A 57,671-nucleotide genomic window follows, 5' to 3' on the forward strand; every position below is an offset into this window, starting at 1 on the left:
CGTTACCGGCGGTGAAGCCAGCCATCAGGATCATATGATCGGCCGGGATCTGACTGGCGGCAATGCGCCGGCTGGATTCAGGGATATCCACTGTGGACTCCAGATAGTGTCCCACGGCCAGCAGCTTCTCAACCGGATCGATCACGGTCACCTGATAACCACGCGCCTGCAGCAGCGCCTCCATAATGGCAATCGACAGCTTTTCACCCCGGCAGATGATAGCGGCATTGACCGCGTCCGGGCACTGCCCCAGCAGGCTGATACCGTGCAGCACCTGCTTAAGCTGAGCAAACTCCAGCGCAACAAAGGTATTGATGCGCTCAGCGTCAAACCCCGGCTGGGCGGCCGCAAGCCCCTGCAGGAGATCGGCAAAAATGCGCTCGGCGTCGCTGATATTCGGCAGGGGATCCTGGCCGCTGATGGTTTTTTCAATCATCGCCACCAGGTGATTAGTAATTTTTGCGGGTGCAGAGAGCACGGTGGCAACCTGTCCCTGCTGCGCATTGCTTTCCAGAATGTCCGCTACGCGCAGAAAACGCTCTGCGTTGGCTACTGAGGTTCCGCCGAATTTCAGCACTCGCATGGTTAAAGCTCTCCTGAATTTTTGCCGAAAAAAAAGCCCGCACTGTTGAGGTGCGGGCTTCTTTTTTATTTTTTCCTGTATGCGTCAGCCCGCACCGTTACCTGTGGTAATGGTGGTGGTAATAATTGTTGTGGTGTTCAGGCTGTCGTTACGCATTAAGATTTTTCTGTCTGTCTTTGTCTTGTCCGTCTGCCTTCCAGAAGTAAAGCAAAGCGCACGTTAAGTCAACGAATTTGTCTTTTGCCGCTGAACCTGCAGCCGGGCAGTGCTGCGCTGGATCGGGTAAATGGTGTTGCGATCGTTCAGCCCCGAGGCGAGATGCCCGATCAGCAACTATCTGTTCAGGATTTTGCCGAGTAATGCTCTGCCAGCTTTTTTTCCACATCGTGCAGCAGCCGGTGCAGCATTGCGCTGTCGCGCTGCTCCAGCAGACCGATGCGTTGATCGATCCAGTCCACCATCTTGGTGTCATCACTCACCTCAAGCGTCGAGAGCAGCTGCTGAAAACGCTGACGCAGCGCCTGCAGCTGCAGCGCATTGGCCGTTTCTGCCGGGGTGACGGTGACCTGATTAAGCGAGGCGAGCTGATAACAGTAGACCATTACCGCCTGCCCCAGGTTTAGTGAGGGGTAATCAGCCGCCATAGGAATACCGGTCAGCAGATCGACCTGATCCAGCTCCTCGTTTGTCAGCCCGCTATCTTCGCGACCAAATACCAGCGCAATGCGCGGCAGCCACTGTCGCTTTTCCTGCAGAATAGTTTCTACCTGCACAGGCGTGGCATAGTAGCGAAACTTCGCCCGGCTGCGCGCCGTGGTGGCAACAGAAAAATCGACATCGGCCAGCGCGTCACTTAGCGTGGCATACGTCTGAACATTGTCGAGGATTTCACCGGCGCCGTGCGCAACGCGCCGCGCCGCCGGATCCTGCCACGCATCGCTGGCGACAATGCGCAGTTCTGTAAAACCCATGGTTTTCATCGCGCGGGCAGCGGCACCAATATTTTCCGGACGGGCGGGTGAAACTAAAATCAGGGGAAAAGACATAATTTTTCCAGTAGCAAATTAACACTATGCGCTATGGTGGCATGCAGCGAAAAAAATACCAATTGTTATGCAGTGATAAAGCAGAATGTTAATAATGTTAAACTGCCGGAATAAATTGTACTGATGGCATTTATCGCGATCAGGCAGATATTATGCGCTTATAAAAAATAAATCCTGTTAATTCATAATACTACGCTAGCTATTTATGCAGTTTGCATACGTTTAAAAGCGCGGGCTAAATGTAGCGAAAATGCTGCTTTTTGTGAGCTAAGCTGGCAATACAGGAGAAGTTTTTCATAAAAGTGTTAACGTGCTACACTTGCTTTTGATATAAGTCAACGAAGCGTTGTTTTTATGCTTATCGGTTGTTGCTGGTGCTGTTAGGTTGCTGTTAATGCGGTTAGGATAAACGTTATTCCGATCCCAACGGGGCGCACAGATATTCATTCTGACCGGCTGAGCTGACACTGAAGTTGACCTGATGGATGGTATATTCCGAAGATTATTTCGTACTCCGGCTGCGCACACGCCTTTATTCTGTCGCGGCAACGGCGGTACGCCCTGTTTTCGATTTGTTGGCAAATTTTAGGTAGCAAAACATGCAGACCCCGCACATTCTTATCGTTGAAGACGAACTGGTCACGCGTAACACGCTAAAAAGTATTTTTGAGGCGGAAGGTTACGTGGTCTATGAAGCCACTGACGGTGCTGAAATGCATCAGGTTTTAACAGACAATGACGTAAACCTGGTGATTATGGATATCAACCTCCCAGGGAAAAATGGATTGCTGCTGGCGCGCGAGCTGCGTGAACAGGCAAACGTCGCGCTGATGTTTCTGACCGGTCGCGATAATGAAGTGGATAAGATCCTTGGCCTGGAAATTGGTGCTGATGACTACATCACCAAACCTTTTAATCCGCGTGAGCTGACCATTCGCGCGCGTAATCTGCTGTCGCGCACCATGAACCTGGCGATGCCGGGTGAAGAGCGCCGTCAGGTAGAGAGCTACCGCTTTAACGGCTGGGAGCTGGATATCAACAGCCGTTCCCTGATCAGTCCAAACGGTGAGCAGTATAAGCTACCGCGCAGCGAGTTCCGCGCGATGCTGCACTTCTGCGAAAATCCGGGCAAAATTCAGACGCGTGCCGATCTGCTTAAGAAGATGACCGGTCGCGAGCTTAAGCCGCATGACCGTACCGTGGACGTCACGATTCGCCGTATTCGTAAACATTTCGAGTCGACGCCCGATACGCCGGAAATCATCGCCACCATCCATGGCGAAGGCTATCGCTTCTGCGGTGAGCTGCAGGATTAAGTTGAACAATAAAAAAACGCCCGTTCGGGCGTTTTTTTTGGCTGCTTTAATGCCACGGCATAATGGGCACTGCGCTTAGCGCGTTTTTCGGCGATCCATCCACAACCTTATCTGAGTAGCTCAGATAGACCAGCGCGTTGCGTTTCTGGTCAAAAAAGCGCACCACCTGCAGCTTCTTAAACACCAGCGACGTCCGCTTACGAAACACGACTTCTCCCTGCGCCTTGCCTTGTGCGATTTTCTCGCTAAGCTCTACAGGCCCTACCTGCTGGCAGGAGATAGCCGCATCCGATGTATCTTCAGCCAGCCCCAGGCCCCCTTTGATACCGCCGGTTTTAGCCCGGCTGATATAGCAGGTGACATTTTTCACGTCCGGATCGTCGAACGCCTCGACCACGATCTTATGATCGGGGCCGAAAATTTTGAATACGGTGTCAACAGAGCCGATCTCCTCCGCCAGCGCGACGGGAGTGAGCATAAAAGTTGCCAGCGTGACTATAAGAGCGCGATTTATTGTCATTGGGTTACCATTGCAAAGGAAAGAGATGTGGCGATAATGTACCGTCACCAGATCAAAGTACCAAACCTGAACGGGTTATCACCCGCATTGATATAGCACAGTTGATCAACACACAAGCGCCGCGCGTTTGTGCATTTAGTGCTATTATTCGACGACTTCATCGTTGCGCCACCAGAGAGTTATGAGGATGTTTTATGGACCAAGCCGGTATCATTCGCGATTTGCTTGTCTGGCTGGAGAGCCATCTGGATCAGCCGCTTTCACTTGATAACGTTGCACTGAAAGCGGGTTACTCCAAATGGCACCTGCAACGGATGTTTAAAGAGGTCACCGGACACGCCATCGGGGCCTATATCCGTGCGCGTCGGCTCTCCAAAGCCGCCGTGGCGCTGCGTCTGACCAGCCGCCCTATCCTCGATATCGCTCTGCAGTATCGCTTCGATTCACAGCAGACATTCACGCGCGCGTTTAAGAAACAGTTTAATCAGACGCCCGCCTGGTATCGCCGCTCGTCCGAGTGGAACTCTTACGGTATCCGCCCGCCCATTCGTCTGGATAACCAGCCCGTGCCGGAAGCACAATTTGTCACGCTGCCGGAGACGATTCTGGTGGGCCAGACGCAGAGTTATACCTGCGCGCTGGAGCAGATCTCCCGCTACCGTGATGAGATGCGCGTGCACTTCTGGAAACAGTTCCTGCTGGAAACCGATACCGTGCCGCCGGTGCTTTATGGTCTGCATCAGGTGCGCGCCAGCCATGAGAAAGATGATGAGCAGGAGATCCTCTATACCACTGCGGTACCGGCCGATCAGCAGGCGCTGAATATGCAGTCAAACCAGCGCGTGACGCTGGAAGCGGGCGACTACGTGCAGTTCAGCTATGAAGGTCCGCGCGTCGCGCTGCAGGAGTTTATCCTGATGCTCTACGGCACCTGCATGCCGCTGCTGGGGCTGATCCGTCGTCAGGGGCAGGATATTGAGCGATTCTATACCCACGGCGGCAAAAAGCGCAGCGAACCGCCTGCCGATATTCGCTGCGAATACCTGATCCCGATCCGCCCGCAGCCCGTTAATTAATCGCCAAAGAACCTCGTCGGGCGCATTAACCCGGGCGCCATTAATGGCGCCCCTACATTTTCCGTAGGGGGCGCATTAATGCGCCCCTGGCCGCGGTAAAAAACGTCATCACGTTCCGTACGCCCATTAATTCGGGCGCCATTAATGACGTTATCACGTCCCGCGCGCGCATTAACCCGGGCGCCATTAATGACGTCATCACGTTCCGCACGCGCATTAATCCGGGCGCCATTAATGACGTCATCACGTTCCGCGCGCGCATTAACCTGGGCGTCATTAACGACGCCCCTACATTTCCCGTAGGGGGCGCATTAATGCGCCCCTGGCAGCTCATCCAGTGCCGGGGCATCCAGATGCGAGACGTCGCCGGCGGTCTCTACAATCCAGCCAGACGCCAGCCAGGCACTCTGCTGATGATCCACGCGTGAAATCGAGCAATTACGCAGGCGCAGGCGTCGTTCCGCATGCGCCGGTAAACCCAGAATGGTACTCACCAGGGCACCCAGCGCCATACCGTGGCTGACCAGCAATGGCCGGCTGCCGGCTGGCAGATCGAGGCAGGCGTTTAGCGCATCATGCATGCGCGCCGCCAGCTCGCTCATCGACTCGCCGCCGGGAATGCGCCCCGCTTCGGTGCCATCCACCAGCGCCTTGCGCCAGCGCTCCTCTTCCGCCGTCAGGCCATCAAGCGGACGCTGCTCCAGACAGCCCATATTCAGCTCGCGCAAACGTGCATCCAGCGTAACCGGGCAGCCGCAGGCGTCAGCGATAATCTCTGCCGTACGCCGGGTGCGGCCTAAATCGCTGGCAATGACGTGCGTAATGCCCAGCGTTTTCACCCGCTCACCGACCTGACGCGCCTGCTGTTCACCTTTATCCGTCAGAGCACTGTCGGACTGCCCCTGAATGCGTCGGGCCGCATTCCAAACCGTTTCACCGTGACGAACAAGATAGACCTGTAACATGCGTAATTTCCGTTATACTGCGACAAATTTGCCTTGAGGGTTCAATCAATTATGTACCATGTTGTCGCAGCCACCACCAATCCGGCAAAAATTCATGCGGTTGCGCTGGCGTTCAGCGACGTATTCGGTGAGGGATCCTGCCATATTCGCGGGGTAGCAGTCGAGAGCGGCGTGGCGGCGCAGCCGCTTAGCGATACAGAAACGCGCAGCGGCGCACGTCAGCGCGTGATTAATGCCCGTGCGGCCGCGCCGGAGGCGGATTTCTGGGTGGCTATTGAAGCGGGCATCGAAGGCGACTGCGCGTTTGCATGGATGGTAGTGGAAAATGCACAGCAGCGCGGTGAATCACGCTCTGCCAGCTTTACGCTGCCGCCGGTTGTGCTGGCAGGATTAGCAGCCGGGCGCGAGCTGGGCGATGAGATGGCGCGCCTGACCGGGGTCGACAATATCAAACACAAGGGCGGCGCGATCGGCGCTTTTACGCAGGGCCTGCTGACCCGCTCCAGCGTCTATCATCAGGCGCTGATCCTCGCACTCTGCCCGTTTACTCATCCGCTTTATCAGCAGTAATCAGCCGCGATTCCAGCCAGCGTCTGAGTTCGGGTGGCGCCTCTTTCAGGCTGTTAGAGCCGCGCGTTATCGTCGCAATGCCCACGCCCAGCTCGTTTTTCAGTTCGCGCTGGCTGATATCGCCGTTGATTAACGCTTCGATAATGCGCAGCCGCGTGCCGAACGATTCACGTTCATCGGGCGTCATCATCAGCTGCAGCATCGGCAGCGCCACGTTATCGGCAAACGCATGCTGCATCAGGTCGATAAAACGCAGCCAGTGATCGTCAGCGGGCTGCTCAGAAAGGGATGAAGGCATAGTGGCTTCCGTACTCATTAACGAGTACGGAAGCATAGCACACTCAGTAACGCTGATTCCACTCGCTGTCGCTGAGAATCTTGTCAGGTTTCCCCATGAAGTAACGATAGTAGGCGTCATACGCCAGCACGTTCTTCACGTAGCCCCGCGTTTCAGAGAACGGAATCGTTTCAATAAAGGCCACGGCGTCCAGTTTGCCTCCGCTGTTATTACGCCAGCTGCGCACCCGCCCCGGCCCGGCGTTATAAGCGGCGGAGGAGAAAATGCGGTTCTGCCCGAACTGCTGATAGACATACTCCAGATACTGCGTGCCAATCTGGATATTGGTTTGCGGATCAAGCAGCTGGCTGCTGTTTACATAGCCGGGAATATTGTACATTTTCACGGTATGCGCGGCCGTGGCTGGCATCACCTGCATCAATCCGCTGGCCCCGACCGGGGAGCGCGCTTTCGGGTTCCAGGCGCTCTCCTGGCGCGAGATGGCCATGGCGTAGCTCGGATCGATCGCCTTATCACCGGTGTATTGCTGATACAGATTGCGCCACGCCAGCGGGAAACGCTCTTTCAGGCTATCCCACATTTTTGCGCTAATCGTGGCCTGCACGCTCAGATCCCACCAGTCCTGCTGGTTCGCGTAGTGCGCCAGCATCTGCTGCTGCGTGCGGGTTTTACTGACGATCAGGTTTGCCCACTCGCTGCGCGCCAGGTTATCCATGCCCCAGTACATCAGCTCGCGTACGCGCGCCATCTCCGGTCCCTGCACGATGCTGTTGTCCGCGGCCGGCGCGTCATCAATCTTCAGCGGATAGTCGGTGCCAAGGCGCTGCGCCGCCACCATCGGATAGAAGCCGCGCTGCTGCATCAGCTTACGCAGAATCTCATCGGCTTCATCTTTGCGCCCCTGCGCTATCAGCAAATCCGCCTGCCAGTACTGCCACTCATCTTTTTCTTTCGCTTCCGGCGGCAGGCGCGCGATCCAGGTGTTGAGGCCACGGCGGTCGCTTTCGCTCAGCGCAAGGCGCACGCGACGTTCGATAAGCGCGGTGGATTCACTGTTCATCACCACGGCATCGCGCCAGCGCGCCTGCTCTGAGGTCAGGTCAGCCCCCATCATGCGCCATACCACCGCCTCTTTCAGATCCTGCTCTTCTGCCTGACTCATCTTCTGCGCTTTAACCAGCTGCGGGATCATCATGCGCGCGTTATCCATATCTTCGCGCGCCACGCGCGCAAAGGCGTAGCTGGTGGCCATACGGGTAAAGTCGGTCGGCCCCAGAGTGGCGGCAAACGTCGTTACGGTCTGCGGATTCTGCTGCAGGGCCAGCAGTGCGCTGGCGGTGGTCTGGTAATCCGCCGGCAGCATTTTTGCCAGATAGTTTACCAGGCTGTCGTTACCCGCTTTCATCGCCAGGCGGATACGCTCCAGAATGGTGATCGGCGAGAGCTGGCCTGATGCCTGCCAGACTGAGAAGAGCCGGTCGCAGTCAGCGGGCAGTGCCGAGCCGCGCAGCCAGATACTTTTCGCACCGGTAAACGCCGTCTGCTGCTGGCCGGTGGCCCATTTAGCGTAGTACCAGTTGCAGCGCGCCTGCACCGGCTTCGGCTCATCCGGACTGAAGCTTAAAATCCCCTGCCAGTCCTGCCGGTGCGCCAGCACGTTCACAAATCGCGTCTGCAGCGATTTGGCTGGCGGCAGCGTCGGATACTGCTGAATAAAGTTTTTGATCGCCAGCCCCGCTTCCTGATCGAGATCCTGCGCCAGCAGGCGATACTGCAGATAGGGATAGAGCGGATAATCCTGCAGCGTCGGCATCAGCTGCTCAACCTGGTCCATCTGTTTGTTATCCCAGGCCTGCTTGATCTGCGCATAGCGCTGTCGTTGCTGATCCAGCGAGTCGGCCCATACGCTGCCTGCCGTGCTGACCAGACACATCCCTATCATCCAGTTACGCCACTTCTCCACTCCGCTCTCCTCTCTGCTTCGGTCCAGCGTATGCCGGACTCCCTTCATGCTAACCAGGGCTTTCGTCTCTCGCCACGTTCTTAACAAAATTTACCTGACGAACAGGCTCCTGCCCCCCTGACCCGCCTGTGCACCTGCAACGCAGTTTACGCCACGGCGCCTTTAAGGCTACTATTGACCACCCGCTGCTGACGCCGCCGCAACCGCCTGAAACCTGTCAGGATTGTCGCGCTCAGAGGCTCAATGGCAAACCGCATCCGCTGCTCTGCGGCAGAACACCACTTTTACCGAGATGCTTATGGAAACCCGGCGCGACGAACGACTCAATAAGCTGGCCCAGGCCCTGAAACGCACCGATAAGCTGCATCTAAAAGAGGCGGCGCAGCTGCTGGGCGTCTCTGAAATGACCATCCGCCGCGATCTCAGCGAATCGGCCTCGCAGGTGGTGCTGCTCGGCGGCTATGTGGTCAGCGATCCGAAAAACCATGCCGGGCACTACTTTGTTTCCGATCAGCACGGGCACAACGCCGCGCGTAAACGGCGTCTGGCGCAGGCCGCCGCCGCGCTGATTCGTGAAAATGATACGGTGTTTTTTGACTGCGGAACCACGCTGCCCTACGTCATCGACGCGATTCCGGACACCCTCGCCTTCACGGCAGTCTGCTGCGCGATGAACACCTTTCTGGCACTGAAAGAGAAGCCCGCCTGCAGCGTGATCCTCAGCGGCGGCGAGTTTCATGCTGATAACGCGCTGTTTACGCCAGTCGGTAACCACTCCATTCTTGATGACCTCTGCCCGGCGCTGGCGTTTATCTCAGCAGCGGGAGTGGATCTGCAGCAGGGCGCAACCTGTTACAACCTGAATGAGCTGGCGATGAAGCACCACGCCATGCTGCGCGCGCGTGAACGGGTACTGGTGGCAGACAGCAGCAAATATGGCAAGGTGCTGCCCGCCCGTATCAGCGCGCTGCACCGTTTCGAGCGGCTGGTCAGTGACAGCACCCCTGACGCCGCGCTCAGTGCGTGGCTGGCAGAGCAGGCGATTACGCTGCATCTGCCCTGATCGCCGTCAGCGCGTACAATTACGCAGCAGTGCGCCTGACATCACGCCTGTCACGCAAGTTTCACCGCGGCGCGGCTGTGATTAGGCCGTGAAAACCGCTAAACTTCACCATCTGACGTTCCACTATTTACAGACCAAGAGGCTCATCATAACGTGGCTCAATTCGTCTATAGCATGCATCGCGTCGGCAAAGTGGTACCGCCGAAGCGTCACATTCTGAAGAATATCTCTCTCAGCTTCTTCCCGGGCGCCAAAATCGGCGTACTCGGTCTGAACGGCGCAGGTAAATCGACCCTGCTGCGCATCATGGCCGGTATCGATAAAGATATCGAAGGGGAAGCGCGCCCGCAGCCGGGCATTAAAGTGGGTTATCTGCCGCAGGAGCCGCAGCTCAACCCGGAACACACCGTGCGTGAATCCGTTGAAGAAGCGGTGGCGGAAGTCGCTGGCGCTCTGAAACGTCTTGATGAAGTCTACGCGCTGTACGCCGATCCCGATGCGGACTTCGACAAGCTGGCCGCCGAACAGGGCCGTCTGGAAGAGGTGATTCAGGCGCACGATGGCCACAATCTGGAAACCCAGCTCAACCGCGCCGCTGACGCGATGCGTCTGCCGGAGTGGGATGCCAAAATCGGCAACCTGTCGGGTGGTGAACGCCGTCGCGTGGCGCTGTGCCGCCTGCTGCTGGAAAAGCCGGACATGCTGCTGCTTGATGAACCGACCAACCACCTGGACGCGGAATCTGTCGCCTGGCTGGAACGCTTCCTGCACGACTTCGAAGGCACCGTGGTCGCGATTACCCACGACCGTTACTTCCTCGATAACGTTGCGGGCTGGATCCTGGAGCTGGACCGCGGTGAAGGTATCCCGTGGGAAGGCAACTACTCCTCCTGGCTGGAGCAGAAAGATCAGCGTCTGGCGCAGGAAGCGTCGCAGGAAGCTGCACGCCGCAAATCCATTGAAAAAGAGCTGGAGTGGGTGCGTCAGGGTGCGAAAGGCCGTCAGTCTAAGGGCAAGGCGCGTCTGGCTCGCTTTGAAGAGCTGAACAACAGCGACTATCAGAAGCGTAATGAAACCAACGAACTCTTTATTCCGCCAGGCGCACGCCTCGGCGATAAAGTGCTGGAAGTGAAAAACCTCAGCAAATCGTATGGCGATCGCGTCCTGATTGACGATCTGTCGTTCTCGCTGCCAAAAGGAGCTATTGTCGGGATCATCGGGCCGAACGGCGCGGGTAAATCGACGCTGTTCCGCATGATGTCTGGTCAGGAGCAGCCCGATTCCGGCAGCATCGATCTGGGCGAAACCGTGAAGCTGGCGTCGGTCGATCAGTTCCGCGATGCGATGGATAACTCTAAAACGGTATGGGAAGAGGTCTCTGGCGGCCAGGATATTATGCGTATCGGTACCACCGAGATGCCAAGCCGTGCCTACGTCGGACGCTTTAACTTCAAAGGCACCGATCAGGGTAAACGCGTGGGCGAACTCTCCGGCGGTGAGCGCGGACGTCTGCACCTGGCGAAACTGCTTCAGGTAGGCGGCAACCTGCTGCTGCTGGATGAACCGACCAACGACCTCGACATCGAAACCCTGCGCGCGCTGGAGAATGCCCTGCTGGAGTTCCCGGGCTGCGCGATGGTGATCTCGCATGACCGCTGGTTCCTCGACCGTATTGCCACCCATATCATCGATTATCAGGATGAGGGCAAGGTTGAGTTCTTTGAAGGTAACTTTACCGAATACGAAGAGTATAAGAAACGCACTCTCGGCGCGGATGCGCTGGAGCCGAAGCGTATCAAATACAAGCGTATGGCGAAGTAACCTGCTGATAAAAAAGGCGCCTCCGGGCGCCTTTTTTATTGTGCTCAGGCGTTAATTGCCCAGCCGCTCTTTGACCAGCTCCACACAGCGCAGGAAGCGCGCATCGTAGTTGTCCTCCTGCACGTGCACAAACTCAACGTTATTTTCCCGCAGCATGGTCACCAGAATAGACTGAAACTCGCGCCGGTCTACCGAGCTGCCGAGGCTGCGCAGGCCATCCGCCACCCAGGGCACGTTGTTCTCCAGCAGGATCACCAGGTCAAAGCGGTACTCATCGATCAGCGCCTGCACAAAAGGATGTTCGCGTCCTTCATACTTCAGGCAGAACGCCTGAGTGGTAATAAAATCGGTATCGATAAAGGCGACTTTATTCGCGTACTTGACGGCAAAATCGATGTATTGCGCCTGACCGAGCGCGATTTTATCGTAGTCAGAATACTGCAGCGCCATCTCGTCGCCGCCGAGGTGAGAGAAGACGTAGTCGCGGCCATACTCCCAGGCGCTGGTGGTATTAAAGATATTCGCCAGCTTGTTGACCAGCGTGGATTTGCCGCTCGACTCGCCACCCAGCACCGCGACGGTGCGCACAAAGAAAGGCTTCACTTCGGTCGGAATATATTCCCAGTAGCGAAACGGATCCTGACGGATCTGGCTGCCGCTGATGCTCATAAACGATCGATGCGGATCGATCACCCGCGCCGGGATCCCCAGATATTGCTGATACATCGGCGCATCCGGTTCTTCGCTGGTATAAACGCAGTCGGGCATAATCCCCTGCTCTGCCAGAAACGCGCTGACGCCTGCGCTCCAGAGATCCCAGCCGTGCGGATAGGGTTCGATTCCCTCTTCGTTGAATGAGTGAATACGAATGTTTTTCTGGTATTTGAATGTCTGCAGCAGCCAGCGCAGACGATCGCTGATGGTGGGCTGCTGCGACATGGCGCTGTTCTCAAACAGTGCGCGATCGCGCGGCTCGTCGTGGCCCATAATAATATGCAGCTCATCCACCTGACTGCAGGCGCGCTGGATCAGGTAGATATGGCCGGTGTGCAGCGGATAGAACTTGCCAAATACCACGCCCACGGTTTTCTCACGCCGCGGAAACTCCAGCCCGAGAAAGTGATGCAGCGCCGCCAGTTTCTGCGCACCAGGGCTTTTTATTTTCGCGTTAAGCAGCTGACTCAGGTAGCCCTTGGTCATTCCGCTGGCGTCAGCCACCTGCTGCAGCGTATGGCCCTGCTGCCGAATCGCGGTCTTCAGATAGTCAAATGATGACACTCAGTGCCTCCTGCGGACAATAAACGGCGGTGCGGCCTTTAAGGCGGGGCGCATTAATGCGCCCCCTGCATATCGCGGCGGCGGCATTTATGCCGCCCTGGCGAAATTACAGCTCATCCAGAATGGCCAGCGCATCTGCCAGCTTCTTCGCGCTGTAAACCTTCATGCCATCAATGGTTTTCTTCGGCGCGTTGCCGGCCGGCACGATGGCGCGCTTAAAGCCGTGCTTGGCTGCTTCAGAGATACGCTCCTGGCCACTCGGTACCGGCCGGATCTCACCTGCCAGCCCGACTTCACCAAAGATCACCACATCCTGCGGCAGAGGGCGATCGCGCAGGCTGGAGACCATCGCCAGCAGCAGCGCCAGATCGGCACTGGTTTCCGTGACTTTTACGCCGCCTACCACGTTAACAAACACATCCTGATCCGCCATTTGCAGGCCGCCATGACGATGCAGTACCGCCAGTAAAATCGCCAGACGGTTCTGCTCCAGCCCTACCGCTACGCGGCGCGGATTGCCCATCATCGAGTGATCCACCAGCGCCTGGATCTCAACCAGCAGCGGCCGGGTACCTTCCCACACCACCATCACCGAACTGCCTGAAGTGATCTCATCGCCGCGCGACAGGAAAATAGCTGAAGGGTTGCTGACCTCACGCATTCCCTGCTCCGTCATGGCGAATACGCCCAGCTCATTCACCGCACCAAAACGGTTTTTATGGCTGCGCAGCGTGCGAAAGCGCGAGTCGGCATCGCCATCCAGCAGCACCGAGCAGTCGATACAGTGCTCCAGCACTTTCGGACCTGCCAGCGAGCCATCTTTGGTGACGTGGCCGACCATGATAATCGCCACGCCGCGCGTCTTGGCAAAACGCGTCAGATAGGCGGCGGTCTCCCGCACCTGCGCCACGCTGCCGGGAGAAGACTGAATATCCGCCATGTGCATCACCTGGATGGAGTCGATAACCATCAGCTTCGGCTCTTCCTGCTCGGCAATCAGGCAGATCTGCTCAATACTGGTTTCCGACAGCATATTCAGGTTGTCCGTGGGCAGTCCCAGCCGGTGCGCGCGCATCGCCACCTGCTGCAGCGACTCCTCGCCGGTGACATAGAGCGTCTTCATGCTCTCCGCCAGCTTGCACATAACCTGCAGCAGCAGCGTCGATTTACCGGCACCGGGGCTGCCGCCAATCAGGATAGCGCTGCCCGGAACCACTCCACCGCCCAGGACGCGGTCAAACTCTTTAAAGGTGGTGGTGAAGCGCGGCAGCGCCTCAAGGCTAATCTCCGAGAGCTTCTGCACCCGGCTGCTGCCGGCGTTACCTGCATAGCCGCTCAGGCGCTCATTGCGCGCAGCGGCAGGCGAGGCAGCAATACGCACCTCGGTGATGGTGTTCCAGGCGTGGCAGGCGCTGCATTGCCCCTGCCAGCGCGGATAGTCTGCGCCGCATTCGTTACACACGAAGGCGCGTTTTGCCGCTTTGGCCAAATCAGTTCCTCAGTTAACGCTCTTCATGAATCAGGCTGCCGGTCAGGATGCAGAACACCCCCATCAGGTCAGCGTGACGGATAGTGACTTCCGTCTGCTCATTCACTTTAGGTTTAGCATGATAGGCAATACCCAGTGCTGCACGCTTAATCATCGGCAGATCGTTGGCGCCATCGCCCACCGCTACCGTCTGCTGCGGTGCGATATCAAAACGCTGTGCCAGCTGATGCAGGGTTTCCGCTTTATATTGCGCATCGACAATCTGTCCGATCACCTCGCCGGTGAGTTTACCGTCGCGCATCTCCAGCTCATTGGCGACGGCCGCCGCCAGATGCAAGGTCTGACGCAGGTGATCCGCATAAAAGGTAAAACCGCCAGACGCAATCGCAACCTGCCAGCCGAGCGCCTGCAGCTTATGCACCAGCGTGGTCAGGCCCGGCATCAGCGGCAGAGTGTCGCGCACCTGTTTAAGGATAGCGGCATCGGCGCCAGCCAGCTGCGCCACGCGCTCACGCAGGCTGGCTTTAAAGTCGAGTTCACCGCGCATCGCCCGTTCGGTGACCTCAGCCACCTGCTCACCGCAGCCCGCCAGCCTGGCGATCTCATCAATGCATTCGATCTGGATCGCCGTGGAGTCCATATCCATCACCAGCAGCCCCGGCGTTTTCAGATGCGGGATTTTGCCCAGCGGCGCCACGTCGAACCCGGCGTCATGTGCCAGCCGGGTGGCGCGCGGCGTCAGCGAACCTGCCAGCCGGATCACCTGGTATTCGTCAACGTTCCATGCGCTGACAATCACCATGGCGGCCCCCAGCTGATGCTGATAATCGGTCAGCTGCTGTTTATCGAGTCCGCGCCCATACAGCAGCCAGCCCGTGCGGCCGGCACGGTAGTCCAGCGGCATAACTTCATCACCGCTCAGGGAGAGGGGTAAACCCGGCCAGAGAGAGACATCGGCGGGCAGATCGCACCAGGTAAGACGATTTGGCATTACAGCTCCTGTAGGGACAACAAAACCACGCAAGAGGCTACCTTGTCTGCGCGGGTTCTGGCAACATAATTGCCAGCCTTTCTGCTGCTATGTCACATGGGTTTCTGATGGTTAAAACTGCACTGAAATTTCGCCTGCATCGCACGGTGATTGTTCTTATCTCTCTGGCGCTGCTGGTGGTGCTGATGCAGGGCGCCTCATGGTTCAGCCTGGGTCATCAGATGGCGCGTTCTGAGCAGGTTGAAGAGCTGGCCCATACCCTCACCCGCCAGGTGGCGTTCAGCCTCAAGCCCCTGATGGATAACAGCGATGATAACCGCACGCAGATTGCCGCTATTCTCGATCAGATGACGGATAACAGCCGCATCCTTGATGCCTCCGTCTATGCCGACGATGGCAGCCTGGTGGCACACAGCGGTGAAACCATCAACGTACGCGACCGTCTGGCGCTGGATGGCAAACGTGCCGGCAGCTACTTCAATCATCAGATTGTGCAGCCGCTGGAAGGCAAAGAGGGGCCACAGGGTTTCCTGCGCGTGACGCTGGACACGCACGTTCTGGTTACCGAATCACGTCAGGTAGATAACACCACCAATATTCTGCGCCTGATGATGCTGCTGGCGCTGGCGATTGGCATCATTCTGACCCGTACTCTGCTGCGCGATCGCCGCACCCGCTGGCAGCAGTCGCCCTTCCTGCTTACCGCCAGCCGCGCGGTGAAAGAAGATAAAGAGGAAGAGCCGGCAGAAACACCCGACGCGCAGGAAAAGACGCGCTAAGCGCCAGCCTGAGCCGCGGGCTATTCAGAAAGATACAAAAAAACCAGGCCGCTGCTTCTGCCTGGTTTTCGGTTTTTAACGGCGCGCTTTAAGCGGTAAGAATAGCCTGAAGCTGAGCGAGGTTTTTCACCTGAAAATCAGGGGTAATATCCGCAGGCAACGGGCGCGTGCCGTGATCGATCCAGCAGGTTTTAAGACCCGCATTCATTCCCCCGAGAATATCAGACTCGGGCGTATCGCCAACCATCAGTACGCGCTGTGGTGCCGGATTGCCGAGCAGCTCCAGCGTATGGGCAAAGATTTTTGCGTCCGGCTTGGGAACACCAACCTGCTCTGAAATCACCAGCGCATCGAACATATCGTGAAAGCCCGTGCGCTCCAGCCGCGCCTGCTGCAGGGCCGTAAAGCCGTTGGTGACGATCGCCATTTTGACGCGGCCTTTAAGGCTCTGCAGCAGTTCAGGCGCGCCTTCCAGCGGCAGGCAGATCTCCGCCATCGCATTAAGGAAATCGCTGTTCAGGATATCCGGCTCTACGCTGAGCTTCTCTCCCCAGAGCGTAAAGCGCTGCGTCTGCAGCTGTGCGGCGGTGATGGTGCCGTTCTGGTAATCCACCCATAAAGGCTTATTGATCGCCTGATAATCGGCGTAATCGCGATCGCTGAACTGCACGTCGTAGCGGGTAAACATGCGCTGCAGTCCGGCAAAGGCATCGAAATGAAACAGTGTTTCGTCAGCATCAAACAGGATGCAGTCCCAGTCGTTTAACATGGTGCTCCTTAATCAGCGGTCAAAGTGTCAGCGCCATAATGATGGCGTCTTCCCGTCCGCCTGCGGTGGGGTAGTAATTGGGGCGCACGCTGACCTGGTGAAAATCGAGCTGCTCATACAGGGCAATCGCCGCGCGATTTGAGGCGCGCACCTCCAGCCAGAGGGTCAGCACATCGCGCTGCTCCAGTTCGCCGATCAGCGTCTGCAATAGCTGACGCGCATAGCCGCGGCGCTGAAAGTCGGGATCAACGGCGATGTTAAACAGCGACGCCTCATCCAGCACAACCTGCGTAATGGCAAAGCCGGCAAGGCGTCCGTCACTGTGCAGCCCGAAGTTGAGAAAGCGTTCCCCCTGATTGCTGGCGAAGGTCTGTTCACTCCAGGGAAAAGCGTGCGCCCGGCGTTCAATGGCGAGCTGCTGCGGCCGATCGTCAGCCGTGATGAGCGAGATAGTGGTCATGGTTACACATCTGTTGCCACAGCGCGCGCCTGGCTGCGCCGCTGCTAATCAGTTCATTAAGGACGGCGCTGGTGAATACCACACCGTTAAAGGTGTGCCCGCTCTCCACGCCCAGCAGCCAGCCGGGACAGGCTACCTGCTCTGGCAGCATCGGCAGCTGCTCCGGCGTCAGCGTCATCACCTGTGCGGGCAGAATATCCAGCGCCCGCAGCACGTCCCGTATCAGAGGCTCATCCAGTGCCGGCGGGTGTTCCGCTACCAGCAGCAGGCGCGTATCGGGTGCCAGCCTGACGGCGATCTCCCCTTGCAGCACGCGCGGACGCCGCAGCTGATACTGCGTAATCCCCATCTGCTGCAGAAGCCAGTCGCGTCTTGTACTCATGCTGTTTTCCGCTATGCCGTAAGTAATGCGCGCTATGCTAGCAAACCCGTCGAACATGCGCCAACAAAGCACTATAATCCCCGCTCTGATTTAACAGGAGCGTTCCATGTCTGCTTTTACCCCGGCCAGTGAAGTTATTCTGCGCCACAGTGATGAATTTACCACCCGCCACGTGCTGTTTGCGGGTGATCTGCAGGATGACCTGCCCGCCCAGCTGGAAACCGCGCTCAGCCGCGTTCATACCCAGCAGTATCATCACTGGCAGAACCTGAGCCATCGGCTGGGCGATCGCGCCGTATACAGCCTCGTGGCCAGCGCGGCCGATGTGACAGACTGCACCACTCTGATTTACTTCTGGCCCAAAAATAAGCCGGAAGCGCAGTTCCAGCTGCAAAATCTGCTCGCGTTACTCCCTGTCGGCAGCGATATCTTTGTCGTGGGCGAAAACCGCAGCGGCGTACGCAGCGCCGAAGGCATGCTGGAGCAGTGGGTAACGCTGGAGAAAATTGACAGCGCGCGTCGTTGCGGCCTCTATCATGGCCAGCTGACGCAGCAGCCTGAGTTTGACGCCAGCCGGTTCGGCAATACTTACCAGCTGGATGAGATGACCATCCATACGCTGCCGGGCGTATTCAGCCGCGATGGTCTGGATATTGGCAGCGATCTGCTGCTGTCGACCCTGACGCCGCACACCAAAGGAAAAGTGCTGGATCTCGGATGCGGCAGCGGTGTCTTAGCCACCGCGCTGGCACAGCACTCCCCGAAAGTGCGGCTGTGGCTGTGTGATGTGCATGCTGCTGCCATTGAAGCGAGCAAAGCCACGCTGGCGGCAAACGGGCTGGAAGGCGAGGTGTTTGCCAGCAACGTCTTTAGCGACGTTACCGGACGTTTCGATCTGATCATCTCTAATCCACCGTTCCATGACGGCATGCAGACCAGCCTTGATGCGGCCAACAGCCTTATCCGCGGCGCGGTGAAGCATCTGAACAGCGGCGGCGAACTGCGTATTGTGGCGAATGCTTTCCTGCCTTATCCGCAGATACTGGATGAAACCTTCGGCAGCCACGAAGTGCTGGCGCAGACCGGCCGCTTTAAGGTTTACCGTGCGGTTTATGGTCGTGGCGCGCGCGGACGCTAAGCGCCTGATGCGGCGATAAAGCGTTGCTTTTTCCAGCAGTCGGTTTATCGCCGTAAAATATCTGTTGACGCATTGCGTAAAACCTCTAGAATGCGCCTCCGTGGTTAGCAATACTGTAAAGTGTTGCCGGTATGCGAAGGTGGCGGAATTGGTAGACGCGCTAGCTTCAGGTGTTAGTGTCCTAACGGACGTGAGGGTTCAAGTCCCTCTCTTCGCACCAATAATCACAGAGTTTATATCGCGTGCACTGCGCGAAGGTGGCGGAATTGGTAGACGCGCTAGCTTCAGGTGTTAGTGTTCTTACGGACGTGAGGGTTCAAGTCCCTCTCTTCGCACCATGCGGTGATATAAACAGACAACACGATGCGAAGGTGGCGGAATTGGTAGACGCGCTAGCTTCAGGTGTTAGTGTTCTTACGGACGTGAGGGTTCAAGTCCCTCTCTTCGCACCACTGTTGTCACCTCTTTCCCGGCAGTTAATTCCCTGAATGTTACTCTCCTGCTTATCACGCGCTGCGTGATGTTGCTGTTTCTGCACGTTGCTAACCCAGATGAAAATTCACTGACGCTGCCGTGATGCCGCCCGCCAGCGCGACACAGGATGGCAGCAATATATAGTGGCGCAGCCGCTGGTGAAACAGCATAACCAGCGTCAGCAGAAGCATAACAATCATGATCGCCCGCCACTGCGCATAGCCCGGTTCCCATAACGCAAACAGCGGCATAGCGGTACAGGGCAGCAGAATACCCCAGCCACTATCCAGGCGCTTACCCATTATCCAGCTCACACCCCACAAGCCGCAGGCAGCCAGCATTGCTGCGATCATCATTACGCCCCTTAATGATAAGAATTACCATTATCATATGACAACCATTCTCATTCTGCAGCGAATTTTTCACCGCATGACAGAAATACTGGAAAATGCTAAATTGCCGCCGATAACACACCTGATAACAACATGAAACGTGCTGACTATCCGCATAGCAGAATTAACGCTGCCGGGTAGCGCTTTGATATTTCAGGGCTGTCACGGGTAATAATAATGAAATTAAACGCTTACGATGAACTGAAACAGAGCAAATATCGGCTTTCGCTGATGCTGTTTTTGTTTCTTAATATCGCCGTTTCACTTTTTTGCCTGCTGCCCTGCCTGAACGTTCAGATACCGATATTTACCCTACCCGCAGTGCTGGTCGCGGGTTTCAGCACCACGCTGCTGCTGCTTTGTCTGATAATGCCCGGCCTGCGCTTTCCCGTATTAACGCCGGTCGCGCTGCTGCTCGGGCTGCTGTGGGCGTGGCATATTAATCAGAAATATCATCTGATTTCAGCGTTTGATAGCAGCTATTTAATTATCAGCTTACTTAGCGTCTTTTTTATCAGCGCTATCGCACTGAGCGACTATTTAACGGCATTCTGCCTGCATATTCTGCCGCCGGTGCTGACCGTGCTGCTGCTGGATAACGGACAGCACCTGACCACTATTCTGTTTACTATTACGCTGCCGCTGATTGGATTTTCCCTGCTGCATTTGATGCGCCGGCGTTTTGACCATTTTACCCGGCAGCTGATTGGCCAGCTGTATGAAGAGAAGCAGAGCTTCAGCGCGCTCAGCATGCTCGATCCGCTGACCGGCCTCTATAACCGGCGCGGGCTGCAGAACCGGCTGGAAACCATTCTCGAGAACCATGCCGGCAGCCACTTTATCCTGCTGCTGGATATCGATCACTTTAAAGCCTATAACGACAATTACGGACATGCGATGGGCGACCAGGCGCTGAAGCGCGTATCGGCCGCGATCCGTGACGCCGTCCGCTCACGCGATGTGGTCACCCGCTATGGTGGCGAAGAGTTTCTGGTACTGCTGACCAATGTCAACGCGTCAATCGCCATGAAGCTCGCCGAGCGCATCCGGCAGTCGGTGCTGGAACTGGAGATCCCCCATCGTTCTAATACCGCGGTATCGACTCACGTCACCGTCAGCGCCGGCATCGCGCCGATGGCTGCGCACGATTTTGAGCGGGCCGTCGCCAACGCTGACCGTGCGCTCTATGTCGCCAAAAACCGCGGGCGCAATACCATTCTGGCCTGGGAGGCGCTGCCGGCACGCCGGCAGGCGATTAGCGAGCCGCACTAAAGTGATAAATACAACGCTATAGCAATCTTATGCTGCTGCTATCTTGCTCACTCAATCAGGAACGATTATCATTTGTTTTTCGTTTCCCGTTATCATTCAGGATTGGCATGGCTACGATTACGCGTCAGGCGCACCGCTTCAGTGAGCAGTCCCCGATCTTCATGCAGCGCGATCGCACGCTGGTACGCGCGCTGCAGGAGCTGATCCATGAGCAGTGCAGCGACCGTCAGGCGTATGTCAGACTGGGAGAAACCGCACCGGAAGGCGCTTTGACGCTGGCTGAATGGTCGGCACCGGAGCACTTTCAGTCTCTGACGCAGCGCTACGGTGACTATCTTTATCGCAGCCATCCTGATACGCCGCGGGAGGCGAAGCCGCTGCAGTCACTCTGGGCGCAGTGGTACTTCGGCCTGCTGGTGCCCACGCTGATGATGGCGCTGCTGCATGAGCCGCGTGCCCTCAACTGCTCACCTGAATATATCCGCGCTGAGTTTCACGAAAATGGCCATCCCGCCACCTTCTGGCTGGATGTGCAGGAGGATGAGCCCGCGCGATTTCTCTCTGCCCCGCAGCGTATGGCGCGCCTGATCCAGACCTGCCTGCAGCCCGCCGTGGAAGGCATGACGCAGCACGGCGACATCAATGCGCGCCTTATCTGGAACAACATGGGATACCTGATCTACTGGTTTCTGGGTGAACTCCGCGCGCAGCTGCCCGCCGCGCTGATCGACCAGCTGGAAGAGATGCTGTTTTTCACGCCGTCGCTGCCGGACGGCAGCGATAACCCGCTTTACCGCACCATGATTATGCGCCACGGGACAATGGAGCGGCGCAGCTGCTGTCAGCGCTATCGTATTCCTGACGTCGAGCGCTGCGGTAACTGTACACTGAAAGCGCAATAAGCACGCGCGCGCCGTAAATTCTCCTTTTCTCTCGTTTACACTTTTTTCGCCTTGTGGCAGCGTTCAGGTTCAGTTTTTACCGGAGAACAACATGAGCCTGGAGTCGGTACAGCAGTTCTTTGCTGAGCATGCGCCGGATATCGAAATTATTGAAACGCCTGAAAGCACGGCCACCGTGGCGCTGGCGGCACGCGTTCACGGCGTCTCACCGGGGCAGATTGCCAAAACGCTGTCGCTGAAAGTGAAAGAGCAGGTGGTGCTGATTGTTACCCGAGGCGACGCGCGTCTGGATAACCGCAAACTCAAAGCCGCCCTGGGCGCCAAAGCGCGCATGCTGAGCGTGGATGAAGTGGTGAACTGGACCGGCCATCCGGTCGGCGGCGTCTCTCCTTTTGGCCTGGAAAACCCGCTGACCGTGTACTGCGATATCTCTCTGCGCAGCTTTGATGAGGTGCTGCCTGCCGCGGGCTCGGTGCGCAGCGCAGTACGCATCTCACCGCTGAGAATGGCGGAGCTGACCCATGCCACCTGGATCGACGTCTGTGAAGCGCTTTGAGGGCGCGGATATTATCGCGCCGTCGCTGTCACGTTTCAGAGCCGGGTCGGCAAACGGGTAAAAGCCTGTTCAAGCATATCCAGCAGCAGCGCATTATCAACGTGCTGGATGACATGGACCAGCGCCCCGGTTTCTGGCGGGATCCCCACATCAAGTCGCAGCGGTGGACGGTAACGCCAGCTCTTGCCGCGCGTTGCACCGGGACGCAGCTCGATATCCACGTAATAATCGGCGCCTTCCGCCACGCGCTGGTTCAGCAGCCAGGCGACCACCAGCGCATCATGGATCCAGCAGCCTGGCAGCCGCCGGGTCCGCATTGAGTAGTCGATCCAGGGGCCCAGCGTCTCGCGGATAAACTGCGTCAACGGATGCGGTTGCGCCGTGATGCGCGCGAGATCGTCGCGGGTCAGCAGCGTCTGCGTGGTGGCGTCCATCGGCACCAGGGTAATGGTGGCACCGCTGTGCAGTACCTGATGTGCCGCCTCCGGATCGAGACCAAAATTGGTATCTTTGATGTAGTCATCAAGCGCAAAGACGCCGCCCATGATCACAATCTCCGCTACCGCTTCAGCCATCTGCGGATAACGCTGCAGCGCCTGCGCCACATTCGTCAGCGGCCCGATAGCGACCAGCGTAAACTCTCCCGGGTTATCGCAGATCAGCTGGCCCATCACGCCGGCAGCATCATTGCCGTCCGCCGCCATCACCGCTGGCTGACGCACACCCTGCCACAGCGCGGCCAGCGCCGGGTCGGCCAGATTATCCAGACGCGCCCGCCACGGCAGCGGATCTTCGCGCAGCGCCTGCAGCGCCCCCTGCACCACCGGAATATTCAGCCCGAGACGTTTCAGCAAATCTTTTGCCACGCGCGCGCCCGTTGCGCTTGGCGTGTTACCGGTGACCGTGGTAATCAGTTCCGGCGACAGCGCGGGTGATGCCAGCGCCAGCGCAATCGCCAGTCCGTCATCGGTATTTGCACCTGCGATGCCATTCCCCGGATCGCAATCAATAATCACTCTTTTCATAATGTTTTATCGTTATTGTATTTAAGGCTGCAGGCAGCCACAGGACTCGCCGGTTTCGATGTAGTGCGGCAGCTCGGCCATCACCCCCTCCTCCGGCTGGTTTTTCAGCATAGCAATAGCGCGCTGCGCCAGCTCAGACAGCGGCTGTCGCACCGTGGTCAGCGAAGGCACATGAAACGCGGCCTGCGTGGTACCGTTGAAACAGACCAGCGCCACATCCTGCGGCACGCGGATCCCCTGCTCGGCAAAGGCGCGAATACAGCCAATGGCCTGGCCTTCGTTACTGGCAAACAGCGCACGCGGTACGCGACCGCTGGCGATCATGCGCTGCGCCGCGTCGTAGCCGCCCTGCCGCGAGTAATCCGCCGGGAAAATCAGGCTTTCATCCACGGGCAGCCCCCGCTCCTGCATCGCATCACGCCAGCCCTGAATACGATCCCGGGCGTTAAACATCGCCGGCGGGCCGCTGATCATGCCCACCTGCTGATAACCGTGACTCAGCAGATGCCGGGTGACATCACAGGCCGCCAGCCGCTCGTTCATGCTCAGCACGCTGACGCCGGGGCGCGGGGTAATGCGATCCAGCATCAGCAGCGGCGTTCCGCTCGCCTGCACCACGTCAATATAGGGATGACGATCGACGCTGTTATAAAACAGTCCGTCGATCTGACGGTTAAGCATGCCCTGAATCAGCTCCAGCTCACGCTGACGATCGTCACCGGCATCACCCAGCAGCATGATATGGCCGTGGTTAAGCGACTCCTGCAGCAGGACATGCGCCATGGAAGCAACAAACGGGTTCGCAATGTTCGGCACAATCAGACCAAAAGTTTTGGTGGTGCCGGAGGCCAGCGCGCGCGCTACGGCGTTAGGCCGGTAGCCCGTCTGCTTAATGGCAGCCAGCACCCGCTGACGGGTCGCTTCCGCCACCGGGCGCGGCCCATTGTTGATCACATAGCTGACCACGGCTACCGAGGTGCCTGCGACGCGGGCGACATCGGTACGGGTAACATTTCCGCCGGGAGATTTTGCCAAATTAGCCTCAATATAAATGCCGCTGGCCGGATTCACCGGCCAGCGTTATGTCAATGGTACTGCCTGCAGCTGCGCGTCAGATGGCATCCTCCGGCAGATTAAGGTCGCGACCGCGCGTTTCCGGTGCGACAAACGTCGTCAGAAATCCGATAGTGGCCATCGCGCTAAAGTAAACGGCGATTGGCCACCAGTGGCCGGTCCATGAGAGCAGCGCTGCCGCGACCAGCGGCGCAGTGCCGCCAGAAAGAATCGACCCCAGCTCTTTTGCCACTGCCATTTTGGTATAGCGATGCTTCACGCCAAACATCTCGACGCCCCAGGCCGCCTGTACACCAAATATCCCCAGCGAAGCGAGCGCCATTCCTGTAACGATGACAGCAATAATAATTGTCGGATCGCGGCTATCCATCAGGCTGAAGGCGGGCCACGCATAGATCATCAGCAGCAGGCAGAAACCACGATAGGTAATGCGGCGACCAAAACGATCGGAGAGCCAGCCCGCAAACGGAATAATCAGGAAGCCCAGCAGCGAGGCGATAAACACCGCCGTGGTCGGTACCGACTTATCCAGCATCAGCACTTTTGCTACGTAACCGACAATAAAGCCCTGAGCCAGATAAGAGGGGCCATTCTCACCAATGCGCAGGCCCACCATGGTCCAGAACGCCCGCGTACGCTGCCAGACGCTGCGGCTGTCAGTTTCAATGTGCGCCCGGGAGAGCGTCTCGCTGCGCTGCGCCTGCAGTTCAGCCTGCTGACGCTCAAACACCGGCGTTTCGCGCAGATGGCGGCGGATCCACAGCGCCACTACGGCGATCAGGACGCTGCTCAGAAAAGGAATACGCCAGCCCCAGGCCAGCAGACTCTCTTTATCCATCTGGATCACCGCCAGCCAGACCAGAGAGGCGATCAGCGTGCCGCTGTTTGAGCCCAGTGCGATCACGGAAGAGACCAGGCCGCGTCGTTCAACCGGGGCATATTCGCCCAGCATAACGGTGCCGCCAGAGAGCTCCGCCCCCGCTCCCAGCCCCTGCGTAAAACGCAGCAGTACCAGACAGGCAGGTGCCCAGAGTCCGATTGTTGCATAAGACGGGATCAGGCCAATCAGCGTGGTTGAGGCGCCCATCAGGATAATCGTACTGATCATCACGACTTTGCGCCCTTTGCGATCGCCAATCCAGCCAAACAGCAGCGCGCCTATCGGGCGGGCGATAAAGCCGACTGACCAGGTGGCAAAGCTCGAGAGCAGCGCCATAGCGGGTGTCGCTTCCGGAAAAAAGATGTCGCCAAAGATGATACCTGCCGCCAGGCCATACAGCGCAAAGTCGGCATACTCCATTGCCGTACCGAGCCAGCAGGAGAAGGTTGCGCGCCAGAAATCTTTGCGGCCAGCGGGAGTTTGCAGCCGTTCATCAGCTGCGGTGAGGTGGGGTGAGTGCTGTACAGTGGGATGATGTTCCGTCATAACCCTTTCTCTTAGTGAAGTGAAAACAGTAAACGCCCTTCCATGGGTCTGTTCCCTTGCTTAAGCAAGCAGAACGTCCCGGTGACGACGTTCGACAGGCAAATCCTGAAAGATCAGTAAGGAATTCCCTGGTGTTGGAATTCATCTCTCTGCTGCGTTTCGCCGGTGTTTAATTCACCGATCGTATTAGCACAGCAAATGTAACATGGTCATTTCAGGGCCGTAGCCGCGTCTGGCACCGTGAGTTATCACTGGGGAGACAGTCTATCTACGCGCGTAGATAAATCAAGCGGCAAAATGAAAATTAGTTAGATTATTTTGACTATCCTCCCTGATTAATACCAAAAAAATACGAGAATTCAGGTAATTGCATGCGTTTTAATTAAGCAAAAGCCGTATTAAAACGCAGCAACGGGTATCAGTAACTTATCAATAGCTGCACCGTGCCTGCTGACGCGCCGCCTTTATGCCACCTGCAGATGACAATGAAATGACAGCGGCTGCCTCAGCTCAGCGTAAAATAACTTAACGCCTCACAGCCTGTGCCCGCCTGCGGCGTGGCTATCACCTTTCGCTGCGCCAGATCGATAACGCTTAACGACCCCTCGCCTTCGTTGGCGATAAGCAGCGTGCGGTTATCTTCACTGAAACAGCCATCCCCTGGCCGGCACCCTACGCGCAGAGTACCTGAGGGATTAAGCAGATCGTCAAACAACGTAATCAGTGATTCATCATGCCCGATTGCAACCAGCCGTTCGCCACTGGCACTGAACCGCACAACCTGGCAGGGCTGCTGGTGCCCGGCCAGCGTAATGCGCTGCCGGACCCGGTGGCTCTGCCGATCGATCACGTAAAGCAGCGGTGCGTCGGCGGCGCTGGCGACCAGATAAGGATGTCTGGGCGAGGCAGCAATACCGGCTATCGGACCAGGCAACAGAATGTTATCAATGACGCGGCCTTCTGCCTCACATAAATCGATTACGGTAATGCTGGCGTCCTCTTCATTTTCCGTAAACAGCTTGCGTCCGCTGGGGGAGAGCGTCAGCCGGTGGGCGTTATGCGAAGGCAGCGGTATGGTTTTCTCTACGCGATCGGTGTGCGGATCGATGACCGCAACCGCCGCGCTGTTTTCACAGCAGAGATAGACTTTACCGTCGCGCCCCAGCTGTCCGCTGTGTGGCGACTGCAGTGGCGTAAGGTCGATAAAGCCGCTGATCCGGCGCTGACGCAGATCGATAACAGCGACTTTATGCCCGGGATAAGGATTAGCGCCGTGCACGCCGCTGCCATAGAGCGGGACATAGGCTTTTTCCAGTGCGGGCAGCATCAGCAGCTCGTGCGGGCGCGGCGGAAACGCATTCAGCTCCTGCTCAACAGCAAAGCTTTCCGGATGCAGAAACAGCACCCGGTTCCCCTGTTTATCAACGGCTATCAGACCGCGGGCAGATGACTGCATAATCACTCCTTAAACAGAATGCCTGACTAAAGCGTAGCTAAGCTGTATGACGAAGGTAAATTTCGCTCTGATACCAGACTAAAATCCAGCAGGGATAAACGTTCATTTCTCACCACAATTTTCACATTCCCGCACTTCAGGCTGCACGCAGAGAACGATCTTAGGATTAATCCTGGCGGGAAAAAATAAACTGTGAAATTCGTCACGCTGTTATTTTGTTAAATTTTTATTGTTAACGGCAGCTTCATTTTCCGCTTTATCTGAAAGAGAAAAAAAGGATTAGCGCAATCGCGAAGAATGTTTTATTAAGCTCATTGTAATACTTTTACACACAGCCCCCGTAAGGAAACATAAGAGCGCCTAAGGCGCCAGCATCAGGGACTCCTTGCCCATAATCACAATAATCAGGTGCATCATGTCAAAAAAACGTCTTCAGCCGGCGCGCGCGCTCTGGCACAACTGGAAAAGAATAGCGTTTACCGGTCAGTCATTACTGCAGAAAAAACAGCATAATGCGCTCTGCGCGCCGGAGTATGATCCCAGCGAAGAGGACAATATCGTGTTACTTTCTGGTGAGAAGACGTTGCCAGAGATCCCGAAAAAAGTATGGCTGTACTGGGATACAGAATATTTACCAAAATCGTTACAGGCGAATATTGCTAAAATACGCCGCGATAATCCTGACCACAGCGTTCACCTGTTAAATAAATATTCTGTAAAAGAAGTCCTGCCCGATTTTATATTTACCTCAGCGCAATTAACGGCGCAGCAGAAAAGCGAAGTGATCAGGCTTGAGCTGTTATTACGCTACGGCGGCATCGCTATCGACTGCGCTGCGCTGCTGTTTGAAGATCTGAGCTGGGTACACAGCGCCCATCAGGAACGTCCGATGGATGTGATCGGCTATTATTGCGAACGCTCAACGCTGAATTATCTCGCGCCTGTTATTGAGAACTGGTTTCTTGCTGCTGCGCCAAATAATCCTTTTATTCGCGAATGGCAGAAGCAGTATGCGCCCATCAAGCATCAGGGTGAGCAGAGCTTCTTTAACGAAATGCGCAAGCGTGATGACTTTTCGCTGCTGACGCAGAGAATCGCTGAACCGGCACAGCAGCCGGGTGCGCTGGCGCAGCAGGCGGCCATGCGTGAATATCGCCGCGTTAATCTCTTTCTGCGTAAATGCGAAGCCAGCGCCTTTTACTATCAGCGCCTGAACAACTGGAAAAGCGACGCCTTTACGCATGCCATTCTGTTTCATCAGCGCCCGCATACGCCGCCGCCGGTTATTAAGCTGGATGGTCACGCACAGCTGCATCTCGACTTTAATCTGCGTCTGGGAAACTACAACCGCAGCAGCCTGCTGGGCGCAATGATGCAGCCTGCTGCACCGCTCAGCGTGGCGCTGCCCTCACCCGTTAACAAAGCGAGCGCGTAGCCAGTGAATGAAGGTCGTCACCGCACGCGGCACCTGTGCCGCGTAAGGGCGCACCACCCAGAGGCGGTCGGCAAAGGCGTCGACAGCCTGCCACGATGAGAGCACCGGCTGCAGCGCGCCGCTTTCCAGCGCTGCGCGGGCACTGAAATCGGGCAGCATGGCAATGCCTGCTCCCTGCAGCGCGGCGTCCCGAATCGACTCGCTGTTATTGGTGGCGAAATTTCCCTGAATTTTTACCGTCAGCGTTTCGCCGCCCTGATGCGACTGAAAGCGCCACTGCGGCGCATCGGGACCGCGCGGATACCACAGGCAGTTATGCTGAAGCAGCGCCTCCGGCGTCTGCGGCACGCCGTGCTGTGCCAGATAGGCGGGGGAAGCCACCAGCAGCGCGCGCGTGGCGCACAGAGGCAGCGCGACGTGCGTTTCCGGCAGCGACTGACTGTGGCGGATAGCGAGATCAAACCCTTCCCCGCCGAGTGACACCAGGCGGTCAGTCACATCCAGCTGCAGGCGCACCTGCGGATATTCGCGCAGAAAATCGCCGATAATCGGCACCAGCTGCTGCCGGGCAAACGCCACCGGCGCGCTGATGCGTACCTGCCCGCGTACCGGCCCCGCCTCATCGCGCACGCGATAAACGCTTTCCGCTATCCGGGTAAAGGGCTCACGCAGCTCGCCAGCCAGCTGCTCACCGGCTGACGTCAGCCGCACGCTGCGCGTGGTGCGCTGAACCAGAGCAACCCCGGTCAGCGCTTCCAGCTCTTTAATTTTCTGACTCACTGCCGCTTTACTGACATCCAGCCGCTCAGCGGCGCGGGTAAAACTGCCCTGCTCCGCCAGTACCGTCAGCCAGTAAAGATGTGTCCAGAGCGCTTCGGTTTTCATCGACTTACCCGCCATTGTTCAAAATAGTGAACAATCATTTTATCGCAGTCGCTTTTTCTTTGCGCGCGCAGCGGGCAGCATAGCCTCACTTAACGCGACTTTTACGCCACTACTGGGAGGGTTTACCGATGCCATTACTCACTTTCGATCTGATTCAGGGCCGCTCCGAAGCTGAAGTTCGTACGTTGCTGGATGCCGCCCATCGCGCTGTCCTGACGGCGTTCGGCGTGCCTGAGCGCGACCGCTATCAGATTGTTCATGAAAACAAAGCGTATCAGATGGTTTTCCAGGATACCGGACTGGGCTTTTCACGCACGGATAATCTGGTGATGGTGCGGGTCTACACCAGCCCGCGCAGTGAGGCGCAAAAAAGCAATTTTATGGCAGAACTGGCGCGCGAGCTGCGTGAAAGCTGCGGCGTGCAGGGCCACGATCTGATGATAAGTTTTATCACCAACAGCAAAGGTGACTGGAGCTTTGCGCACGGTGAAGCGCAGTATCTTACCGGTGCGTTATAAGCCACAGTCTGCCCGATACGCTACCGCCGCCGCGCTTATCATCACGCCTGGCGGCACGATTCCGAATGTACCGCACAAATCCCGCCGGACAGGTTGCAGCCTGGTGACAGCCAATATAGATTGACGCAAACCCCCTGAGAGGGCGCGCGGCCGCTGGCGCTGCGCTATTCATCTATCGTGAGGATTTGCCGTTGGCATTGCTTTCAATCGTGCTGTTTCTGACCGCCATCATCATTTACGCCTCTAAAGCCGGACGCAATACGTTCTGGTTCAGCCTGATGCTGCTGCTGCTGACGCTGTTTATTGTGCTGAATGCAACGCTGTTCGCCAGCAACTATTTTACCGGTGACGGCATCAATGATGCGGTGATCTACACGCTGACCAACAGCCTGACCGGCGCCGGCGTCAGTAAATATGTGGTGCCCGCTATCGGGCTGATTATTGTGCTGTTTCTGCTGTTCTGCTTTCTTTCATGGATTTTGCGCCGCCATAAACGTCCGCATCATCTCGGCTGGAGCCTGCTGGCGATCGCCTGCGCCGCCGGCTCGGTGCAGACCACGCCGGCGTTTCGTCAGGTTAAAGATCTGATTGCGTCGCACGCGCACGCGGGCGACTCCGATTTCGCCACCTGGTACATCACGCCGCAGAACCGTATTGAACAGCCCGCGCTCAACCTGGTCTATATCTACGGCGAGAGCCTGGAGCGCACCTATTTAAATCAGCAGGCTTTTCCCGACCTGGCGCCGGAGCTGAGCCGCGAGCAGGCGCAGAGCCTGGATTTCAGCAATACCGCGCAGCTGCCCGGCACCGACTATACCATTGCCGGCATGGTCGCCTCACAGTGCGGTATCCCGCTGTTTGCGCCTTTTGACGGTAACGCCTCAGCCGCGCTCTCCAGCTTCTATCCGCAGAGTCTCTGCCTCGGCGATATTCTCAAAAACAGCGGCTATGAGAACTGGTTTATTCAGGGCGCCGATCTGCGCTTTGCCGGCAAAGATACTTTTCTGCTTTCGCACGGCTTCGCCGCATCGAATCTCTATGGCGCGCAGGAGCTGAAAAGCCGCGTGGCCGATCCCGACTACCGCAACAACTGGGGCTTTTACGACGACACCGTGCTGGACGAGGTGTTTGAGAAGTATGCTGAACTGTCGCAGCAGAACAAACGCTTTGCCCTGTTTACCCTGACGGTGGATACCCATCATCCTGATGGCTTTATCTCCCGCAGCTGCCAGCGTAAAAGCTATCAGTATGAGGGCAAAATGAACCAGTCATTCAGCGCCGTCGCCTGTTCACAGGAGCATGTGGCGCGGCTGATTGAGCGTATTAAAGCTTCGCCGTGGTTTAAAAACACCGTTATTGTCGTCAGCTCCGATCATCTGGCGATGAACAATACCGCCCACCCCTATCTGACGAAGCTGCCGCGCCGCGATCTCTTTATGGTCATTCGCGGCGATCGGCCGCAGGCGGAGGTGCGCGATGCGCCACGCAGCACGCTGGATAACGGCGCCACGGTGCTTGAGATCCTCGGCGGTGACAAGGCGCTGGGACTTGGCCGCAGTTCACTCTCTACGCCGTCGCTCTCCACGCAGTTTGACGACATGGCGAAAAAGGTCAGCAGCTGGAAAGCTGATATTGTGCAGCTGTGGAATTTTCCGGCCAGCATGAAAGAGTTCACCATCGACCAGCAGAAGAATACCTTTACCTTCTCCGGCGCCACGTTCCGCCTGCCGATCCTGTTCCGGCTGGGCAATAAGCAGGTTGAACCGCTGCCGGAGGGAGAGTATGCCGCGCCGCTGCGCTATCAGCTGGCCGATTTTGCCGCGAACGACAAATTTGTCTGGGCCGACCGCTGCTTCAAAATGGCGCGACTCTGGAAGCCGGAGCTGGCGCTCTCCACCGATCTCTGCCTGGCGATGGGCCAGATGGGTGGCCAGCCCAGCGTGGTGCGTATCGATCAGCCGCTCTGGCACGGCAAAACGCACTTTCCGCCGCTGCGCGTCAGCCCGGAAACCTGGCGGCTCAACCAGCAGCAGATCCGCATTGAGGATAATGACATTCGCTACGATGCCGACAGCTTTGTGCTGAACGTGCCGGGCGCTCCGCACAGCATCCGGCGCTTTAGCGGCATCTCGCGCCCGGAGAGCTGGGGGCGCTGGTCCAATGCCAATCTGGCTCCGGAGGTGAATATTGAGTATGCCGAACCGCTGCCGTCGCGGTTCGATCTGGTGATCACCGCGCGCGCGTTTGGTGCCAATGCGCAGCAGCCGATTCCGGTACGCGTAGGCAGCGAGGAGCAGGTTCTGCGGCTGGACGATAGCTTCTCCACCACCACGCTGCACTTCAGCAATCGCGACGGCAGCCATAATCTGGTGATTGTGCCACCGGCGCCGCAGCTGTCGAATCAGGACAATATTGTCGGTCAGGCGCCGCGCAAGCTCGGCATTGGCATGGCGGAGATCCGCATCGTGCCGCGCCCCTGATCGCGGACTCAGACGCGCGGGCGCGGCTGCCGGTCAGGCAGTGCAGTACCCGTCGGCTGGCCAAACTCATTAACGGTCGGGGCCATCTTTCCTGCCTCTGAAATAAAACAGGCGGACCCGGTGGCCCGCCTGCTGGCGTTATCCTTTAAAGAAGATGTCGCCCGATTTGCCCATCACAATTTTGCCGCTGTCATCGGTGATCTGAATATAGTTGGCGTTGATGTAAGCCCAGTGTGCACCAGCCTGCGGAGCGGGCAGATGACGCGCCTGCCAGTCAGTGATGGTGTACTCTTTTTTGCGATACTCTTCCGGTACCACATCGCCGACCTTATGCTCTTTGTAGTCGATAATAATGGTGTGCAGATTGTAGTTGTTGGCGGCGGAAGGCTGCTCGCCGGTGCCGTTGTTAGACGGGCGAACCGGCACGTCATCGCCTGATGCAGCAGGTGCCTGAGCGGCTGGCGCATCGGCGTCTGGCACCGGCGCGGCATCAGGGGCCTGCACATCCGGCTGCTGTACCTGAGGCGGCATCGGCACGCTATCGGTCTGCTCATCCGCTGCCAGTGCAGCTGGCGTCAGGCTGAGCGCGCCCAGAAACAGGCCGGCAGATAAAAGGGTTACGTGTGTCCTGCGCATTGGTGATTCCCACTCTGATGAATAGTCTGATGTCCATTTACTGACAAGCGCACCGGGCCAATGGTTCCCGCTGCCGTGCGGCGCTCGTCGCGTCATGCCACAGCATACCTCAGCCTGGCCCGATTCAGGCGCGCTAAAATTGCAAATAATCGTGATAATGCCGCTATAATCGCGCCATGAGATGCGGGCCAGGCCCGTACAGAATATTACGTGCAGGAGAGAACTGATGAATCAGGGGCCGTTAACGGAAAAAGAGCTGAACTGGCTGGATGAGATGCTGGAGAAGTATGGCAATGCGCACTCCGTGGTGGATACGGCCGAGCTTGATGGGATGCTGACCGCCCTGCTCTCCGGCCCGAATGATATTGAACCCAGCGAGTGGCTGGTGGCGATGTGGGGCGGCCAGAAGCATATCCCTGAATGGGCTAATGAGCGCGAGATGGATCGCTTTATGACCCTGACCTTCCAGCACCTCAATGATATTGCTGAACGTCTGGCTGAGTTTCCGGAGCAGTTTGACCCGCTGTTTGGCCTGCAGGAGATGGAGGGCCAGGAGTTTACCGTGGTCGAAGACTGGTGTTACGGCTATATGCGCGGCGTCGCGCTGGACGCCGACTGGTCACAGCTGCCTGAATCGCTGCAGCCGCAGCTGCAGGCGATTGCCCTCCACGGCAGCGAAGAGCAGCGTGAAGCGCGCGAGGCGCTCGATCCGGACGCGTTCGAAGCGAGCATGGAGGCGATCCGCCCGGCGGCGCTGGAACTGCACGAATACTGGCAGGCCGAGCGCATGGCCCAGCCCGATCCCGAGCCACAGCTGCCGTTCTTTGCCGGTGACAAAACCGGACGCAACGATCCCTGCCCGTGCGGCAGCGGCAAAAAATATAAGCAGTGCTGCCTGAATAAATAACCTGCGTTGGGTCGCATAATATCGCGCCTAATCCAACCCGGGTCGCATAAATGCGACCCCTGCGGGTATCGCGCTCAATCCACCCCGGGCCGCATTAATGCGGCCCCTACGGGTATCGCGCTCCATTTTATCTCGGGTCGCATAAATGCGACCCCTACATTGGTATCCGTAGGGGCGCCATTCATGGCGCCCTGGCCACATCGCGCACCTGCTCCCTACAAACGCTGCCACAGGGGCGCCATTTATGGCGCCCTGGTACCGTGCGTTCTGCAATCAGGGAGCGGGTCTGACGTCGCTGACTAATACCGGCAACTGCCAGGCGCCGCCGGCGCGGATGGCGCGGCACATGCCGGTGGTAGCATCGCTGCTCTGTACAAAATTGCGGCCATCCCAGACCCATGCGGCGGTACTCCAGCAGTCGCCAATGCCGCGGCCTTTCTGCGCTTCGCTAATTACCCCGGCGTGATAATCGGAACCGGAGTCGGTGATCAGCTGCGGTGAACCCTGCAGCGCGCGATCCATCAGCCAGTAGCCATACCCTTCGTTATAAGCGCCGCGCCAGCAGAGGGCGGCGATCAGTACGTGGTCCGCATCCACAGCAGTCAGCGTCGGCGGCTCTGCGCCCTCTTCCGGCTGATCGTCCGCCGGCGCAAGATTATCGCAGCTGTCATCATCCGTCAGCGTAGCGATAAGCGCCGGCTTGATCCGCGCCAGCTCCTGCGGCGTCAGCGGACGCGGCCTGGCCTCAACGGTTCTGGCCTGAATAATCACCGGCATGGGTACGGCGGGCGGCACGCTGCTTTCCGGTTTGCTGCCTTTACGCACCAGCGCACCCGGCGTGCCGATGCGCCCCTGCGCCTCATCCATTTTCAGCAGCACGGCAAAGGCACCGTTGGCAGAGAGATCAAACGGCTCGACACCGCCACGGAACTCCACGCTGCCGCTGCCTTTGATGGCAGTGATAATCGACCGGGTCTGCGCATCGGTCAGCGTCCACTCATCGTTATCAGCCTTTGCCAGTTCACCCAGCGGGCGATCGTCGATCCAGAGCGTCAGCGTATCGACCTGCTTTGAGTCATCATCGCCGGTATCCGCCAGCACCACCCGGCCATGCGTCGCCGTATCCGGCCCGCCCGCCCGCGTCAGCAGCACCGATCCCCCTGCGCCCTCTTCCGCGCTATAGCCTGCCGCACGACAGGTCAGCGTGTTATCGCACGCCAGCTCCCACTCTTTGTGAGCAAACGAGACGCCCTCTTCAGCTATCGCCGGTAACATCAGGGCGTTAAGCAGAGGGAGCGCCAGCAGCAACCGTATCTTCATGCCATGTTTTCCATCAGAATAAAGCAGCAGTGTGAGGATTTTTTGCAGGCAGGAGAAGTGAATTTTTACAGCGGCAGAGGCGCACGGATCTCTGCCGCTCAGCGCTTAGCGGCTCAGTTCCGCCTGCGCGTCAGCCAGCTCTTCACGCGCCTCAGTGAGTTTGCGCTGCTGTTTTTCAATCTTATCGCGGCGGCCGCTGGCCTGCGCTTTCTGCAGATCCGCTTCGCGCTCAGACACTTTCTGCTGCTTCTCCGTTACTTTCTCCTGACGCTCCTGCAGCAGAGCCGCATCAGTGCAGTGCTGCTGATTTTCGCGCAGCGCTTTCTCCAGCCCGTTAATGCGCGCTTTATTGCCATATTCGCGCGCCATCTCCAGCTCCTGCTGGATCGACTGCTGTTTCTGCTGACAGCCGCCGGCAGCCTGCGCGGCGGTGGCAGAGAGCGCTGCTGCCAGGGTAATCAATGCAATCGCTGTTCTTTTCATGGTTTCATCCTGAAGGTAGAGTAAAGCGCTTATTATACGGCGGGTTCTTAACAGATTCTTAAAAGCGCAGCGCGGCAAAGAGAAAATGCGGCTTTTTTTGATCCGGATCAGGTTTGTGGCTTTCTGTAGGGGGGGGTGGATGGGGTATCCGGGGAGTAGCGGTATGTTGCTGTTGGCAGCTGAGCATTGTTATTCGATTGTGTACAACTAGAGCATGGGGATATTGGGTTTTAGACATAAAATAAGCCGCTCATGAGTGACTTAGCTGTAACCTTTGCAAGGCCGGACTCGAATTTCACATCTAATAGACTGATATCAATGTTTTTTAGAAACAGGGTTAAATAGTTATACCCGCACTTGTACCCACACGTTATAATCCGTATAAAAAATAGACATTCCGAGTGGGTATAAAGCCATAGCAGTAGAACACTGTTATGGCTGTCGAAGCAAGACTCAGGCAGGCAGGAACGTTTTCTTCAGAGGCACCAAAAGTTTAGTCTCGATATCAACTTGTTCGTTGTTCTCAATAAGCGCACGGACGAGATCATCAAGCGTCCAAAGCGTTAGTGGTATCGTCGAACGGTCGGCTTCATATCGAGCATCTTTTGTAAAACCACCGGTACTGACATAAAGCCCGCGATCGTCTTTATGGCGACCTCCGATAAAGCTGCGGATCTGTTGGCTTCCCATTTGCTCCCTGCGATGTTTTACCTCAACGATAATACGTGGATTTTCAAAACCGAATCCATCAGGTGAAGCAATGATATCTTTACCCCGATCGGCTCCCGCAGGTGACACCTGCGTTTTATAACCCATACTGCGTAAAACTCCGGCAACCAGATTTTGCATCTCGTCCCAGTCAAGAGAATTGATACGATCTTTGATGCTCTTAAACGCCAGCATCTCATCGTGTGAGAACCATGCTATTCCCCCCCTCATAACACCTCTAAACCATTCAATAGCGCGGTGTCTGTCAGTCTTGCTGGGACGGTTAAGCCTGCGAATTGTCTGACAGGAGCCAATACTATTCTTTCCAAACCTTTTATTAATTGAGAAAATAACGCTCTGGCTCCCTCGGGATAAGAATGATTACCGACAAAGAAAACTGAGATTTATGCTGGCAGAGCTGGTGTCTGTACCACTGTTTTTTCCTGGCACTGCGTTTTATGTAAAAATGAATGTGATTGGAGAAAAATACTGCCTGACCTGTGGTGTTGTGACCCCAGTTTCTATTTAAAACAGTTTCCTGCAAAAAACTGCTCGTAACCACCTGATATATTATTCCCGCATAAATGATAAACACTACTGATCAAACCTGGCTGGGTAAGGATCTTCTTTATTTTTATCCTTACAAGGATGCCGTAGCCATTTTTGCCAACCTTGAGGATCCTCCTGAATATCAATTTCGCTGTCAAAATCCTCCAGCTCGCAACTATCTAACTTCTCTTCAACTCTGTGTTTATGGCGTATAAATGATGCCAGCTGATCCTGGTCGAAGGTACCTGCAAGGTAGGGATAATTGATAATCATCTCAGCCGCCCCCTGGACTTGAAGCATTGTATTGATACAACCAAAGAGGCGATCAACCCGTCCATTCCTCTGCTCGTTATCACCAGGAGTCCAGGCGATGCCATAATGATGAACTTGATGGCATTGAAGATGAAGATTCACGCCTTCCTGCAACACAGAGGTTGCTACCAGCACATTAGGGAAGAAAGGTGAATTAAATCCACGAATCAAACGTTCGCGATTTTTTGACTGCCCGCTGGCATACCAACCTGGGCTACTCAAGCTAGTAAACTCGCGCCAAGTATATTGAGTATTATCTAGTTTCTGGCCAACAATTTTCACACATAGCGTTTCGAAAGTTTCAATGGCAGCCACAAAATAACGTAGCATCAGTGATCCATTCAATTTTGGGGTGACCCATTCTACAAAATGCTGATATCGCTGCTGGACCTCACCTGTTTGAGGTCGACGGTTGAACTCTGTAAACCAGCAATAGAGCTCAATGATCACAGGGCTGGCAAACAGGTAACCCGTGCGAAGATAGTTGGCAAAGTTCTCAATAATTGCCATACCGTTAGACTGGTCACGCCACTTAATCAATTGCTCTTTTGCTGGCCGCGGCAGCTCATGAAACATCAATCCCCAGGCTGTGGGCAAAGCAGTGATATATTTGATTTTCTGAGCTGTTGTCGACTGCTGCAGCCGGGCATCTCTCGCGGCATCACCATAGCTGTCACGTTGACGTTCACCAGACTCTTTGCGGTAATGATAATGATAGGTCCCGGTCGTACCATCCAATGCAGGCTCAAGAAATAATGAAAAGAGGCTTTCAGGGCGACGGAAACGCAAACTAACGTTGGCGCAGTCGGTACTGCGCAGGCCCGTTTTCTTCATAACAAATAGCTCGGCAATTTTACTTGAAAGCTTTAGCTCGTTATCCGTTTCAGGCTCATCTGTCTCCCCGTCCTCCAGCATATGCTCATCAAAATCGGACTTTTCATTGGATTTTTCCGATAAAAGCTTAACAAAAATATCTCGGGACCAACCCGACTCTCGCCATTCTGCCAGCGCCTTTGCAGGTAGCTGCCAGACATTCATCAATCGCTCAGCCATTATTTCATCATAACGTGCGTTGATGCGCTGAGTAATTTCGCGCACAGATGGTATTCGACGAACAAAAACCAAATGCTTACTACAATGTAGCGGCTGAGACTGCTTGAACGGATCACTGGTAAAGCAGGCCTCTACCAGAGTGTCGTATTTGGGATGATCTGGAAAGCGGTTATAGATATCGTGAAACTGCCGGGTCAAGCTATTGAGCAGAGCAGAATCCGGCGCGTGGTTGAAGTCATTATGGATTTGCCCCTCTTCATCACTACTATTATCCCGCTCACTTGCGGTACTGCCCGTTGATTCAAACCCTTCAAGATAGCCATATAGCATGCGCCTGCCGCCACCTGCCTTTTTCTCTTTGTCCAGTTGAACCACGAGTTGTTTCTGATATAGAGCAAAAAACAACTCGGCATCCATCTTATTAGTAAAACTGGAAATGCTAGCGCGCTCATGACGATATTCATATTTGCTGTGGCTGCTCTCTCTTCCCTGCATTTTGCGCAGTCTGCGGATGGCAAAATCATTCATCAGCGCACGGACATCATCCTCTGCATAACGTTTTGGCATATCACTGAAGTAGCTAAATATGTCATAAAGATTTCGCGATGCTGAGTGATTAGGGGTTGCCGTCAACAGCAGTACATTGCTCCCCAGCCGGTCCCGCGCATCACCAAAGAAGGCCTGAGCGGCGGCGGCACGCTGTGATCCGCTTCGGTTACGAAAGTAATGAGCCTCATCGATTATAATTAAGTCAAAACCTCCTTTTCCAAGAGCTTGCTTAATTTGCTGACGATATAACACGCCATAAGACGCGGCAGCATTTAAAGCATCTTTTTTTTCATCTGGAGGGACCAGACCGCTTAGTGAATGGATAGTAGTAAGGTAAAAATGGTGAGATTTTTTCTCCACTGCGGCCGCGAGCTCCGCCAGTCTGCCATGAATTTGTGGGGCATATTTTGTCTTGCCCTCTAAAGAGGTAAAGACATTATGTTCAGCCCGATAGTGTATCTCTGTGAAAATGCTAAATTCTCTCTCCCAATTATCACAGAGCGTCCTGTTAGGTGCCATAACCAGAATGCGTGCATCAGGTTTTATCTGCCATAACAACAACATTACTCCCATCGCCTGATAAGTTTTCCCCATGCCGACTTCATCAGCAAGGAGTGCCAATCGTTGTTTATTCAGCAAATTCCACAACCCAGCCACACCCTCAGCCTGCTTCGCCGCCATGCTGGACGCACCAGATTGATACTGCCAGTGCATATCAGTCGCATCGAAATTCATCACGGCTGAAACTTCAACCGGGGTAATGATCTGTTTTAACTTATTCACCATAACTACAGTCTTCCCTGATAGCTGCGAGATAACGCAGGCTAGCTGCATCGCTAGTTAGAGGTGGAATTACAACCTGTAGAGACTCCCACAAGTGCACAGCCACAGATATGGCTTCAGCCCCTTGTTTGTGACGGATGCTTTTAACACGCTTTCTTGCCAGAGCGGCCAGAGTGTTAACTTCTTGGGCCAGAAACCAGTTAAATACTGGCTGAGTCGGTTGATTTATACGCTCCCTCGCTATTTCAGCCAATTCCTGTAAGCAACCTGGTTCACTGAACAAACGACAATACAGCTGAGTGCCATCGTCCGCGTCTGCTAGCCAGTTGCGCCGTTGTTGGATAGCCTGAAAGAGGCGGAAATAGCTAGTGGCATCTAAATTCATGGCTTGCGCCATCCCCTCACTTTGCTCTTCATCCTGCGCTCCAGCACAGCGCAGCATAAGGCGATCACTCAATGCGGGATCCACTGAATTCAGATAGCTGTTAAGTAAGTCATCTAGCGACTTAAAGCTCAACGCACGCCGGTGTTCAATACCGCTTTCAACGATCATGCCCTGCCAGTCGGTTATTCCAGTTCTACGAAGGGTATAAAAAGGGTTATCCAATACGGCATTGCTTTTTAATACCGTCAATTGCCGGGGCGATTTCAGACCTATACCGGTAGCTTTCCATACCAATTCATTTGCCCCGTTGATACCGGGCAATATCAGTTGATAACCTGACGCAGGCTTACCACCGAACCATTGCCCGGAAATCTGATACTCACATCGAGTCCAGTCAAAAATAACGCTCAGATCGAAAGGTTGAAGTTCATCAGGCTCCAGCGCCTCTTCCTCCAACAATGCTTCACTGGCGAAATTCTCTTCATTAACATCATCCCATTCTTTGCCGCAAATCGTGATGTTACGAGAGACCGGATGCACAATTCCCGCTTCTACATTCCAGTTTGCCTCAGGTAAGCTGCTGCAACCCGGGTTGGTGAAATTCCAGGACCCCACGGCAAGTTGCGTACCGGTATTGCTTTTCGCCAGCCAGAGCTTGGCGTGGGTCATCAATGCCCTATCGTCCTTGGGCACTGGAGAGCGATACACGGTAAGCTTTTTATTTGTAATCATTGCCTGAATACTGTCACTCCATCGAGTGCGGATATAACGTCCCTCAACCAAATCCGGAACCAGTTCTACGAGCACTTCATGCCCAATATTGTCGATAAACCCTGCTAAATCCTCAGCAAGATAAGGCGACCAAACACTGAGTGTATGAATCTCACCGCCGTTTTTTAATGCATCTAGCAGTGTGCAACCAGCCAGACTGTGAATAAATGACCAATCAGGATCATCACCGAGAAACTTGCGACGGGTTGGGAAAAATTCTTCATCATTCAGACTGTTATCAATTGTGGTAAAAAATCGTTTTACCTGCTGGTATTGGGCATTACTTGCAACACAACGAAAATCCACAGTTTCTTGATTTCGCCCCCACCCACTAAGCGTAAGGTTGGCACTGCCCGCACCCACAATAATCTTTCTGTAGTGATCTTCGAGATAAAATACTTTTGGGTGAAACAGCCCGCGCTCTTTATCCAGATAAGACTCTTCGCTTTGAGCCAGCTTACGCACCGACACCGGATATACCGCAATGGAGGTACGTTTCGGCTTTTCTTTCGCAATCATGCGCGGATCGCAGTAGATGCGGAAATCAATACCACTCTCATTCAACGCACGCTGCAGACCTTCGTAATCCATACGACTAACGGGCGGGTCCATACCCAACACAGCAGGAAGTACCCACGTTTCAACAAAAGAGATATCCAGATTAAAGGTGGTGAGCCAGACACGTTTCAACATACCCATATCAGCAATTTGCTTTTTGAAGACATCTAACAGCTTCATGCAGAATGCCCCCATAAACCGTTCAGCAAATGTCTGAACTGTGGTAGATAATAACGGTTTACCCAGTCGCTATTCTGACGATCTTCGCGTAGCGAACATGGTGGTACCTGCAGCAAAATATCATCACCTTCAAGCAGGAGCCACGGGAACTGCCCCCTTGACTCCATTATCTTGTGATGATAATCCAGCAAGCCTCGAACCTGATCTTCCAGCGACGGCATACAGGCCAGTGCTAATAGTTGCTGAAAACGTCTGGCGGGCGTACCGGAAAGCGAGGAAAGGAGCACATCATTTTCCAGAAGCTGAGCCGCCTTTTGTGGCAGATCAAGTTCCGTAAGACCGCGCGACTGCCAGAATTGACGAAATTCTGCCAAAGTCTGACTACTCTGTCGGCGTAAGCCTGAAAACATCAGGTCGATCAGGGATAAAAATGGCTCTGCCTGACTGATATGTTGTAACGCCCTGAGGTCACTTTCATTCATTTCAGGCATACTTTTCGCCTGATGCATGGCACGTTTGAAAACTTCAGCATCTGTAAGCTCTAACTCGTCCAAACGTTCCTGCTTGAGTACCCGATAAATAGCACCCGCTGCATATTTATCTAACCCCGTTCTTTGTAGCCAGAATATTCGCGAATAATCCCCGACCATTTTCGGGTCGCGGAATGACTTTACATACGCCTTTTTTAGGCCGACAGGAATATCTTCGAAAAATGGGTTGAGGTCGCGCTTATGTGAGGCCTGCATTTTCAATTGCATGTAAGTCAATGCCGCTGCATGTAATTTTTTCAGCTCTGGTACATTCCGAATAAATGCCTCTGCTGCCTGCCACACTGGCTTGCTTTCCGGCAGATCATAGCGATAATCAGTAGAGAAAAAATGCATTTTCATCATTGGCGATTTATAGCGCCCATTGGTACCAAGAGCGATCTGATTAGTCAGTAACTCACTACTTTTCTCATGACCAAAAAGTATCTGAGGATTTTTATTTGCAGCGTTCCATTTAGATCTGGCTTTATTAATACCCTGCACACCAGTGAGAGTGACACCTCTTTTTTCAGCCGCCAGCATGGAGTAGATATAAATATTTTCCAAATGGATCAGACAGGCAACTCTAAACTCATGTAATTGCTTTTTGGGATACAGACCTTTCATCACGCCTGAAGTTTGCAGCTTTTCATCGACCAGTATCTGGCGCAATACGCTGTGATGCAGCAGATTCAGCGTATATTGCCGTACATCATTTGCGATAGAAGTAATACGGCTATGAAAGATGTCCTGCCCCCAGGACGACCAGATGACTAATTGCCCAAGCGGATCCACATTCAACTCACCCGTTAGCGAGTCATCGTATTCAGTCAGAAATTTCTCGATGTACATTTCGTTGCGTCAGTCGCTTATGCCCACAGGGCTAACAACACGCAATCAGTGCACTGCGAAAGCCCTTCCATGTTCCACTTTCTTTCCTGGCACTTACCAAATCAGCAAATCAGTGGCCGATATTGATGAGTGCTAAAATGCAGATAACCAGAAGCTGTAGCTTCTGGTTATCTGGCTGGATTACTCGCTTTCAGGCTCCAGTAAGAAACTAGGTTTACCGTAAGATGAAACAAACAGTCCTTTTACCGCGCGGGTTGCAGCCACATGGAGCAGCGCACGTTCATTAAATAATGCATCACGTTGTTCAACAGGATCGTCAGATGCTATGGCTTTTACTTCCGGTACAACGCCATCGTTGATACCCGCAAGGAACATATACTGGAACTCTAGCCCTTTAATGCGGTGCATTGTTGCAATGCGAACACCGGCCCGTTGATCACTGTCGCCACTATCATTCCCTAAATTAAAAGTTTCAATTCCCGCTTCATTCAGAGCTGACACATAGCGCTCATTCGTATGCCTCGTGCGGGAAGTAATGCAGATATCCTGGGAACGGACATCATTGGCTAACAGCGCCTGAATTTGCTTGATAATCGTCTCAGCCTCTTCCTTAAAATCTGAAGCATTAGTAATCATGGGTTTTTCACCATGAAGCAATGATAAATAATCGTTGCAGGAATCAGTTTCACCATCCAGGTTGTCAACCTTAACGCCGGTTAATAACCCGACGGCAAACTGTCGCGTCTCTTCTGTAGTCCGGTAGTTAATTTTCAGTTTTTTACTACGACGCCCACGAACATTAATCCCACACTGACCGAGCACGACTTTATTGCGGTAAATACGCTGATGTCCATCACCCACGATAAAGAGATCGTTAGGAGACTCTGGAACCAGGCTACGAATAAGGGTAAAGGCCGGTGCGCCTATATCCTGAGCTTCATCGACTACGATACTGCTATAAGGCAATTGCACCTGCTTTTCTTTAAACAGAATGATAGCCTCATGCATGGCATCACCCATCTCTCGCAGTTTGGCTCGCGCCATTTGTGCCCGGTACTCTTCGAACACAGGCCAGATTTTCGCACGCTGAATACGGGATAACGCCGTGCCACGACCAATACGACTCACCTTCAGATATTCTTCACGGCTGTAAACCGCATTCGGCTGAACAACACGTTGCCACTCTTCAGAATAAAAGTTATCCGGTAATCCCAATTCAGCAGGAACTTGCTGCAAGGCATAGTTCCAGCATTTACGTCGCCCTTCATCGCTGTCATAGACCACGCGGAAATCATATCCATGGCGTTTAAGCTGCTCGCTCATCCAGGCATCAATGTTAACAACTTCAATACGCGCCATCTCCTCACGGCTACACAAACGCTGGAGGTTGGCGCGAATATCCGCTGCCAGGTTACGGGTGAAGGTTGTGAACAGAACTTTTTTACCGGGTTTATCGGCCAGGCGTTGGGATAACCAACGTGCACGATGCATCGCAACAACTGTTTTACCCGTGCCTGCACCACCTAACACTCGCACCGGACCATTTGCCGGAGACTCCACCAGTTTTCGCTGGCTCGGGTGCAGGAATACACGCCATTTTTCCAGTGGCGCATTGAGCATTTGCAGTAGCTCCTGTTCATTTTCAACGACATGGAAACGACGTTTACTTCTCTCAATTGCCTCAATAAAGTCGTTGGTATCAACAGGCTCATCACGGTGATCGTTAAACTCCTCCAGCACTTCCTGGTAATCCAGACCTTCTGCCAGCCAGTGTAGGGGCTCCCAGGCTTCTGCAGGCATCACGCTTTCCAGCTGATTCAGCCCTGTGGTATCCACAAGAGCCATCACCTGCTCAATAAACACAGGAGGAACACCCAGCGCGAGGATCTGCTCTGCCGTATACGCAGCAAAGAGTTTGGGTTTATCAACAACAGTCGGCTCGGGGGTAGGTTTGATATAGCTGGTATCAATCACCTGAATCGCACCGGTTACCGGGTGAATCGCACATTCGTGTCGCCGCGCCCAGTCGTAGGCTTCGTCGTGCTTATCCACCCACATCAGCATATACAGAGCACCCTGCTCAGGTTTCAGGACGATCCCCCGGTAGGTTTGGTCTATACGCACGGAATGCACATTATTGCTGCGTGCATCGTGGATCTTTTCGTAGTTCAGCCCATTACTCGTCGGATCCTGGCGGAACTTAGAGATGAATTCCTGGACCTTTTTTTGCTGCGCTTTAGGAATCCGCGCAAAAGCCCCCAGAAAACCATCAGAAAGTGCCACCTTTGGCGTTGGAATCGTCATTTGTCACCTCCGGACAGATGCTGCAATGTATTTTCGTCAATTGGCCCGAATGCAACGTGCCAACCCTTACTTGCGAATAAAGCAGTAAACTCCTGATTATCAATAATCAAGGCTTGCTTTTGTAATGGCCAGGCGAGATCGGCTTCTGCAATAATTTCGCCATCGTCATCCTGCAATTCATATCCAACCGTCGGTGCCGGTAGTGATAACGACTGAAGCAAAGCGATTTCTTCTGCGCCCAATAAGCCAAACTCAAGTATTTCTGCCCAGCTCTCGTCAGGCTGAATATCCACTACAACCGAAGTCTGCATTTTTACCGTTTCAGCCTCCTGCGGTAAATGAACCGCTTTACGGCTGGTAAATGTCATATCTGGCAGGAACTGCAGTAAATTCACCATCCACCAGAAACCGTTAAATCCGGCTTCATAGCCATCATCCTGGGAATAACGATCGTCAAAGCAAATATGCAGCCTCAACCAATTTCGCATTTGTTCAATGCTTGTCGTTGATTTAATGGCTTGTTGCGGTACAACAGCTGCCAGCTCAATGAACTGTTGTGATGAACTACAGCTATCCAGTAAACCACCAAATACAAAAGGTTCATCAGGCAAAAGTGCATTCAACCGATAAGCGGGAGCGTTCTCCTGCATTTCATAGGCGTACTTTTGTTTGGCTCCAGTATCCTGCGACTTTTTAGGATCCAGCCACACCCAGGCAAAGGCAGCGGCCATTTTCTGCCATAGCATAGTTTTATTACCGGGATCAGAGAGATAATCGAGTAGCAGTGCAAAACTGTTTCTCTCCCGGAATGAACCTTCAAGCGTAGCAAAGTTTGTATCATGGAACAGGTTATAAAACTTAGGCTGTTTCATATCCGGGTTATGACCAAGCCCCATAACATTCTGTACATGTTTAATACCTTGTTCTTGAAGGTCTGCCCAGGTCACTGTCCATACCCAAAAATTACCGCTGTCTTTAATCGCCTGCCGTTTTTGGACATCATCCGACACGCTATCTTTATGAAAAGCAAAACCATCCAGGAAAATTGCTACCGGTTTTATCTTTTCTGACTGCATCAGAGGATAGAGCACATAATCTGGTCGACTAAGGATGCCTACTCCTTCTTTAACCCCTAAATCAACCTGTGCTTTGAGATGCCAGCTCATCGCCGGTTCTGTACGGGTATTAATAATCCAGCCTGCATTCTGATGGGCATAACTCCGGCTCACGAGAAGATTTTTGTTATCCTGCAGGCAGTGAATGAACCGTTTTTCCAGTTCACTCCCCATCATGGCATCAAGCGAAATGTTTTTGATGGAATCAATAACGCGTATAGCAGCACTGGCCTTCAGGATTTTCGCCAGTAAGAGACGCGCCTGATCTCTTGATACATACTTCATACGCCCGCGGTCACGGTAAGCGTAAACACAGCGATAGCAGCCGTCTTTATGCGTATCATGGTTGCAGCTGCATTCCACTAGCGCCTTGTAGGCCAGCTCAAGTAATTTCAGAAGGTTGTCAGGTGTACGCATCAATTCTTTGAGTGAGCCGGTTCCCCCTGGTACGGTGTCGTAAATCACCAGATACTGACGCCAGGATTCGCCCTCATTTTCCGGCTCGCGATACACCACGCCTTTCAGATGATCCACGTTACCTTTGAAGTAATGTTTAAGCCCAAGCTGAATGGCTGCCCCCAGGGAGGCTTCCACCACGCGATCGTTGCTGTAGCTGGTCACTGGCAGCAGGATACGCAATGCCTCAGATTCCAGTTGGCGATAAAGGTAGAGATAATCTTCAAACTTCGCTTTTTCGGGTTCAGCGCGATATTTACAGCTCAGGTCATGACGTGGTTCATGATCTCGAGGGCGCTGCACCATGCCGCAGCCGAGGCAAACTTTAAACCCGGTGCGTTTCTTTGCCTCTCCTGCGATCATCAGCTCATTGGCATCATCCGCCATTTTGCCAAAGTTGATATCTCGCAGAGTCACTTTGCTCAAAAACTCAAAGCCAAACGGGATTTCTCCTTCATCAATAGCATAAGCGGCCGATACATCCTCTTTTTCGAAGCTGACCAGTAGCTGTCGCTGGAAGAATGCCGGTTCGCGACTATCGCTCTCATCACTGATCTGGCTGTCACGCGCGCTTGAGCGGGCATAAACCTGACGAAGCTTCAGTAATGTCGTTTTTTGCCCGGCATCAGCCCAACCTGGTGTGCCGCATTTTGGACAGTATTTATGCTGATCGCCGGTCTGATCGATATTCTCGCTGTAGTTACAGTGGCTGCAAATACGCCAGTTTTCAGGCTCAGACACTTTCAGATCAATCTGTTCGATTTCAACTTTATGCCCACCCGCATAGAAGTTATTCAACGGGGCAAGCTCAGCCAGCGCCGTTGAAGCCGGACGTTCGTATTCGTAGGTCGCGTTCTGATACTCACGCGTTTCCCCACTGTCCTTGCGCCGCCACAGCACAGAACGCAGCGTAATACCGGCCTCCGGGAAGGCATAGTTGGGAAGTAATCCTTCATCGGTGAGGAAATTAAGCGTTTGCTTGTTATTGATCTGGTTCACCAGCGTCATCAGCGCCTGACGTTCCGAAGTCAACTCGCGCATATCGCTGTCAAAGTTTTGATCGTGCGGATCGCTCTCCAGCTTATCGATACTACGCTTGAGCTTATCAATCCGGGAACGCAACGATTTGCGATCCTCCAACAGTAGTTTTAATGCTTGTTCGATACGTTGAACCAGAGAACGCTGCCCTGGTGCCCCTTGCAAATATGACAGGAGCTGTAGACGTGTGTCTTCCATAAGGTCAGGGAAGATGGACGAGAACTGCTGAGCAATATCCACATGATGCTGTTCGACGTAGCTCAGGAAGTTATAAGGGAACTCAGATTTGTTTCCAAACTCCAGCCCGTCCAGCATCTGTTTCACGTTTTTGCTGATAGCAGATGCCGGAACACCTGTTTTCACCCAGTTGTCCATGCAGAATGCAGCCAGCTGACGCTCCAAAATAGCCGTTGCGTTCAGGAACACACCTGGAGCCTGTACCTGCCCTTGCATCATTTCCAGAGGTTCTTCAAAGAAGAACTGATCGTGCGGGTTCCCCTCAGCCACCGTAATGTTAAGCGCATTGCCGTCTTTACGCCCGGCACGACCAATACGCTGTAAGTAATTAGCCTGCGTGGGTGGAACAGAACAGAGTAATACCGTAGAAAGGTCACCCACATCGATACCCATCTCCAGCGTCGGTGTTGCCGAGAGCAGGTTGATATTCCATGGCTGATTACCGCGGTAGAACGATTTTTCCGTAGCCTCACGATCTTCACGGCTTAGTAATCCGGTATGCTCTGCCCCCTGAACACGAGCGATGTCCATATTATCCCAGTGCCAGGTCACTGTATTTTCAGCTTCCTGATAGTGCCCCTCACAGCGCAGAGAAAGGCATGGCGCGTTTCGCCAGTGCCAGCCCTGATCGGCCGGAGCCCGAACAACCTCACGACAGCAAGTGCAGTTTAGCTGAACAACATCACGACTCACCACCAGCGCCGAAGGTACTAGCCCCCAAGCTTCTTTGCCTTTTGTGTCAAAGTCTTTTACCAACCCGGTCATTTTCAGTGTCGCAAACAGACGTCGTAAAACCGTCTCGGCCAGGCTGCTGATAAACAGATTATTGCCGTTGCTGAGCGTGCGGTTGATCCAATGCTGATACCAGCTGGGGTTGGATTTCGCACCAATCAGTCGATGGAAGCCATTTATTTTTTCAAACGAGGCATAGGCCGGTTTACGCGTTTTCGGACCAATAGACGGCATATAGCGCGAAGTTCGCTCCTTCTGCGTCATCATAAAGGTCTTACCCTCGCGCCGATAACTTTCGAACGCCGGATGCAGAACAGCTCCCGCCTGCCGCTGATGCCAAAGAACGCCAATCACCAGGTGTGCCACCTGCTCAACGCTGACTCCAACCATTTCATCACCCAGCTCCTCGACAAGCTGTTGGTGAAGCGCCGTTATCGCTGAATTGAAACGTGCAATATCAATTCCTGCAGCTGCGTAACCGGTGGCCTCCAGCGTACGTCCAATTCGTGCGCGTAGGGTAAATTCGCTGTATACCTCCCAGTCGAGACGAAGAGAAACCAGCTCCGGTAAATCGGAACTCTCTGCCAGCTGGCCTTCGTTCTTCAGCGTCTGGTAATCGTTTATCCACTGCATGTTGGGCGCGATGAAGCTCGCGGCAAAATGAGCATCATCCGGTGAACGTTCACGCGCCTGCTGGCAGACACGTGCCGCAAAGGCATCCAACGGTAACGTTTCTTTTTCACCCAACACGCTGGCGATTTGTCCGCGTACCATCAACGGCCAGGTTCGGGCGGTAAAGAAACTGGCGCGGTGTGCGGCATCCTGTACCGAGTCAGAAAACGTAATCAGCTTTTTATGTTCGTTGAACTGGCTGCCATAAAGCTGGTGGATCATCACCGCTGACAGGCTGGCTGCCTGTGACCCAAGAATCGAAATACCCTGTTTGCTGTTGCAGTACGGACATTCGTTAGCAAATTCCAGCTCATCCTTACGCTCTTTGAGCATATCCGGGATGAGTACTTGTAGCAGATCAGTATGGCCACAATGCCCACACTGCACGTTAGTTTGCTTATTGAGCTTTAAACAGGAAGGGCACAGTTTCTCGTGAACACCGCTGACCGGTTTATCGTTGTTGTCCGGGAAGGCTAATACAATCGAACGGCCTTTTTCGAAGAACTGACGATAAATACCGTCCAGGTCGGTTTCGAGTTGAACACTCTGACCATGGCGCAGGCTCGCCCAACCGGTAGCATGGCAGTCACGACAGTGAATAACGGGAAGGTAATGTTCGCGATCTTCCACCGCGACATCATCAGCAAAAACAAGCTCAGGTGTTTTTGACACGCTAGCAACCAGGCGGCGCATCTCGCGCAACCACAGCTGAGAACGAAGTTGCACAAAGGGCAGAATGGGCCGCGCTTTGTTCACCTGCAGGCGCTTTTCCCGATCGTCCTGTTTTTCTGGAACCTCCAGGCGCGCCTGGGCAATCAGTGCCAGAATGCTTTGCAGCACGCGGGTCGCGTGCCCGGCGCTTTCCGCCAGCATCACCTGGAGATTTTCCAGGCACTGCTGTTCCGACAAAATTCCCCCCTGCAAATCCTCAAGGAGTACGTGCAGGATGCTGTGGCGACGTAACAATGAGCCCAACTCAATACGCTTTTCACGTCCGCGATCGCTGTCCAGATCGGCAGGTAATTGCAGTGAACTATCCGGGAACCACAGCGGAATTTGTCCGTTCAGATAATCTACCGGGCTGGCGTACGTTTGCGGATCCAGCGCTACGCTGACATCCTGTCCCGGATACTGACTGTACTCGATGGTATAACCTTGCAGATACTCTGCCGCCGTGTAGCGATCTTCTCGAATAACCGCATCATCACCAAATGGCTGATCAAAGATCGTTTTCGCGTAATCGAGTAGTTGTCCCAGTTCATCACCTACGGTAGCCGACGTCCCCACGCAGGCAAAACGCTTGTCATCGACACCGATGTGATACTTCAGACGGCGCACCAGACAGGCCAGATCCGACCCCTGCGCACCATCAAACGTATGCAGTTCATCCACCACCAGATAACGCAGTGACCCAGGCTGGTTATAGCGCCAGAGTTTCTGATCGCCGGGGCGCATCAGCAAGTAATCCAGCATCTTATAGTTGGTCAGCAGGATATCCGGCGGGTTCTTACGCAGAGTATGTTTGCAGGTGATGACCTTATCCGCAGACATCTTTTTGCTGGGCTCAATTTCACTGTCGCCGACAAACAGGCCGACAGTCACTTTGCCATGCAGCTGCGGATCGCTGGCGATGGTTTTAGCGAAACGGCTGGCCTGATCGGTTGCCAGGGCGTTCATCGGGTAAATGATGATCGCTTTAACACCGGCCTCTGATGCCCCAGCACAATGGTTAAGCAGCGGGAACATAAAACATTCCGTTTTACCAGAACCCGTCCCGGTCGCCACCAGCGTCGGCTGAGGCATCTCGATACCCAGGCGCTGGAACGCCTGCGCCTGATGTGCATGCGGCGGGAACGGCAGCGTCAGGTTAGGAAAGAAGTTCAGCGGTAAATCACTTTTACGAAACGGCAGCTGAGCGGAAAGATACGGCCCTTTCAGCAGCGTTTCCGGCTGGGACAGAAATTGCTCCAGCATTGAGACTTTATTGCTTTCTTTACCATTAAACAGCGGGCTGTTAAGCGGGAAGGCTGCCCGTAAAAAGGAGGCAACGCTGTCGGCAACCTGCCGACTAACAACAGAAGGCAGCATCAGGCGCTCTCCTTATCTTGTGCAAAGAATGCCCAGGCCACTTTGTAGTCGTCTTCGCGATCCGGCTTGATAAACGGAGCCTGCCAGGTGACGGTTCGGCGCTCACCTTCGTCGCTGCGAGTATAGTCATCAAAAGTGACGCTGACGGTACCGGTTTGCAGATGTTTAACATCATCCCAGCCGATAGCTTGATCGGTGCAGTCGCCACCGGACCAGTCCGGGCTGTCGACATCATAGACAAAGCCGTTTTTCAGGTCGGATTTACGCGCGGTACGCGGCAGGCCGACGCCCACCAGCCCTTTACTTGGGGTAAAGATGATGCGGCCATTTTGATCATACCAGGTATCGGCTTCGTACTGGCGCATTACCGGGAACTGGACACGGTAAATAGTAAGCAGTTCTTCGAGGATTAACCCCAGCGCCTGCGCCACCAGTACGTCGATTTCCACCAGCGCCTGACGGCGGCTGTAGTCGGAGCGTAAGGCGCAGTTACGCTGCCACTCTGGAGTCAGATTGGCGAAGAAATCTTGTGGAAGCTGTGGGAGATTGCGGCTCCAGCGTTGGGTGTTGAAATCTGGGGTATAGCAAGATTGCCAAAGCTCGGAGTAATGCGCTGTTATTACATTATTAACTAAGCCACGAGCAAATAGCCTTGCCCCTACATCTGAAAGCATTGGTAAAATTCTCACTAATTCCGCCCGACAATCGCTTTTACCCGTTGTTTTAATTACAAAGTCAAAAGGTAAGGAATTAAAGCTGGTATTGAAAATCACCAGTTGTTTAGTGTCTTTGAAAGTTAATGAGAATCCCCCATCTATATGGGCTACATCTTTGGGTATAATTGCACCTATAGCAGTTCGCTCCGAAGAACTACCAATGGCTCTTCTATTTATATGACGATAATAATCCGTCACCTTCCTCGGCTCATCTTCACCAGGTTCAGTCCATGTAACGCGTGGAGTACGTTTGACATATTCCTGTGCATCACATGCCGGAATGTAGTTAGTGCGCGGCAGGTAATCGTCGGGCAGTGTTAGCAGGTCCAAGCAGTCATAATGTCCTTTCTCGGTGCAAATCTCTCGAGGTGTTTTATAAAGCGGCGTTCCGACATAGAAATGTGGTCCAGATAGAATCCATTGTGCAACATCCTCCGGGAATTGGGTATGCCGCTCAATGGTGCCATCACTTTGTTGATTTGTTTCATGCCACATTTCAAGAGACAGATATTGTCCCTGCAAATCCCCTAACCGTTTGGGCTGATCTGCAAATTTTTCAAGTACAGAAACAAGCGGCTCAGCATGAAGCGCAGGAAGTCGAGCCTCAAGAGCCGGCGTTCCCTCTTCATCATAAAGGGTGGCAAATAGTGCAAGCCGTTCCATTCCAACGGTCAAAATACGGCTTTGATGCCCCGCTTCATTCCAGGAACCTGTTTCATCATCTTTAATGCCACCAACTTCACCGGAACCATCATGTGCAAGGCAAAGCTCGATCGTTTTGGCTGAGAAAAGGTTAGCCATATTGATAAAACCGACAAATTGATTCTGTGAAGCCGTATAAATATTAATGCTGAATTTAACCCTGTGACCAATTGGGAAAAGCATATGCTGATTCTGAAACTGAAAATGCGCCCTCAGTCTCGGGTACACTGCCGCACGCAACTGCCCTCCTTTCGGGTCATCATAAATCCCTTCCGGGTGCAGGAACCCTGACACACCTTTCTGCGCCCCAAGGCGCCAGGCCTGCGGCAGGAAGCATTTATACAGATTGGTCTGCACACCACGCAGCACCGGGTAATTCTGCTGCGCATTCAGGAAGTTCTGCATCCCTTCGCAGCCTTCATACTCGCTGCGCCATGCATTTTCCAGCGCCGGAATAGCGTTAAAGGTATCAGCACGCAACGTCGCCAGCTTCGAGGCGCTCAGCTTACGCAGCACAAACTCCGGCTCGTAGTCGCCCAGCACGCCAGCTTCCTGCCATTCGACCTTCAGCCACGGGGGATTTCCGAGCATCAGGTCAAAGCCGCCGCGTTCGGCAAACAAATCGCAGAATTCCAGATCCCAATGGAAGAAACGGTGCTGTTTCTTCAGCGCATCAACAATCGCCAGACGCGGCAAATGGCGGAACAGCACATCGGTTTTCAGGCGACCAGCACCGGAAAACAGCGAAGACTCTTCACGCACCATACCCTCGTCGGCAAACAGATCGCCGGTGGCCTGTTCTGCGGCTTCAGTGACTCTTTCCGTGACGACAATACCATCGAGCAGAGTCTCCATCTCCATCAGCCACATACCGCGATCGGGCAGTTCATCCGCTTTGTCGATCGGCCAGAACCACAGCGCACACCAGTAGTCCATCACCCAGCGCAGTTTCAGATAGGTACTGTTATCTTCGAGGCGGCCGCTGAAGGTTTCATCTTTGCTGCTTAAAGAAGAGCGGGCTTGGTTCGTATTTTCCGCAGGCCAAACCGGATAATTGTCGGCGGTTTTCTGGCGCTCAGCTTTCAGCTGCTGACGGAACGTGTTCCAGAGCGCTTCCACTTTGCCGCTGATGCGCTGCACATCGGCAATCTCATGCGGTGCAAGGCTTTTGGTAAACTCTTTGCGCCAGCTGTCCAGCGCTTTGAAATCATCCGGATAGCGCTGTTTGACGGTTTTGTCGCTGTAGTTGGCCATACCGCTATCCGGCAGCAGGAAGTGGAAAATCTGCTTCTCTTCGCGTGGAATATTCATCGCCAGCTCGGCCGGTTCACTGTTAAGCCAGCTCGGATCTTTCGCTTTTTTGTAGGTCAGCTCGCTTTTGTTGAACACCTGACGGCGTGCGCCCACCAACGAGTTGCCACAGTGCAGCTGGTAGCCAAACCACGGTACAAATGCATCGCCGCTAATGGCATTCAGCCACAGCGACACTTCCGCCAGCTCCACCGCCACCGGGTTTAAGTCCACGCCGAATACGTTGTTGTCGGCAATGTACATCTTCACCCTTTGCAGCTCCTGGGTGTAGCGATCCTGAGGAATACGGCGACCTTCCGCCTGCTGTTTGTGGAACAGGTAAGCTTCCGCCAGCTGGTTGATGGCTTCGTTAAGGAATGCTGCGCTGCCCATCGCCGGTTCGCACACGGTGAGGTTTAATATGGCGTCGGCTTTGGCGTGCGGATCGGTAATCGGATCAATTTGCTCTTTAAACAGCTCTTTCAGGGCATATTTGACTAACGAGCGGGTCAGCACTTCCGGGGTGTAGTAAGAGGCGGATTTTTCGCGGTCACGCCCGGCCATCCGATAGATAAAGCTGCCTTTACGGTGAATACGCAGGCTGCCGTCTTTTTCGTAAACCTTCTCGTCGTCGTGGTATTTGCCGATCTCGTCTTTGCTGACGAAGTAGCCTGTCTCCAGCTCGTTAAACTCTTCTCCGGCTTTTTTGACCTCGTAGAGGTCATCACTGGCAAAGAACCCTCGGTAAGAGAGCAGCGCTTCATACACTGCACCTAACTGGTTGATACCCAATTGGCGATAGGAGATACGCCCCCGGCGATTAAAACGTCCTTTACCCGGGCGGCTTAACGACATCGCCTGAATAATTTGTTGCAGGGTTTCGTTGCGGAACACCACACGGTTAAGAATACGGGTGTTATTCGCTTCAAAAAGATGACTTTCCAGACGCGGCACGCTGAACTGATGGCTGTGAATAGTGATCTGGTCGCCGCTCTCCAGGTCGCTCTGCATTTTCACGCCGCCGCTGTAGCCGTCACGCACCAGTTTGAACAGCATATTCAGGCTATCGTGGAAGTAGCGCCCATTGCGATCTTCTTCGCTGGTCAGCGGGATCATCTCCAGATCGCGCAGCGTTTCCAGGCTGTAGCCCTGTAGATAGGTTTTGGCGGTCATCGGCGCATAGCCTAGTTCCGGGCGCGCTTCGATATAGAACAGGAACAACAGACGATACATATACCGCAGGCATTCGCGGCTCAACTCATCCGGGTTAATAGCACGTTTCCCGGTATAATAAGCCAGCTCGTTGTCGATGAGATAACGCATCGCTTCATTACCCAACAGCTCAATGCTCTCACGCAGGGCATATTTCAGATCTTCCGACACGCCAAACGCATGTTTGTGCGAATTGTCATCCAGCGAATCGAGATATGGCGCACCGCTGCCGGGTAACAGCGAGTCTTTGTGTAACAACACCGACATCGCTTTCAACGTATCCGTTTCACGACGGCTTAAAATTTCTTCAAAATCAAAACGCAGCAGACGGTTTTGCGCCCACTTAGTACGATCCAGCAATAACAGCTGGCGATTGCCAAGCAGCAGTACAAAACGCGGCGGTTCATTTTGCGTGAAGACCACCGTGGAGAGCAGATCCTGCCAGCTACGGTATTCGCCGTTCGCTTTTTTACGCAGACTGTCGCGCTTATGTTTATCGGTATCTGCCGGGAACTGCGCGGTCAGCAGCGACAGCGCCAGCGGATCCAGCGTTCCTTCATCCTGATCATGTGCTTCAACAATCCACAGCCACGGGCTGCCGTCGGTACTGTTGTAACGAGCCAGTACCGGCAAAGGCGTATCGTCATCCAGCATCTGAATGTGCGGATTGAGTTCATAACCCAATGCCTTTAACAGCGGCTGCCAGCGAGTGCGCTGATCGGCAAGACGCTGCGGGATCTGGCGCTGTTTTTCATGATCAGTGAGTTTGCGGAAAAACTCTGTCGCCAGGCTGTTAAGCTGGTTCCACGGCGCGCGGTAGCCCGCCTCAACCTCTTTGCCCTGTTCACGGGCAGCGCGTTCAGCTTCACGAGCGGCATTTTCCTGGTTAATCCAGGGTTCCAGTACATCGCGGATATCGCTGGTAAAGACTTCGCCCAGATAGTGGTTGGAGTAAAATTCGTTTTCGTTATTAATACCGACCAGCGCCATGATTAGCCCTCCGCTCCGGTGATTACAGCAATAACCTGGATGTAGGGTTCTTTTTCGGTGGTCATGGTGTCCTCAATCCATTGGATATAACTGTCAAAATTGTGTTCGATTTCTCGCTGACGTTGTTCTTTGCGGCTCTGTTTCACTGAAAGCTGCTGTTTATTATCGGCAAAATCCAGCTCCAGTTGACTCAGCTGACGCCCACGCAGAACGTCCAGCTTTTGCAGATGTTCATTGAGCTGCTGATTGATATGCTCCTCAAAAGCATTTCGATCGTGAACAAACACATCCCGCGCATGGGCGATTGCCGCTTCCAGCAGATCCTGTTGACGTTGATGGTTACGATCTTTGCCGCCGCCGTTAGTCAGCTTGCTACTCAGTTGCGGATGTCGTTTCAGGAACTCAGCAAAAGGCAGGCTACCGCTTAACGTTTCGCGGTTAAAGCTCACTACCAGCCACGGGTTCACCATCGGGTGCGACTTACGGTTCGGGAACAGCCCGGAAAGGATGAAGTGATCTTCATCAGGCTCAAACAGGTGCGGCAGGCGCATCACCGGAGCCTGGTGGCGACCAAAGGCGGACTGAATTTTGTCGTCTAACCACTGCACGACCGGGTTAATTTGCCAGAGATACTGCACATCGGGCCAGGCATGTTGCTCACCACGCGCACGCGAAATGGCTTCCGTGATAACGGTTTTGTCCTGGCTTAGATAAAGCTGCCAGTTTTCCGGCGCAATTTCCGGCGGTAACTGGTTAAAGCGACGGCGTAACTCCTCCGGTGCGACCAGCGATAAGGTGTTATCAGGTAAGGTATCGTATTGCACGGTCTGACCGCTGGCCTTCAGATAGCCCAGCGCTTTTTCGCAGTATGCCTGCTCATTATCAAACAGGCTAATGTCGCTTTCGGTCACGGCTGAGGCATCGTTGGACACTGCGCTGCAGATTTCGCCAAACAGGTCGTTTCCAGTATTTTCAGTGACATTGCTATTCAACAGATCATCGAACAGGCTGGCACCATCGTCCTGCATCATGAATTCAGCAACCTGCTCTTCTTCCTCTTCCTGCGTAAATTTGCCAGTAAATTCGGAGCTGTCACCGATATTCTTCTGCGCCTGTTCGTCTTTATTGATCAGCACTTCCAACA

43 protein-coding genes, 3 tRNA genes, 1 pseudogene and 1 other annotated feature (2 of these 48 only partly in view) are annotated in these 57,671 nt (G+C 54.5%); of the genes and pseudogenes, 17 read left to right on the plus strand and 30 right to left on the minus strand.

Annotation, left to right across the window (positions count from 1 at the left end):
- The 3 genes from thrA to B4M48_RS02110 all read right to left on the minus strand — a co-directional run.
- Positions 1–583 carry the 5' end (the start) of a bifunctional aspartate kinase/homoserine dehydrogenase I gene (gene thrA / locus B4M48_RS02105; RefSeq protein ID WP_071669098.1) on the minus strand. It extends 1,880 nt beyond the left edge of the window, so only the first 583 of its 2,463 coding nucleotides appear in the window; its start codon is at positions 581–583; the stop codon falls past the left edge of the window.
- A gap of 26 nt (positions 584–609) precedes the next feature.
- Positions 610–732 (minus strand) — a sequence feature (Thr leader region).
- Positions 668–739, minus strand: a complete 72-nt coding sequence (gene thrL / locus B4M48_RS18020; RefSeq protein ID WP_071669149.1) for a thr operon leader peptide — start codon at positions 737–739, stop codon at positions 668–670. Its footprint overlaps the feature before it by 65 nt.
- 185 nt (positions 740–924) lie before the next feature.
- Positions 925–1,629 carry a tRNA/rRNA methyltransferase gene (locus tag B4M48_RS02110; RefSeq protein WP_283340876.1) on the minus strand — a complete coding sequence of 235 codons (705 nt, stop codon included), beginning with the start codon at positions 1,627–1,629 and terminating at the stop codon, positions 925–927.
- A gap of 599 nt (positions 1,630–2,228) precedes the next feature.
- Between B4M48_RS02110 and arcA the strand changes: the two genes are divergently transcribed.
- On the plus strand, positions 2,229–2,945 hold the full coding sequence (gene arcA / locus B4M48_RS02115) for a two-component system response regulator ArcA (RefSeq protein ID WP_039382461.1): 717 nt from the start codon (positions 2,229–2,231) through the stop codon (positions 2,943–2,945).
- Between the two features lie 46 nt (positions 2,946–2,991).
- Here arcA and creA read toward each other — a convergent pair whose 3' ends face one another.
- Positions 2,992–3,465, minus strand: a complete 474-nt coding sequence (creA, locus tag B4M48_RS02120) for a protein CreA (RefSeq protein ID WP_039382459.1) — start codon at positions 3,463–3,465, stop codon at positions 2,992–2,994.
- Positions 3,466–3,659: 194 nt separating this feature from the next.
- On the opposite strand from creA, the gene robA reads away from it, so the two are divergent.
- Positions 3,660–4,541, plus strand: coding sequence for an MDR efflux pump AcrAB transcriptional activator RobA (robA, locus tag B4M48_RS02125; RefSeq protein WP_039382458.1), 882 nt, complete (start codon positions 3,660–3,662; stop codon positions 4,539–4,541).
- Between the two features lie 311 nt (positions 4,542–4,852).
- On the opposite strand, the gene gpmB is transcribed toward robA, so the two are convergent.
- Positions 4,853–5,506: a 2,3-diphosphoglycerate-dependent phosphoglycerate mutase GpmB gene (gene gpmB, locus B4M48_RS02130; RefSeq protein ID WP_039382453.1), complete on the minus strand. Its 654-nt coding sequence runs from the start codon at positions 5,504–5,506 to the stop codon at positions 4,853–4,855.
- 51 nt (positions 5,507–5,557) lie between these two features.
- Here gpmB and yjjX point away from each other — a divergent pair, with 51 nt between their 5' ends.
- A complete protein-coding gene (gene yjjX / locus B4M48_RS02135; protein ID WP_039382451.1) occupies positions 5,558–6,076 on the plus strand; it encodes an inosine/xanthosine triphosphatase in 519 nt (172 codons plus the stop codon).
- Here the strand turns inward: yjjX and trpR are convergent.
- On the minus strand, positions 6,051–6,374 hold the full coding sequence (trpR, locus tag B4M48_RS02140; protein WP_039382449.1) for a trp operon repressor: 324 nt from the start codon (positions 6,372–6,374) through the stop codon (positions 6,051–6,053). The genes yjjX and trpR overlap by 26 nt on opposite strands.
- 43 nt (positions 6,375–6,417) lie before the next feature.
- Positions 6,418–8,337: a murein transglycosylase gene (gene sltY / locus B4M48_RS02145; RefSeq protein ID WP_104085556.1), complete on the minus strand. Its 1,920-nt coding sequence runs from the start codon at positions 8,335–8,337 to the stop codon at positions 6,418–6,420.
- Between the two features lie 298 nt (positions 8,338–8,635).
- Here sltY and deoR point away from each other — a divergent pair, with 298 nt between their 5' ends.
- Positions 8,636–9,400, plus strand: a complete 765-nt coding sequence (gene deoR / locus B4M48_RS02150; protein WP_039382445.1) for a DNA-binding transcriptional repressor DeoR — start codon at positions 8,636–8,638, stop codon at positions 9,398–9,400.
- 153 nt (positions 9,401–9,553) lie between these two features.
- On the plus strand, positions 9,554–11,221 hold the full coding sequence (ettA, locus tag B4M48_RS02155; protein WP_071669101.1) for an energy-dependent translational throttle protein EttA: 1,668 nt from the start codon (positions 9,554–9,556) through the stop codon (positions 11,219–11,221).
- 51 nt (positions 11,222–11,272) lie between these two features.
- Here the strand turns inward: ettA and nadR are convergent, their stop codons facing one another.
- The 3 genes from nadR to serB all read right to left on the minus strand — a co-directional run bounded on the left by nadR (position 11,273) and on the right by serB (position 14,979).
- Positions 11,273–12,499, minus strand: a complete 1,227-nt coding sequence (gene nadR / locus B4M48_RS02160) for a multifunctional transcriptional regulator/nicotinamide-nucleotide adenylyltransferase/ribosylnicotinamide kinase NadR (RefSeq protein ID WP_039382440.1) — start codon at positions 12,497–12,499, stop codon at positions 11,273–11,275.
- 106 nt (positions 12,500–12,605) lie between these two features.
- Positions 12,606–13,988 carry a DNA repair protein RadA gene (gene radA / locus B4M48_RS02165; RefSeq protein ID WP_039382437.1) on the minus strand — a complete coding sequence of 461 codons (1,383 nt, stop codon included), beginning with the start codon at positions 13,986–13,988 and terminating at the stop codon, positions 12,606–12,608.
- A 13-nt stretch (positions 13,989–14,001) separates the two neighbouring features.
- Entirely contained in the window at positions 14,002–14,979 is a 978-nt protein-coding gene (gene serB, locus B4M48_RS02170) for a phosphoserine phosphatase (RefSeq protein ID WP_071669102.1), read from the minus strand.
- A 107-nt stretch (positions 14,980–15,086) separates the two neighbouring features.
- Here serB and B4M48_RS02175 point away from each other — a divergent pair, with 107 nt between their 5' ends.
- Positions 15,087–15,758, plus strand: coding sequence for a YtjB family periplasmic protein (locus tag B4M48_RS02175; protein ID WP_039385704.1), 672 nt, complete (start codon positions 15,087–15,089; stop codon positions 15,756–15,758).
- Between the two features lie 88 nt (positions 15,759–15,846).
- Here the strand turns inward: B4M48_RS02175 and yjjG are convergent, their stop codons facing one another.
- The 3 genes from yjjG to B4M48_RS02190 are packed head-to-tail and all read right to left on the minus strand — an operon-like array spanning position 15,847 to position 17,369.
- Positions 15,847–16,527, minus strand: coding sequence for a pyrimidine 5'-nucleotidase (gene yjjG / locus B4M48_RS02180; RefSeq protein ID WP_039382431.1), 681 nt, complete (start codon positions 16,525–16,527; stop codon positions 15,847–15,849).
- Between the two features lie 19 nt (positions 16,528–16,546).
- Positions 16,547–16,987: a ribosomal protein S18-alanine N-acetyltransferase gene (gene rimI, locus B4M48_RS02185; RefSeq protein WP_039382428.1), complete on the minus strand. Its 441-nt coding sequence runs from the start codon at positions 16,985–16,987 to the stop codon at positions 16,547–16,549.
- Entirely contained in the window at positions 16,959–17,369 is a 411-nt protein-coding gene (locus tag B4M48_RS02190) for a DNA polymerase III subunit psi (protein ID WP_039382425.1), read from the minus strand. The genes rimI and B4M48_RS02190 overlap by 29 nt, the downstream gene beginning before the upstream one ends.
- A gap of 106 nt (positions 17,370–17,475) precedes the next feature.
- On the opposite strand from B4M48_RS02190, the gene rsmC reads away from it, so the two are divergent.
- From rsmC to B4M48_RS02210, 4 genes are all read left to right on the plus strand, one after another.
- The gene (rsmC, locus tag B4M48_RS02195) at positions 17,476–18,507 is read left to right on the plus strand and encodes a 16S rRNA (guanine(1207)-N(2))-methyltransferase RsmC (RefSeq protein ID WP_071669103.1); all 1,032 of its coding nucleotides are present in this window, start codon (positions 17,476–17,478) and stop codon (positions 18,505–18,507) included.
- 133 nt (positions 18,508–18,640) lie between these two features.
- Positions 18,641–18,727, plus strand: a tRNA-Leu gene (locus B4M48_RS02200).
- A gap of 31 nt (positions 18,728–18,758) precedes the next feature.
- Positions 18,759–18,845, plus strand: a tRNA-Leu gene (locus B4M48_RS02205).
- Between the two features lie 27 nt (positions 18,846–18,872).
- Positions 18,873–18,959, plus strand: a tRNA-Leu gene (locus B4M48_RS02210).
- Positions 18,960–19,049: 90 nt separating this feature from the next.
- Here B4M48_RS02210 and B4M48_RS02215 read toward each other — a convergent pair.
- Complete coding sequence (locus B4M48_RS02215; RefSeq protein WP_071669150.1) at positions 19,050–19,334, minus strand: DUF1435 domain-containing protein; 285 nt, start codon at positions 19,332–19,334, stop codon at positions 19,050–19,052.
- A gap of 216 nt (positions 19,335–19,550) precedes the next feature.
- Between B4M48_RS02215 and B4M48_RS02220 the strand changes: the two genes are divergently transcribed.
- The 3 genes from B4M48_RS02220 to B4M48_RS02230 all read left to right on the plus strand — a co-directional run bounded on the left by B4M48_RS02220 (position 19,551) and on the right by B4M48_RS02230 (position 22,103).
- Positions 19,551–20,645 carry a GGDEF domain-containing protein gene (locus B4M48_RS02220; protein ID WP_071669104.1) on the plus strand — a complete coding sequence of 365 codons (1,095 nt, stop codon included), beginning with the start codon at positions 19,551–19,553 and terminating at the stop codon, positions 20,643–20,645.
- 107 nt (positions 20,646–20,752) lie between these two features.
- Positions 20,753–21,547, plus strand: coding sequence for a siderophore-iron reductase FhuF (gene fhuF, locus B4M48_RS02225; protein ID WP_108569976.1), 795 nt, complete (start codon positions 20,753–20,755; stop codon positions 21,545–21,547).
- Positions 21,548–21,638: 91 nt separating this feature from the next.
- Positions 21,639–22,103, plus strand: coding sequence for a YbaK/EbsC family protein (locus B4M48_RS02230; RefSeq protein ID WP_071669106.1), 465 nt, complete (start codon positions 21,639–21,641; stop codon positions 22,101–22,103).
- Positions 22,104–22,138: 35 nt separating this feature from the next.
- Here B4M48_RS02230 and B4M48_RS02235 read toward each other — a convergent pair whose 3' ends face one another.
- The 4 genes from B4M48_RS02235 to B4M48_RS02250 all read right to left on the minus strand — a co-directional run bounded on the left by B4M48_RS02235 (position 22,139) and on the right by B4M48_RS02250 (position 27,084).
- On the minus strand, positions 22,139–23,128 hold the full coding sequence (locus B4M48_RS02235) for a nucleoside hydrolase (RefSeq protein WP_071669107.1): 990 nt from the start codon (positions 23,126–23,128) through the stop codon (positions 22,139–22,141).
- A 21-nt stretch (positions 23,129–23,149) separates the two neighbouring features.
- Positions 23,150–24,163, minus strand: a complete 1,014-nt coding sequence (locus tag B4M48_RS02240; protein WP_104085637.1) for a LacI family DNA-binding transcriptional regulator — start codon at positions 24,161–24,163, stop codon at positions 23,150–23,152.
- A gap of 76 nt (positions 24,164–24,239) precedes the next feature.
- Complete coding sequence (locus B4M48_RS02245) at positions 24,240–25,628, minus strand: MFS transporter (protein ID WP_071669108.1); 1,389 nt, start codon at positions 25,626–25,628, stop codon at positions 24,240–24,242.
- 505 nt (positions 25,629–26,133) lie between these two features.
- On the minus strand, positions 26,134–27,084 hold the full coding sequence (locus tag B4M48_RS02250; protein ID WP_071669109.1) for a hypothetical protein: 951 nt from the start codon (positions 27,082–27,084) through the stop codon (positions 26,134–26,136).
- A gap of 415 nt (positions 27,085–27,499) precedes the next feature.
- Between B4M48_RS02250 and B4M48_RS02255 the strand changes: the two genes are divergently transcribed.
- A complete protein-coding gene (locus tag B4M48_RS02255; RefSeq protein WP_250341097.1) occupies positions 27,500–28,519 on the plus strand; it encodes a glycosyltransferase family 32 protein in 1,020 nt (339 codons plus the stop codon).
- Here the strand turns inward: B4M48_RS02255 and B4M48_RS02260 are convergent.
- Entirely contained in the window at positions 28,493–29,404 is a 912-nt protein-coding gene (locus B4M48_RS02260) for a LysR family transcriptional regulator (RefSeq protein ID WP_104085563.1), read from the minus strand. The genes B4M48_RS02255 and B4M48_RS02260 overlap by 27 nt on opposite strands.
- Before the next feature lie 128 nt (positions 29,405–29,532).
- On the opposite strand from B4M48_RS02260, the gene B4M48_RS02265 reads away from it, so the two are divergent.
- Together B4M48_RS02265 and opgB are read left to right on the plus strand one after the other, a co-directional pair.
- Complete coding sequence (locus B4M48_RS02265) at positions 29,533–29,922, plus strand: tautomerase family protein (protein ID WP_250341096.1); 390 nt, start codon at positions 29,533–29,535, stop codon at positions 29,920–29,922.
- Positions 29,923–30,113: 191 nt separating this feature from the next.
- Positions 30,114–32,402: a phosphatidylglycerol--membrane-oligosaccharide glycerophosphotransferase gene (gene opgB / locus B4M48_RS02270; protein ID WP_414692652.1), complete on the plus strand. Its 2,289-nt coding sequence runs from the start codon at positions 30,114–30,116 to the stop codon at positions 32,400–32,402.
- A gap of 138 nt (positions 32,403–32,540) precedes the next feature.
- Here the strand turns inward: opgB and B4M48_RS02275 are convergent, their stop codons facing one another.
- The gene (locus tag B4M48_RS02275) at positions 32,541–33,038 is read right to left on the minus strand and encodes an RcnB family protein (protein ID WP_288655834.1); all 498 of its coding nucleotides are present in this window, start codon (positions 33,036–33,038) and stop codon (positions 32,541–32,543) included.
- 226 nt (positions 33,039–33,264) lie between these two features.
- On the opposite strand from B4M48_RS02275, the gene B4M48_RS02280 reads away from it, so the two are divergent.
- Positions 33,265–33,945: a YecA family protein gene (locus B4M48_RS02280; protein WP_288655837.1), complete on the plus strand. Its 681-nt coding sequence runs from the start codon at positions 33,265–33,267 to the stop codon at positions 33,943–33,945.
- 273 nt (positions 33,946–34,218) lie between these two features.
- Here the strand turns inward: B4M48_RS02280 and B4M48_RS02285 are convergent, their stop codons facing one another.
- The 10 genes and pseudogenes from B4M48_RS02285 to B4M48_RS02330 all read right to left on the minus strand — a co-directional run.
- On the minus strand, positions 34,219–35,265 hold the full coding sequence (locus tag B4M48_RS02285; protein ID WP_071669115.1) for a DUF1176 domain-containing protein: 1,047 nt from the start codon (positions 35,263–35,265) through the stop codon (positions 34,219–34,221).
- A 105-nt stretch (positions 35,266–35,370) separates the two neighbouring features.
- Positions 35,371–35,748, minus strand: a complete 378-nt coding sequence (locus B4M48_RS02290; RefSeq protein WP_071669116.1) for a DUF1090 domain-containing protein — start codon at positions 35,746–35,748, stop codon at positions 35,371–35,373.
- A 453-nt stretch (positions 35,749–36,201) separates the two neighbouring features.
- Positions 36,202–36,654 (minus strand): annotated as a pseudogene (locus tag B4M48_RS02295) (restriction endonuclease); the annotation flags it as partial.
- Between the two features lie 396 nt (positions 36,655–37,050).
- Positions 37,051–39,705: a DEAD/DEAH box helicase gene (locus tag B4M48_RS02300; RefSeq protein WP_288655840.1), complete on the minus strand. Its 2,655-nt coding sequence runs from the start codon at positions 39,703–39,705 to the stop codon at positions 37,051–37,053.
- The gene (locus B4M48_RS02305) at positions 39,695–41,596 is read right to left on the minus strand and encodes a hypothetical protein (RefSeq protein ID WP_288655842.1); all 1,902 of its coding nucleotides are present in this window, start codon (positions 41,594–41,596) and stop codon (positions 39,695–39,697) included. Before B4M48_RS02305 ends, B4M48_RS02300 begins: the two co-directional genes overlap by 11 nt.
- The gene (locus B4M48_RS02310; protein ID WP_288655843.1) at positions 41,593–42,975 is read right to left on the minus strand and encodes a hypothetical protein; all 1,383 of its coding nucleotides are present in this window, start codon (positions 42,973–42,975) and stop codon (positions 41,593–41,595) included. Before B4M48_RS02310 ends, B4M48_RS02305 begins: the two co-directional genes overlap by 4 nt.
- A gap of 180 nt (positions 42,976–43,155) precedes the next feature.
- Positions 43,156–45,279, minus strand: a complete 2,124-nt coding sequence (locus B4M48_RS02315) for an ATP-dependent helicase (protein WP_288655845.1) — start codon at positions 45,277–45,279, stop codon at positions 43,156–43,158.
- Positions 45,276–51,617: a DEAD/DEAH box helicase gene (locus tag B4M48_RS02320; protein ID WP_288655847.1), complete on the minus strand. Its 6,342-nt coding sequence runs from the start codon at positions 51,615–51,617 to the stop codon at positions 45,276–45,278. The genes B4M48_RS02315 and B4M48_RS02320 overlap by 4 nt, the downstream gene beginning before the upstream one ends.
- Positions 51,617–56,527, minus strand: coding sequence for a class I SAM-dependent DNA methyltransferase (locus tag B4M48_RS02325; RefSeq protein WP_288655849.1), 4,911 nt, complete (start codon positions 56,525–56,527; stop codon positions 51,617–51,619). Before B4M48_RS02325 ends, B4M48_RS02320 begins: the two co-directional genes overlap by 1 nt.
- Positions 56,528–56,529: 2 nt before the next feature.
- Positions 56,530–57,671 carry the 3' portion of a DEAD/DEAH box helicase gene (locus B4M48_RS02330; RefSeq protein ID WP_130973566.1) on the minus strand. It continues 1,717 nt past the right edge of the window, so only the last 1,142 of its 2,859 coding nucleotides appear in the window; the start codon falls outside the window, past its right edge; it ends in the stop codon at positions 56,530–56,532.

The sequence above is a fragment of the Pantoea sp. UBA6567 genome, from assembly GCF_002434165.1.
GTDB classification, from domain to species: domain Bacteria; phylum Pseudomonadota; class Gammaproteobacteria; order Enterobacterales; family Enterobacteriaceae; genus Pantoea; species Pantoea eucrina.

Excerpts from the sequence above, each read along its gene's own strand:
- B4M48_RS02250 (WP_071669109.1), bottom strand. The coding sequence starts at position 27,084 with ATGCAGTCATCTGCCCGCGGTCTGATAGCCGTTGATAAACAGGGGAAC.
- B4M48_RS02235 (WP_071669107.1), bottom strand. The coding sequence starts at position 23,128 with ATGAAAAGAGTGATTATTGATTGCGATCCGGGGAATGGCATCGCAGGT.
- B4M48_RS02190 (WP_039382425.1), bottom strand. The coding sequence starts at position 17,369 with ATGAGTACAAGACGCGACTGGCTTCTGCAGCAGATGGGGATTACGCAG.
- B4M48_RS02265 (WP_250341096.1), top strand. The coding sequence starts at position 29,533 with ATGCCATTACTCACTTTCGATCTGATTCAGGGCCGCTCCGAAGCTGAA.
- B4M48_RS02305 (WP_288655842.1), bottom strand. The coding sequence starts at position 41,596 with ATGAAGCTGTTAGATGTCTTCAAAAAGCAAATTGCTGATATGGGTATG.
- B4M48_RS02260 (WP_104085563.1), bottom strand. The coding sequence starts at position 29,404 with ATGAAAACCGAAGCGCTCTGGACACATCTTTACTGGCTGACGGTACTG.
- B4M48_RS02280 (WP_288655837.1), top strand. The coding sequence starts at position 33,265 with ATGAATCAGGGGCCGTTAACGGAAAAAGAGCTGAACTGGCTGGATGAG.
- deoR (WP_039382445.1), top strand. The coding sequence starts at position 8,636 with ATGGAAACCCGGCGCGACGAACGACTCAATAAGCTGGCCCAGGCCCTG.
- B4M48_RS02255 (WP_250341097.1), top strand. The coding sequence starts at position 27,500 with ATGTCAAAAAAACGTCTTCAGCCGGCGCGCGCGCTCTGGCACAACTGG.
- rimI (WP_039382428.1), bottom strand. The coding sequence starts at position 16,987 with ATGACCACTATCTCGCTCATCACGGCTGACGATCGGCCGCAGCAGCTC.
- B4M48_RS02220 (WP_071669104.1), top strand. The coding sequence starts at position 19,551 with ATGAAATTAAACGCTTACGATGAACTGAAACAGAGCAAATATCGGCTT.
- yjjX (WP_039382451.1), top strand. The coding sequence starts at position 5,558 with ATGTACCATGTTGTCGCAGCCACCACCAATCCGGCAAAAATTCATGCG.
- B4M48_RS02325 (WP_288655849.1), bottom strand. The coding sequence starts at position 56,527 with ATGGCGCTGGTCGGTATTAATAACGAAAACGAATTTTACTCCAACCAC.
- B4M48_RS02230 (WP_071669106.1), top strand. The coding sequence starts at position 21,639 with ATGAGCCTGGAGTCGGTACAGCAGTTCTTTGCTGAGCATGCGCCGGAT.
- B4M48_RS02300 (WP_288655840.1), bottom strand. The coding sequence starts at position 39,705 with ATGGTGAATAAGTTAAAACAGATCATTACCCCGGTTGAAGTTTCAGCC.
- B4M48_RS02290 (WP_071669116.1), bottom strand. The coding sequence starts at position 35,748 with ATGAAAAGAACAGCGATTGCATTGATTACCCTGGCAGCAGCGCTCTCT.
- B4M48_RS02215 (WP_071669150.1), bottom strand. The coding sequence starts at position 19,334 with ATGATCGCAGCAATGCTGGCTGCCTGCGGCTTGTGGGGTGTGAGCTGG.
- B4M48_RS02315 (WP_288655845.1), bottom strand. The coding sequence starts at position 45,279 with ATGACGATTCCAACGCCAAAGGTGGCACTTTCTGATGGTTTTCTGGGG.
- serB (WP_071669102.1), bottom strand. The coding sequence starts at position 14,979 with ATGCCAAATCGTCTTACCTGGTGCGATCTGCCCGCCGATGTCTCTCTC.
- fhuF (WP_108569976.1), top strand. The coding sequence starts at position 20,753 with ATGGCTACGATTACGCGTCAGGCGCACCGCTTCAGTGAGCAGTCCCCG.
- yjjG (WP_039382431.1), bottom strand. The coding sequence starts at position 16,527 with ATGTTAAACGACTGGGACTGCATCCTGTTTGATGCTGACGAAACACTG.
- B4M48_RS02285 (WP_071669115.1), bottom strand. The coding sequence starts at position 35,265 with ATGAAGATACGGTTGCTGCTGGCGCTCCCTCTGCTTAACGCCCTGATG.
- B4M48_RS02310 (WP_288655843.1), bottom strand. The coding sequence starts at position 42,975 with ATGTACATCGAGAAATTTCTGACTGAATACGATGACTCGCTAACGGGT.
- B4M48_RS02110 (WP_283340876.1), bottom strand. The coding sequence starts at position 1,629 with ATGTCTTTTCCCCTGATTTTAGTTTCACCCGCCCGTCCGGAAAATATT.
- gpmB (WP_039382453.1), bottom strand. The coding sequence starts at position 5,506 with ATGTTACAGGTCTATCTTGTTCGTCACGGTGAAACGGTTTGGAATGCG.
- creA (WP_039382459.1), bottom strand. The coding sequence starts at position 3,465 with ATGACAATAAATCGCGCTCTTATAGTCACGCTGGCAACTTTTATGCTC.
- arcA (WP_039382461.1), top strand. The coding sequence starts at position 2,229 with ATGCAGACCCCGCACATTCTTATCGTTGAAGACGAACTGGTCACGCGT.
- trpR (WP_039382449.1), bottom strand. The coding sequence starts at position 6,374 with ATGCCTTCATCCCTTTCTGAGCAGCCCGCTGACGATCACTGGCTGCGT.
- robA (WP_039382458.1), top strand. The coding sequence starts at position 3,660 with ATGGACCAAGCCGGTATCATTCGCGATTTGCTTGTCTGGCTGGAGAGC.
- B4M48_RS02175 (WP_039385704.1), top strand. The coding sequence starts at position 15,087 with ATGGTTAAAACTGCACTGAAATTTCGCCTGCATCGCACGGTGATTGTT.
- B4M48_RS02245 (WP_071669108.1), bottom strand. The coding sequence starts at position 25,628 with ATGACGGAACATCATCCCACTGTACAGCACTCACCCCACCTCACCGCA.
- B4M48_RS02320 (WP_288655847.1), bottom strand. The coding sequence starts at position 51,617 with ATGCTGCCTTCTGTTGTTAGTCGGCAGGTTGCCGACAGCGTTGCCTCC.
- B4M48_RS02275 (WP_288655834.1), bottom strand. The coding sequence starts at position 33,038 with ATGCGCAGGACACACGTAACCCTTTTATCTGCCGGCCTGTTTCTGGGC.
- rsmC (WP_071669103.1), top strand. The coding sequence starts at position 17,476 with ATGTCTGCTTTTACCCCGGCCAGTGAAGTTATTCTGCGCCACAGTGAT.